Source organism: Nonomuraea sp. NPDC049480 (genome assembly GCF_044465905.1).
GTDB lineage: Bacteria > Actinomycetota > Actinomycetes > Streptosporangiales > Streptosporangiaceae > Nonomuraea.
The window spans coordinates 221,948-268,157 of the sequence record NZ_JBITMD010000017.1; the positions used below are offsets into that span (position 1 = coordinate 221,948).

The following is a 46,210-nucleotide window of genomic DNA, read 5'->3' on the forward strand; positions in this document are numbered from 1 at the left end:
GAGCAGGAGTCGACCGTCGGCCTGCGCTGCTTCGCCGTCGCTCTCGGCTTCGGGCCCGTCCCGAACGAGGCCCTCAGCTGCTCCGTCCCCATCGTCCGCCTCGGCCCTGAGAGGGAGGAGGACATCCTGTCCGCGCTGCTCCGGGCCAGGGAACGCATCATCCGATAGGCGGTCGTTCCTTGGAACAGTTTACGCTTGCTCTTTTATTAACACTTGCCCATTATCTTGGGATATGACGTTCGAGCCGGCGGCGATCGCCCCCGCCCGGGACCGCCGGGTACGCCGCTCGCGAGCCGCTCTCATGCAGGCCACGATCGCCCTGGTGACCGAGCGCGGCACGGCGGCCGTCCCGCTCTCCGAGATCGCCGAGACCGCCGACGTGAGCCGGCAGGTGGTGTACCAGCAGTTCGGCGACCGCGACACGCTGCTGCTCGAAGCCGCGCTCGATCTCGTCCGGCGCGAACTGCTGCCGGAGATCGCGGACGCCGCGGACCTGTCGGCGCGGCAGAACCGGGCGCTGGCCGCGGCGCGGCACTTCGCCGAACATCGTGTGTTCTACCGGGCGGTGCTGACGAGCTCGTGCGCGTTCGGGCTGAACAAGGCGCTGATGGGCCTGTTCCTCCCGCTCAACCGGCAGGTCATCACGCGGCTGCACGGCGAGCGGACGGACCCGGAGCTGTTCGACGACCTCGCCCTGTTCGTGACCGGCGGCGGGGCCGCGTTCATCAACGCCTGGGTGGTGGAGGGCGAAGACCCTCTCGACCCTGAGGAGTTCACCGAGCGGCTCCTGCGGTTGACACCCGTCGTCACCGGCATGCGCCCGCCCATCATCGCGCACGACGAGGAGCAGGGACCGTGAAACTGATCAGCCGTCTCATCGAACGGCGGCTCCAGCTGCCCCCGCCGTCGACCCGGGACCTCGTCGTCCAGCGGGATCTCCGCGTGCCGATGCCCGACGGGACGGACCTGCTGGCGGACCGGTGGGCGCCGCGGGCCGGGGGAGAGGGGCTGCCGACCGCGCTGCTGCGCTGCCCGTACGGCCGCCGGGCCCCACTGGCCTGGGCCATGGCCATGCCGCTGGCCGAACGCGGCTACCAGGTGCTGATCCAGAGCACCCGCGGCGGCTTCGGCTCCGGCGGGACCTTCGACCCCATGCGGCAGGAGCGTGAGGATGGCCTGGCGACCCTCGACTGGGTGGTCAAGCAGCCGTGGTTCGGCGACGCGATCGTGCTGGTCGGCCTGAGTTATCTGGGATACGTCCAGTGGGCCGTCGCCGACCGGCTGCCGCCGCAGGTCAAGGCGATGATCCCGCAGGTGACCGAGTCGGCGCTGACCCTGGAGTTCCTGCGCGAGGACGGCATGTCGCTGGAGACGCCCTTCGGCTGGGGCGTCCTGGTCGCCGGCCAGGAACGCCGCCTGGCGATGCTCCGCCAGCCCGTCCAGGCCCGGCGCACGCGCCGGGCGCTGCGGACGCTGCCGCTGAACCAGGCCGACGTCGCCGCCATCGGCGCACGCTCCGACTACATCCAGGACATCCTCGCCTGCGACGCCGGCGACCCGCGCTGGGAGGGCATGGACCACCGGCACCGGGTCGCCGAGGTGAGCGTGCCGGTCAGCTCGATCGGCGGCTGGTACGACATCTTCCTGCCCGGCCAGCTCCGCGACTTCCAGATCCTTCAGGAGGCCGGACGCCCGGCCCGGCTGACCGTCGGGCCCTGGACGCACCTGAACGGGGACGGCACGGCGCTACGCGAGGCCGTCGAGTTCGGCCTCGCCTGCGCCCGAGGCGAGCAGCCGCCGGAGCGCGCGCCGGTGCGGCTGTACGTGATGGGTGAGGAGGCCTGGCGCGACTTCGACTCCTGGCCGCCCCCCGGCTATCCGGCGCAGCGCTTCCACCTCCACGCCGGAGGAGCGCTGTCCATCGCGCCGCCGACCGTCGAGTCCGCGCCGGACTTGTACCGCTACGACCCCGAGGACCCCACTCCGGCGGTCGCGGGCGTGCGGATGGTGAGCGACAGCGGCCGGGCCGACAACACCGCCCTGGAGGCCCGGCCGGACGTCCTCACCTACACCACCGACGCGCTCGACCGGGACGTCGAGGTCGTCGGCGAGGTCAGCGCCGAGATCTGGTTCCGCTCCAGCCTGCCGCACGCCGACGTGTTCGTCCGGCTCTGCGACGTCGACCCGGGCGGCCGCTCGTTCAACGTGTGCGACGGCCTGACGAGCCTGACCGGCGCCGACGAGACCACCCGCGCCACCGTCCGGCTCTGGCCCACCGCGTACCGCTTCAAGCAGGGCCACCGCATCAGGATCCAGGTCTCCAGCGGCGCCTTCCCGCGGTACGCCCGCAACCCCGGCACCGGCGAGCCCCGCGCCACCGCCACCGCCCTCCGCGCCGCCGACCAGGCGATCTACCACGACCCGAGACATCCCTCAGCGGTGATCCTGCCGACCCGGGGCTGACGATCAGCCGGTCACGTGACCCACAGGCTCGCGGCCAGGCCGAGCCCGGCCAGGGCGATGGCGAAGCGCAGCGGACGCTCCGGCAGCCTCCGGACGATCTTCGGTCCCAGCCAGCTGCCCACCAGGCAGCCGCACGACAACGCGCCCGCGGCCAGCCAGTGCACCGGCGCCAGGAACGCGTACGCGACGGCGGCGGTGATGTTGGCGGCGCCGGTGGCCATGTTCTTGACCGCGTTGGTGACCGCCAGCGGCTCGGTGGCGGCGGCGCAGAGCACGGCCAGCATGATGACGCCCGACGCCGCGCCGAAGTAGCCGCCGTACACGCCGACCAGCGCCACCGCCACGGCCAGCGGCAGGAACGACGCCGAGGACGCCATCCGGGCGGCCCGCGCGTCGGCCAGCCGCCGCAGCGGGTCCCTGGCCAGCAGCAGCGCCGAGCCGAACGCGATGAGCCACGGCGCGGCGACCTCGAACGCCTTGTCCGGCGTGGCCAGCAGCAGCCACGCCCCGGCCGAGCCGCCGATCGCGGCCACGACGACCAGCTTGGCGACCCGCCGCCCGTGGCCGCGCAGCTCCGGCCGCGAGCCCGCCGCCGTGCCGACGGTGGTGGAGAACATCGCCACGGTGTTGGTGACGTTGGCGACGACCGGGGGCAGGCCGAAGGCGAGCAGCGCCGGATAGCTGAACAACGAGGCGAGCCCGCCGATGGAGCCGGCCAGGCCGGAGGCCAGCCCGGCCGTCATCAGCAGGGCCGTGGAGACGAGATCCAACCGTCAGACCCACCCGGGTGCGGACAGATCGACCGGCGCCATCCGCTCGATCGCCAGCCTGATCTGCTCCATCGCCTCGACGATCTCCTGCGTCCGCCCCTCGGTCAGACTGGCGATGGGCACCGAGCAGCTGATGGCGTCCGTGGCGGGGGAGCTGTAGCGCAACGCGAAGCCGAAGCACTTGACGCCGGCGTAGTTCTCCTCGTTGTCGATCGCGTACCCGCGCTCGCGGGTCAGCTCCAGGTCCCGCCGCAGGGCCTCCTCCTCCACGAGCGTGTTCGGGGTGAGCGGCGCGATCGGCTGCGGGATCGGCACCTCGTGCGGGGTGCCGATCCGCTCGGCCAGCAGCGACTTGCCCATGGCGGTGCTGAAGGCGGGCAGCCGGCGGCCCACCCGGCTGAACGGGCGCACGTACCGGCTCGACTCCTTGGTGGCCAGGTAGACGATGTCGGTGCGGTCCAGGCGGCCGAAGTGGATGGTCTCGTCCAGCCGCATGCTGAGGTCGTTGATGTGCGGCTGGGCGATGCGCAGATAGGGGTCGGTGTCGAGGTAGGTGGTGCCGGCCAGCAGGGCCCGGATGCCGATGCTGTAGAGGGTGCCGGTCTCGTCGGTGCGGACCCAGCCGCGCTCCACGAGGGTGCGGATCAGCGCGTACACACTGCTGCGGGGGGCGCCGAGCGCCTCGCTCAGCTCGCGCAGGCGGGCGGGCCGGTTCTGGCGGGAGGCCAGGAGCTCGAGGAGATCGATGGTCCGCGCCGCGGATTTGACGCTGCGCACCCCGCCTTCGGGATGGGTCATTGAACCTCACAAGATCTGCGCGCCTGAGTCAGAGTGTTGACACATTATCAAAATAAGGCGAAACTGCTCGCCACGTGTCAGCAATCTACATATGGAGACAGCTTGCCTGCTACGTATACGACCGAAGAGATATCCGAACGGCTGCGCCGGGGTATGGACGCGGGCGTGCTGTCGTTCCCGCTGACGGCTTTCGACGCGGACGGCCGGGTCGATCTGGACGCCTTCCGCGCCTACGTGCGTACGCAGGTGGCGGCCGGGCCCGGCGCGCTGTTCCCGTGCTGCGGCACCGGTGAGTTCTTCTCGCTGGCCGAAGACGAGTACGAGAGCCTGATCAAGGTGGCCGCCGAGGAGGCGGACGGCGCGATCCCGGTGGTCGCGGGCGTGGGCTACGGCTGGGCGCAGGCCGCCAGGTTCGCCGCCGCGGCCGAGCGGGCCGGGGCCGAGGCCCTGCTCCTGCTGCCGCCGTACCTGGCCGAGACGCCGCAGCGGGGACTGGTCGAGCACGTGCGCCGCGTCGCCGCGAGCACCGCGCTGCCGATCATCGTCTACCAGCGCGCCCAGGTCAGGATCGACGTTGACACCGTGCCGGCGCTCGCCGGGATCCCGAACGTGATCGGCGTCAAGGACGGCCACTCCGACCTCGACCGGTTGCAGCGCATCAAGCTCGCCGCGCCCGCCGAGTGGCTGTTCTTCAACGGCGCGGCCACCGCCGAGATGCAGGCCCGCCCCTACCGCAGCATCGGTGTCCCGGCCTACTCGTCGGCCGTGCACGCCTTCGCCCCGGAGATCGCCGGGTCGTTCTTCCGCGCGCTGCACGCCGACGACCACGCTCACGTCGACCGGCTGCTCAAGGACTTCTACGTCCCCCTGGTGGAGCTGCGCGACCAGGGGGCCGGTTACGCTGTATCCCTGGTCAAGGCCGCGGCCAGGCTGCGCGGCGCGAACGTGGGGCCGGTGCGCGCCCCGCTGACCGATCTCACGCCCGAGCAGCTGCAGGCCCTCGACCGGCTGCTGGCCGTCGGCCTCGACCTCGCCGGCTAGAAGGAACCCCCGAATGTCACGAATCATCCGGGCGACCGTCACGCCCATCCTCATCAGCGATCCGCCGCTGCTCAACGTGCTCGGCGTGCACCAGCCGTACACGCCGCGCACCATCGTCGAGATCGAGACCGACGACGGGGTCACCGGCGTCGGCGAGACCTACGGCGACACCGACTACCTGGAGGTGGCGCGCTCGCTCGCCGGCGCCGTGGCCGGCCGCGAGCTCACCGCGACCAACGGCCTGTACCCGCTGGCGTCCACGTCGTCGCGCGGCGCGGACGACACGGTCAAGGAGTTCGACCCGGGCGGCCTGCGCGGGACGCGCAACAACGAGAAGCTGATCCGCAGCGTCGTGTCGGCCTTCGAGGTGGCCTGCCTCGACGCCCTCGGCAAGACCCTGGGCCTGCCGGTGCACGCCCTGCTCGGCGGCAAGGTACGCGACCGCGTCGACTACAGCGGCTACCTGTTCTACCGCTGGGCCGAGCACCCGGACGGCGAGGCGCCCGACGACTGGGGCGCCGCGCTCGACCCCGACGGCGTGGTCCGGCAGGCCCGCCGCTTCGCCGATGACTACGGCTTCACCTCCTTCAAGCTCAAGGGCGGCGTGTTCCCGCCCGAGGAGGAGATCGAGGCCGTCAAGGCGCTGGCCAAGGCGTTCCCCGGGCATCCCCTCCGGCTGGACCCGAACGGCGGCTGGTCGGTCGAGGCCAGTGTGCGCGTGGCCGAGCAGGTCGGCGACTTGCTGGAGTACATGGAGGACCCGACCGCGGGCGTGGACGGCATGGCCGAGGTGCGCAGGCGGACCGGCGCGCTGCTGGCCACCAACATGTGCGTCACCACGTTCGCCGAGGTGCCGGAGGCGTTCGCCAAGGACGCCGTCCAGGTCGTGCTGTCCGACCACCACTACTGGGGCGGCCTGCACGCCACCCGCGAGCTGGCGGCGCTGTGCCGCACGTACGGCGTGGGCCTGTCCATGCACTCCAACACCCACCTGGGGATCAGCCTGGCCGCGATGACCCACGTCGCCAGTGTCATCCCCGACCTGGGTTACGCCTGCGACAGCCACCGCCCCTGGCAGACCGAGGACGTCATCACCGAGCCGCACCGCTTCACCGGTGGCGCCCTCGAGGTGAGCGACGCCCCGGGGCTCGGCGTCGAGCTCGACCGTGACGCCCTCGGCGCGCTGCACGAGCGCTGGCTCGCCCGCCCCGGCATGCGCGACCGCGACGACGTCGCCGCCATGCGCAAGGTCCACCCCGACTGGGTCCAGCCTTCACTTCCCCGCTGGTGAAACGGAGAAATCATGAGAATCGGCGTACTCCTGGCAGCTGTCGCGTTGGCCGCCTCCGCCTGCTCCGTGCAGGGCGGCAGCGCTGACAAGAGCGCGGCCGCGTCCGGCTACCCCAACAAGCCGGTCGAGTTCACCGTGCCGACGGACCCGGGCGGCAGCACCGACCTGCTCACCCGCGCCCTGGCCAAGAGCATCGAGCAGCCGCTCGGCGTCAAGGCCGTGGTCGTGAACAAGCCGGGCGCCAACGGCAAGATCGCCGGTAAGGACGTGTTCGGCAGCAAGCCGGACGGCTACCGCATCGCGGTGATGCCGCAGTCGCTGTTCGCCATCGGGCCGCTCATGCTCAACGACGCCGACCCGGTCAAGCTCACCGACATGACCTTCATCAAGGGCCTGGCGGTTGAGGACTACGTGCTGGTCGTGCCGGCCGACTCGAAGTACAAGACGGTCAAGGAGCTGGCCGAGGCCTCCAGCGTCAAGTACGGCACCACCGGCCCCGGCACCGGCAGCCAGCTGTCGCAGACCCTGCTGTTCGGCCTCGCCAAGACGGACGCCGCGCCGGTGCCCTTCGACGGCGGCGCCCCGACGATGACCGCGGTGCTCGGCGGCAAGGTCGACGCCGCCTCCGTGCAGATCGCCGAGGCGTACAAGCAGGTCCAAGCGGGCAAGCTCCGGGCGCTGGCCGTCTTCGCCGACAAGCGCATCGAGGCGATGCCCGACGTGCCGACCGCCAAGGAGTCCGGCTACGACGTCGTCGTCGACCAGCGCCGGTTCGTCGCCGGTCCGGCTGGGCTGCCCGCCGAGGTGCGCGACAAGCTGGCCGCGGCCATCGACAAGGCCATCGCCTCGCCCGAGTACAACGAGATCCTGAAGACCAACTACATCGGCCGCTGGGACGCCGACGGCGACGCGGTCGGCACGCAGCTGAACGAGAGCCTCCAGCGCTTCGAGAAGCTGGCCAAGGACCTCGGCATCGACCTCAAGGCGCAGCAGTGACCTCGACCGAGGCCCCGATCTCCGAGCCGCCCCCGGTGCCCCCGGCGTACGCGCGCCGGCTCAACGTGGTGGCCGCCCTGGTCCCGCTGACCATCGGCGTGGTGGCCGGGATCATGTCATGGAACCTCGGGGTCGGCACGCTGCCGGCCCCGGGGCCCGGCATGTGGCCGCTGCTGGTGAGCGTCGCCATGGTCGTCGCCTCCGCGGTGCTGGTGCTCCAGTCGCGGCCCCGCGGCGACGAGGAGCGCTTCACCAAGGACGTGGTGGTCGTCGCCATCGCGGCCGCCTCGCTGCTCGGGTACGCGTTCCTGTTCGAGCTCGTCGGGTTCGAGGTGCCGACCGTCGCGCTGCTCGTCCTGTGGCTCAAGGGCCTCGGCAGGGAGAGCTGGCGGCTGACGGCCGTGGTCTCGATCGCCGCCACGGCGGCGCTCTACCTGCTGTTCATCACAGCACTCGGCGTGTCGCTGCCCCACATCATCGCTCTGTGAAAGACCGGACATGGACTTCCTCTCCCCGGTGATCGCCGGGTTCGGCGTGGTGTTCCAGCCGGAGAACCTCTTCTACTGCCTGCTCGGGGTCACCCTCGGCATGCTGGTCGGGGTGCTGCCGGGGCTGGGGCCCGCGGCCACCATCGCGGTGCTGCTGCCGATCACGTACAACATCGAGCCGACCGCGGCCATCATCATGCTCGCCGGCATCTTCTACGGCGCCCAGTACGGCGGCACCATCACCTCGGTGCTGCTGCGCCTGCCCGGCGAGGCGTCCAGCGTGGTCACCGCCATCGACGGGCACGAGCTGGCCCGGCAGGGCCGGGCCGGCTCCGCGCTCGGCATCGCCGCCGTCGGCTCCTTCATCGGCGGCACCGTCGCGATCATCGCGCTGACGTTCGTGGCGCCGCTGGTGGCGGGCTTCGCGCTGGACTTCGGGCCGTCGGAGTACACCGCGCTGGCCCTGCTCGGCATCCTGCTGATCACCACGCTCGGCACCGGGTCGCGGCTAAAGAGCATCCTCATGGCCACGGTCGGCCTGCTGCTGGCCACCATCGGCCAGGACCCGCTGGAAGGCGCCTCCCGGCTGACCTTCGGCGTCGACCAGCTGCTGGACGGCATCGACTTCGTCATCGTGGCGATGGGCCTGTTCGGCGTGGGCGAGATCCTCTACAACCTGGAGTCGCTGCGCCGGCCGGCCGCCCCCGCCGCGGCGGTCGGCTCGGTCTACCCCTCCCGCGCGGAGCTCGGGCAGTCCAAGGGCGCGATCACCCGCGGCTCCGTGCTCGGCTTCCTGCTCGGCATCCTGCCGGGCGGCGGCGCGACCATGTCCTCCATGGTCGCCTACGCCGTGGAGAAGAAGGTCACCAAGGAGCCGGAGAAGTTCGGCAAGGGCGCCATCCAGGGCGTGGCCGGCCCGGAGACCGCCAACAACGCGGCCGCCACCTCCTCGTTCATCCCGCTGCTGACCCTGGGCATCCCGGCCAACGCCACCATGGCGATCATGTTCGGGGCGCTGCTCATCCAGGGCATCACGCCGGGGCCGATGCTGGTGGAGGAGAGGCCCGACCTGTTCTGGGGCGTGGTCAACTCCATGTACGTTGGCAATCTCCTGCTGCTGGCCATGAGCATGCCGCTGATCGGGGTGTTCGTCCGCATCCTGCGCATCCGGTCGGCGATCCTTGCTCCGTTGACGATCCTGGTCACCATGATCGGCGTCTACACGGTCCGGATGAGCGTCTTCGACATGTTCCTCATGGTCGGACTCGGCGTGCTCGGCTACCTCATGAAGAAGGCCGGCTTCGAGCCGGGGCCGCTCGTGCTGGCGTTCGTGCTCGGCAGCCTGCTGGAGTCGTCCTTCCGCCGGTCGATGCGCATCTTCGGCGGCGACCTCACCGGGTTCCTCGCCCAGCCCATCACCGCCACGCTGCTCGGCGTGATCGTCCTCATCGTCCTCGCGCCCGTGGGGCTGCGATTGTCCCGACGGAAGGTGAAAGCATGACAGTCGTCGCCGGATACGTCCCCACGCCGCTGGGGCAGGCGGTCCTCGACCAGGCGCTGGCCGAGGCCGAGCTGCGGAAGGCCCGGCTGGTGGTGGTGAACGTCTCCCACCCCGGCGCGTACGTCGACGCCGGCACCGCGCCGGTGGCCGACCTCCAGCGCCGGGTGGGTGACGGCCACGAGGTGCGGCAGCTCCAGGACAACGATCCCGCCGCCGCGCTCCTCGACGTGGCCCGTGACGAATCGGCGAGCCTGATCGTGATCGGCGTGCCCCGCCGGTCACCGGTCGGCAAGCTCCTCATGGGCAGCACGGCGCAGCGCATCCTCCTGGAGTCTGGCTGCCCCGTGCTGGCCGTCAAGGAGCCTCACACGTAGACGGTCTGCACCTGCTGGTAGCCCGCCAGCCCCTCCGGGCCCAGCTCGCGGCCCAGCCCGCTGGCCTTGACGCCGCCGAAGGGGGCGGCGGGGTCGGGGATGTAGCGGTTGACGCCGATGGTGCCGGTGCGGACCCGGTGGGCGACGGCCGCGCCCCGCTCGGGGTCGCTGGTCCAGACCGTGCCGCCAAGGCCGAAGTCGGAGTCGTTGGCGATCCGGACGGCGTCGTCCACGCCGTCGTAAGGGATGAGCGACAGCACCGGCCCGAAGATCTCCTCCTGGGCGATCACGGAGCTGTTGTCGACGTCGGCGAAGACGGTCGGCTGCACGAACCAGCCCCGGTCCAGCCCCGCGGGCCGGCCGCCGCCGGTCGTGACGCGGGCGCCCTCGCCGCGCCCCTTGGCGATGTAGCTTTCGACGCGGTCGCGCTGCCGGGCGGTGGCCATCGGCCCGATCTGGGTCGCCGGATCGGCGGCGTCGCCGACGGTCAGGGAGCCGGCCAGGGCTGTGAAGGCGTCCACGACCTCGGCGTACCTGCTGCGCGGGGCCAGGACGCGGGTGCCGAGGAAGCAGGTCTGGCCGTTGTTGAGCAGCGTGGCGCCGAACAGCCCCTGGCCGATCTTGCCCAGGTCCAGGTCCGCGTCGTCGAGGACGATCGCCGCGGACTTGCCGCCGAGCTCCAGCGTCACCGGGCGCAGCAGCCGCCCGCAGGTCTCGGCGATGATCCGGCCGGCGGCGGTGGAGCCGGTGAAGGCCACCTTGTCCACGTCCGGGTGCGCCACCAGGTACGCGCCGACCTCGCGCCCGGCCGGCACGATGTTGACCACCCCGGCGGGGACGCCCGCCTCTTCGACGGCCTCGGCCAGCAGGTACGAGTCCAGCACGGTCTCCGGCGACGGCTTGATCACCAGGGTGCAGCCGGTCGCCATGGCGGGCGCGATCTTGAACATGGACAGCGCCTGCGGGAAGTTCCACGGCACGATGGCCGCGACCACCCCGACCGGCATCCGGCGCACCTCGATCGAGCCCCCGAACAGCCCGTCCCTGGTCTCCTCGAAGGCGGCCGCGCGCGCCAGCCCGGCGTAGTACCGCAGCACGGCGCTGGGGTAGCCGGTCTCCAGCTGCCGGGCCACCGCCACTGGCATGCCGTTCTGGGCGCTCACCCGCTCGACGAAGCCGTCGGCCCGCCGGTCGATGGCGTCCGCCAGGCGGTCCATCACCTCGGCGCGCCGGGCCGGCTCCCAGCTCGACCACCCCGACGGGTCGTCGAAGGCCCGGCGCGCGGCGGCGACGGCCGCGTCGATGTCGGCCTCGGCGCCCTCGGGCACCTGGCCGAGCCGCTCCTCGGTGCTCGCGTTGATCGGGGCGAGCACCCCGTCCGTGGCGGGGCTCACCCACGCGCCGCCGATGAAGAAGGTGTCGTAACGCAGTTCCATCACAGGGCTCCTTAGGCGAAGGTCAGCACGGGCTTGAGGGTGGTCCCCTTCTCGGAGTCCTCCACCGCCTGGTTGATGTCCTCGAACGCGTACGTCTTGATCAGCTTGTCGAACGGGAAACGGCCCTGCCGGTGCAGGTCGACGAGCTTGGGGATGAACTGGCGCGGCACGCTGTCGCCCTCGACGATGCCGCGTACGCTGCGGCCGAACAGCAGCGAGGACATGTCGATCGAGACCTCCGTGCCGAGGGCGGCGGCGCCGATGAGGCCGCAGGTGCCGCCCTGGTTCAGCGCGTCGACGGCCTGCCGCAGCACGGCGGGGACCGCGGTGGTCTCCACGGTGTAGTCCACCCCGAGGCCGCCGGTGAGTTCGCGCAGCCGGTCCACCGTGTCACCGGCGGCCGCGTTGATCACGTGCGTGGCGCCCAGCTCCGCGGCCAGCTCCAGGCGCTGCTCGTTCAGGTCGACGGCGACGATCGTGGTGCAGCCGGAGACTGCGGCGGCCATGACGGCGCTGATGCCGACCGAGCCCGCGCCGAAGACCCCGATGCTGCTGCCGGCCGGGGGCTTGAGCGAGTTGAGCACGCCGCCCGCGCCGGTCTGGATGCCGCAGCCGAGCGGGCCGAGCAGCTCCAGCGGTGCCTCGGGGTCCACCTTGACCACGTTCCGCTCGGTGGCCAGGGCGTAGGTCGCGAAGGCCGACTGGCCGAAGAAGACGCCGTGCACGTCGCCCTCCGCCCGGTGCAGAGTGCTGCTGCCGTCGGTCCGCGAGCCGGCGAAGTTGCAGGCGAAGAACTGGTCGCAGTACGCCGGGCGGCCCTGGTCGCACATGCGGCAGCCGCCGCAGGAGCTGAACGTGAGCACGACGTGGTCGCCGGGCGCCACGTAGGTGACGCCGTCGCCGACGGCCGCCACGACGCCCGCGCCCTCGTGGCCGAGCACGGCGGGCAGTGGCACCGGGTACCACTGGTCGCGGACGATCAGGTCGGTGTGGCAGACGCCGGAGCTCACCATCTTGACGACGACCTCGCCGGGCCGGGGGTCGTCGAGGTCGAGGGAGGCGAGGGTGAAGGGAGCGCCTTGGGTCTCGGTCAGCGCCGCGGTGATGCGCACGTTACGACTCCTTTGCCGGAAGGTTTCTCACCGGCAACATAGGTCGGTGCGCGCCTGGTGCACTGTTCAACCTTTGGACATGGTCACCTGTTGGCCATGGTCATCTGCAGTGCCCGCATGCGGCTGTAGAGCGTGGTCCTGCTGATGCCGAGCCGCTGGGCGGCCCGCAGCTTGTTGCCGTCGTGCTCGCGCAGCGCGGCGGCGATGGCGTCGTGCTCGGCCCGCTCCAAGGGCGTCATCCGCCGCAGCCGGGGGCTGACCTGGTAGTCGGCGGGCAGGTCCCGGGGCGTCACGTCGCCTGCCGAGCGGCGCGCCACCACGGTCCGCAGCACGGTGTGCAGCTCGCGCAGGTTGCCGGGCCACGGGTGACCGGCCAGGGCGGCGAGCGCGGCCGGCGTGAACCGTACGCGCTCGCCTGCGCCGAGGTCGTGGAGCATGGCCCGGACAAGGGCCGGTAGTTCGCCGGCGCGGTCCCGCAGCGCGGGCAGCTCGATCCTGGCGGGGCAGCCGGCGGCGAGCGTGGCCGCGTAGCCGGTCAGCTCGGCGACCGGGGCTCCGGTCAGCGCGATCCACAACCCGGGGCGTTCCATGAGCCGCCGCAGGTGCACCGCGCAGGAGTCCGGCAGCAGATGGGCGTCCTCGACCAGCAGCAGGCCCGGACCGCCGGCCGCGGCGGCGTCGAGTGCCCCCAGCCACGCGGCCTCCCCCTGGACGGCCGCCTCGGCGGCGTCGAGCGAGACGATCCCGGCCTTCCCGCCGGCGGGTGGCCCAGCGGGCGGCCCAGTGGGTGGCGCGGCGCCGGTGTTCCTCTCGGCGTCGGGCGGGACGATCCCGGCGTCCCTGGCCAGGGACAGGACCGTTGTCGTGCGGCCGGTTCCGGGGGCGCCGCCGACGTACACCGGTGTGCCGGGGCGAGGGGGTTCGGCCCGGGCGGCGGTGCGGTGCGGGACGTGGCGGGTCTCGTCCGGATCCGTGAACTCGAACAGCACGCCGTCCGACCCGGGCGCGACGGCCTGGAGGCGGACCGCGAGCCGCCGCCCGGAGGACAGCTCCAGGGAACGCGCCTCGCAACGTCCACGGCCGCCCAGGTCGGCCGCCAGCTCGCGCAGCCGGATGTGGTCGACGGGGTCGAGGAGCTCGACGGCCGCGGAGTTGGCCAGTACCACGCCCTCTCCGAGCACCAGCACCGGCCGTCCGTGACCGGCCGCCGCGTCCTGGAACGCGGAGAGCATGCGCTGCTCGGCGCGTCGCGCGGTCTGCAGCAGTCGCTCCTCGATGTCGCTCACCGCCCGGGTCAGGAACGGTGCCAGCAGCGGGGAGTCGTTCTCGACCAGGCAGGTGATGTCGAGCACGCCCTCCAGCCGGCGGGTCACCGGGTGGATGATCGGGTGCCCGTAGCAGCTGAACCGCTTGAACGCCTCCAGGTAGTGCTCCTCGCCGTGCACCGCCAGGCCGTGGCGCAGCTCGTACACCGTGGCGATCGAATTCGTCCCGGTGGTCTCCTCCATGAACACCCCGCCGGCCACCACGCCCAGCTCCGCCAGCCGGTCGCGCAGCTTGCGCGCCCCGATGGGCACGTCCACGAGCCGGGAGCGCCGGTCGGCCAGCATGACGCAGAAGCCGGCGTCGCCGAGTTGCTCGGAGAGCTGCTCGAGGACCGGCTGGGCGGCGGCGACGAGGCGGCTGCGCCGGTCGACCTCGCCGGGCTCGAAGCGGAGGTCTGGCGCCGCGGGCCCGAGCCCGCTCATCCGGCAGCGCCGCCACGACAGCGCGATCTCCGGCCGCAACTCGCTCGTCGGTGTCCTGTCGCCGGCAGTCATGGCGGCCCCCGCACGTTCGATCAAGGGTTCAGCCGGCTCCGAGGAGGGTGTGGGCGCGGGCGCGGTCGCGACGACACGTCCGGGTATGCGAAGGACGGAGGGAGTACCCATGTTCGGCTCCTGAGGGATGACCTGGGCATAGAATCCACAGTTGTGTGTTGGGACGTCAAGGGTATGTATTCAATCGAGACCCCCTATGCTCGATCATTGCGCCATCTGGCGGATTAATTCGCTACATATCTCTTCCGTAGCGCAACGAGAGTGTGGCATGTTTTAGGCATGACCGAGATCCTGACGCTGCCGCCGCGGTGCGGGGTCGTGGGCGGCGGGCGCATGGGCGCCGGCATCGCCCACGCCCTGCTCCTCGCCGGCTGCGACATCACGGTGCTGGAGCGCGACGGGGAGGCCGCGGCCGCCGCCCGGGACCGGGTCGCCCGCGCCGTCCAGGCCAGCGCGAAGCGGGGCCTGATCGCCGGCCCGGACGAGCCGATGTCCCGCCTCACCACGGTCACCGGCCACGCCGGACTGGCCGGATGCGGGCTGGTGATCGAGGCGGTCCCCGAGGACCTCGACCTCAAGCTCGCCACACTCCGCGCCGTCGAGGAGGCGGTCGGGCCGGAGACCGTCATCGCCTCCAACACGAGCAGCATCTCGCTCGGCACGCTCGCCGAGGCGCTCGCCCGGCCCGAGCGCTTCCTAGGGCTGCACTTCTTCAACCCGGTCCCGGCCAGCAGGCTCGTCGAGGTGGTCATCGCGGCCGCCACCGACCCGGCCCTGCGGGACCGGGCCGCCGGCTGGGTGGCCGCGCTCGGCAAGACCGCCGTGGTCGTCCGCGACGCGCCCGGCTTCGCCAGCAGCAGGCTCGGCGTCCTGCTCGGCCTGGAGGCGATCCGCATGGTCGAGTCCGGCGTCGCCGCGGCCGAGGACATCGACGCCGCGATGACGCTCGGCTACGGCCACCCGACCGGGCCGCTGCGGCTCACCGACCTGGTGGGCCTGGACGTGCGGCTGGGCATCGCCCGCTACCTCGAACGCGAGCTGGGCTCCCGCTTCGCCCCGCCGGACCTGCTGGTCCGGCTCGTCGAGCAGGGCCACCTCGGGCGCAAGACCGGCAAGGGCTTCTACGACTGGAGTGAGGCATGACGCTGGAGAGCTATCTCGAAGGGACCTGGCGCGCCGGCGCCGGCGAGGGGGTCCCGGTCGCCGACGCGGTGACCGGCGAGAGCGTCACCCGGGTCAGCAGCGAGGGGCTCGACCTCGCCGCCGCGGTCGCGTACGCGCGCCGCACCGGCCTGGCCGCGCTCGGCGAGCTGACCTTCCCGCAGCGGGCCGCCGCGCTCCAGGCGGCCGCTCTGGCGCTGAAGGAGCGCAAGCAGGAGCTGTACGACCTGTCGGCGCGGGCCGGCGCGACGCGGCGGGACGCCGCGGTGGACGTGGACGGCGGGATCGGCACGGCGCTCGTCTACGCGAGCCTGGCCCGCAAGGGACTGCCCGACCACACGCTGATCGTCGAGGACGACCCGGTGCCGCTCGGCAAGGCCGGCACGTTCGCGGGCCGCCACGTCCTCACCACGCCCCGCGGGATCTCCGTGCAGATCAACGCCTTCAACTTCCCGGTGTGGGGCATGCTGGAGAAGCTCGCGCCCGCGCTGCTCGCCGGGCTGCCTGTGATCGTCAAGCCCGCCACCCCGACCGCCTACATCGCGGCCCGCGCCGTGCGCGTCATCGCCGGCGCCCTGCCGCCGGGGGCGATCCAGCTCGTGGCCGGAGGTGTTCCCGGGCTGTTCGACCTGCTCGGCGGGCAGGACCACATCGGCTTCACCGGCTCGGCGGCCACGGCCGCCCGGCTGCGCTCCGACCCGGCCGTCACCCGCCGCTCGGCGCGCTTCAACGCCGAGGCCGACTCGCTCAACTGCTCGGTGCTCGGCCCGGACGCCGTGCCGGGACAGCCGGAGTTCGACCTGTTCGCCGACGCCCTCGTCACCGAGATGACGGTCAAGGCGGGGCAGAAGTGCACCGCCATCCGCCGCGCCTTCGTCCCGGCGAACCTCATCGACGCCGTCTGCGAGGCCGTCGAGGCCAGACTGGCGCGGGTCGTCGTGGGCGCGCCCGGCGCCGACGGCGTGACGATGGGCGCGCTCGTCGGCCTCGCCCAGCGGGACGACGTGCGCACGGCGGTCGCCCGGCTGGCCGGGGCCGGCTCGGTGATCTACGGCGACCCCGGCAAGGTCGAGGTGGTGGGCGCCGACGCCGAGCGGGGCGCGTTCCTGTCGCCGCTGCTGCTGCGCGTGGACGACACGGCCCGTCCCGAGCCGCACGAGGTGGAGGCGTTCGGGCCGGTCAGCACGCTCATGCCCTACCGGGACACCGCCGGCCTGGACGAGCTGATCGCCCGCGGCGAGGGCTCACTGGCCGGGTCGGTGGTGTCGCACGACGCCGGCTTCGTCCGGCGGGTCGTGCTCGGGGCCGCCGCCCACCACGGCCGTTTCCTGGTGCTCGACCGCGACAGCGCGGCGGAGTCCACCGGGCACGGCACGCCCATGCCCCAGCTCGTCCACGGCGGACCCGGCCGCGCGGGCGGCGGCGAAGAGGAGGGCGGGCTGCGTGCCGTCCACGCGCACCTGCAGCGCACCGCACTCCAGGGCAGTCCCGCGATTCTTGACTCGATCGTGAAGTAACGACACCCCAGGCGTAGAAACCACTGGAGAGCAGAGAATGAGCATCGATCCCCGTACCGGCGCCGCACCCGTGCCCGCCGGCCCGCTCAGCCGCGTCGACTACAGCGAGCGCATCCCCAACAACGTCGATCTCGCCGGCGACCGCCGCCTGCAGCGGGCGCTCGAAGGGTGGCAGCCGAAGTTCCTCGACTGGTGGAAGGAACTGGGCCCGGCCCTGCCCACCAAGGACGTCTACCTGCGCACGGCCGTCGCCGTGGGCCGCGACGGATGGGCGCACTTCGAGCACGTCCCCATGGACGAGTACCGCTGGGGCATCTTCCTGGCCGAGCGGGACCCCGACCGCAAGGTCAACTTCGGCAAGCACAAGGGCGAGCCCGTCTGGCAGGAGGTGCCCGGTGAGCACCGGGCCGACCTGATGCGCCTGATCGTCGTCCAGGGCGACACCGAGCCCGCCTCGGTCGAGCAGCAGCGCGTCCTCGGCAACACCGCGCCCAGCATCTACGACCTGCGCAACCTGTTCCAGGTCAACGTGGAGGAGGGCCGCCACCTGTGGGCCATGGTCTACCTCCTGCACGCCTACTTCGGGCGCGAGGGTCGGGAGGAGGCCGAGCAGCTGCTCAAGCGCAACTCCGGCGACCTCGACGCGCCGCGCATCCTGGGCGCGTTCAACGAGGCGACCACGGACTGGCTGCAGTTCTTCATGTTCACCTACTTCACCGACCGCGACGGCAAGTACCAGCTCGGCACCCTGAAGGAGTCGGCCTTCGACCCGCTCGCGCGCACCTGCGAGTTCATGCTGAAGGAAGAGGCCCACCACATGTTCGTGGGCACCACCGGAGTGCAGCGGATCCTGGAGCGCACCGCCGAGCTCATGAAGAAGCACGACACCGCCGACGTCCTCCCGCACGGCGGCATCCCCCTCGACGTCATCCAGAAGTACCTGAACTTCCAGTTCTCCGTCTCGATGGACCTGTTCGGCTCCGAGCAGTCCACCAACGCCGGCAACTACTTCACCTCGGGCCTGAAGGGCCGCTGGATGGAGACCCGCCGCAAGGACGACCACGTGCTGCTCGACGACACCCGCGAGCTGCGCTACGTCGAGGACGGCCGGATCGCCACGAAGACCGTCCCGATGCTCAGCGCGCTCAACCTCGACCTGCGCGACGAGTACGTCGCCGACTGCGCCAACGGCGTGCGCCGCTGGAACCAGGCGCTGGAGGACGCCGGGCTGGACGAGCGGCTGTACCTGCCGCACGAGGGCTTCAACCGCAAGGTCGGCGTGTACGCCGGCCACCACGTCACCCCGCACGGCGAGGTCGTCGACGAGGCCTCCTGGCAGGCCCGGGCGGACGAGTGGCTGCCCACGCCCGGAGACCGCGAGAGCGTCGCCGCCCTCATGATCCCCGAGTACGAGTACGGTAAGTTCGCCGGCTGGATCGCCCCGCCGAAGGCCGGCATCAACGACCAGCCGGTCGAGTTCGACTACGTGCACCTGGCCGACGAAGGCCTCGTCTAAGTACTACAAACTCTTGACGCTGCATGCTGAAAGCGTCGAATATTAGGAACGAGGCCCTACCCCCCAATGGAGCGCGCATTGACTGTCACCTTCGCGACCTCCCCGGACCGCTACCGCCACTGGACGCTCGAGGTGGACGGGGCGGTGGCCACCGTCACGCTGCGCGTCGACGAGCACGGCGGCCTGGCCCCCGGCTACGAGCTCAAGATGAACTCCTACGACCTCGGCGTCGACATCGAGCTGTACGACGTCGTCCAACGCCTCCGCTTCGAGCACCCCGAGGTCAAGGCCGTCGTGCTGACCGGCGGCCTGGAGCGGATGTTCTGCGCCGGCGCGAACATCCGCATGCTGGCCCAGTCGACGCACGCGTGGAAGGTGAACTTCTGCAAGTTCACCAACGAGACCCGCAACGGCATCGAGGACGCCACCGAGCACTCCGGCCAGACCTGGATCGCCGCGCTCAACGGCACCGCCGCCGGCGGCGGCTACGAGCTGGCGCTGGCCTGCGACCAGATCGTCCTCGTCGACGACGGCTCCTCGGCCGTCTCCCTGCCCGAGGTGCCGTTGCTCGGCGTTCTGCCCGGCACCGGCGGCCTGACCCGGGTGGTGGACAAGCGGCACGTGCGCAAGGACCGCGCCGACCTGTTCGCCACCAAGGCCGAGGGGTTCCGCGGCGGCACCGCGGTCGAGTGGGGCCTGGTGGACGCCACCGTGCCGCGCAACTCCTTCGCCGACGAGGTGGCCAGGCGCGCCGCCGAGGCCGTGGCGGCGTCCGCGCGGCCCTCGCACGCCAAGGGCGTGATCCTGGCCCCCCTGGAGCGCAAGGACGAGGGCGACATCATCACCTACCCGTACGTGTCCGCGCGGATCGACCGAGCCGGCCGCCGCGTCGAGATCAGCGTGCAGGGCCCGCACGACGCCCCGCCCGAGGAGCCGGCGGCCCAGGGGGCGGACTACTGGCCGCTCGCCGTCACCCGCGCGCTGGACGACCTGATCCTGCACCTGCGCACCAACGAGCCGGAGCTCGGCATCTGGGTGCTGCGCGCCGTCGGCGACGCCGAACGGGTGCTGGCGTACGACGCCCAGCTACGCGAGCAGGCCGGCGACTGGTTCGTCAACGAGGTGCGGCACTACTACAAGCGCACGCTCAAGCGGCTCGATGTCACCAGCCGCAGCCTCATCGCCGTCGTCGACCCGGGCACCGCCTTCGCCGGCCTGCTGGCCGAGCTGGCCCTGGCCGCCGACCGCCAGTACATGCTGGAGGGCGTCTACGAGGACCGCGACGCCGACGCAGCCCCTGCCACCCTCACGCTGAGCCCGTCCAACGACGGGGACTTCCCGATGGGCAACGGCCTGTCCCGCCTGGAGTCGCGCTTCTGGGGCAACGACGGGGACCTGGCGGCCGTCCGCGCCAGGATCGGCGAGCCGCTCGACGCCACCGCCGCGCTGGAGCTGGGCCTGGTCACCATCGCCATGGACGACATCGACTTCGAGGAAGAGCTGCGCATCGTGTTCGAGGAACGCGCCTCGCTGTCGCCTGACGCGCTCACCGGCATGGAGGCCAACCACCGCTTCGCCGGCCCGGAGACCCTGGAGACGAAGATCTTCGGACGGCTCACCGCCTGGCAGAACTGGATCTTCATCCGCCCCAACGCCTCCGGTCCCGACGGCGCCCTGCGCCGCTACGGCACCGGCCGCAAGGGCGACTACGACGTCGAGCGGGTGTGACCATGAGCGAGCGACCCATGGACACAGGCGGGAACGAGTTCAACGCGGGGGACTGGCTCGTCCACCGCCACGTGCGGGAGGGCCGCGGCGACCGGGTGGCGGTCCGCCGCGACGGCGCCACGCTCACCTACGCTGAGCTGTCGGACCTCGTCGGCACCGTCACCGCCGCCCTGCGCGGCCTCGGCCTGCGGCGCGACGACCGCGTCGTGTTCGTCACCAACGACGACGTGCCCATGTTCGCCGGGATCCTCGCCGCGTTCTGCGGCGGGTTCACGGCCGTGCCGGTCTCGACCATGCTGGGGGCCAAGGAGCTCGGCACGATCATCGCCGACTCGGGCGCCGCCGTGGTGGTGGCCGGCGCCCAGTACGAACCCCAGCTCCAGGAGGCCCTCGCCACCGCGCCCGAGGTCCGCCATCTGGTGTGGGACGGCGACGCGCCGCCCGGGAGCACGGCCTTGACCTGGGAGGAACTCCTCAAGACAGGCGAAGGGCTGCCGCGCGAGCCCGCCGCCACCGTCGAGGACTCCTGGGCCCTGTGGCTCTACACCTCCGGCACCACCGGGGCCCCCAAGGGCGCCATGCACCGCCACGCCAACATCCGCCACGTCTGCCAGACCTACGGCGACCAGGTGCTCGGCATCCGGCCTGAAGACGTCTGCTTCTCCATCGCCAAGCTCTTCTTCGCCTACGGCATCGGCAACTCGATGTTCTTCCCGCTCTCGGCCGGCGCCGCGACCGTGCTGGAGCCGCGCCGCCCCACCCCCGCAGTGACCGCCGAGCGGCTGGCCGCCGACCGGCCGACGCTGTTCTTCGGCGTCCCGACCTTCTACGCCGCCCTGCTCGGCGCCGGCCTGCCCGACGACGCCTTCGCCTCGGTACGGCTCGGCACCTCGGCGGGGGAGGCGCTGCCCGCGCCGCTGCAGGACAGGTTCACCCGCCGCTTCGGCGTCGAGGTCATCGACGGCATCGGCTCCACCGAGGCCCTGCACATCTTCCTGTCCAACCGCCCCGGAGAGGTCCGCCCCGGCACCACCGGCCGCCCGGTGCCCGGCTACGACATCGAGCTGCGCGACGCCGACGGGAACCGCGTGCCCGACGGGCAGCCCGGATCCCTGTACGTCCGCGGCGAGTCCAACGCGCTGGGCTACTGGCGGCGCACCGACGCCAGCCGCGTCGTCTTCGCGGGGGAGTGGCTCAACACCGGCGACACCTACGTCCGCTCCGAGGACGGCTACTACACCTGCCTGGGGCGCAGTAACGACCTGCTCAAGGCGGGCGGCATCTGGGTGTCGCCGGCCGAGGTCGAGAGCCGCCTGCTGGAGCACCCGCGGGTGGAGGAGGCGGCCGTGGTCGGCCTGGCCGACGAGCACGGCCTCGACAAGCCGGTCGCCTGTGTGGTCACCAGCGGGGACGTCACCGCCGAGGAGCTCGTCCTGTGGTGCCGCGACGGCCTGGCGTCGTTCAAGCGCCCCCGCCACGTGATCTTCCTCGACCAGCTGCCCAAGACCGCGACCGGCAAGATCCAGCGGTTCAAGGTGCGCGAGCTCGTCGCCGAGCGGGTGCCGGGATGAGCGCCATCCAGGCCGACCTGCTGATCGTCGGAGCCGGGCCCGTCGGGCTCTTCGGCGCCTACTACGCCGGGGTGCGCGGGTTGAAGACCGCGGTCGTCGACTCGCTGAGCCAGGTCGGCGGCCAGGTCAGCGCGATGTACCCGGAGAAGCAGATCTACGACATCGCCGGGTTCCCCGCCGTCTCCGGCCGCCGGCTGATCGCCAACCTGGTCGAGCAGGCGGCGCCGTACGAGCCCGCGTACGTGCTGGGGGAGGAGGCCCAGCGGCTCGAACACGGCCCCCACGGCCGGCTCGTGGTGAAGACCAGTGCCGGAACCGAGATCACCGCCGGGGCCGTCGTCGTGACCGGCGGCATCGGCACCTTCACCCCCCGGCCGCTCCCCGCCGGCGAGGAGTTCCTCGGCAGGGGACTGGAGTACTTCGTGCCGGACGGCGCGGACTACGCCGGGAAGGACGTCGTCGTGGTCGGCGGCGGCGACAGCGCCGTGGACTGGGCCCTCATGCTCCACCCCGTCGCCAGGACCGTCACGCTCGTGCACCGCCGCGCCGCCTTCCGCGCCCACCACGGCTCGGTCGAGCGGCTCAAGACCACACCGGTGGAGATCGTCATCAACGCCCAGGTCACCGCCGCCCGCGGCGGCGACCGGCTGGAACACATCGAGCTCAGCACCGGGCACACCCTGCCCTGCCAGCGGCTCGTCGCGGCCCTCGGGTTCACCGCCAACCTCGGGCCACTCCGCGAATGGGGCCTCGACCTGCACGACAACCGCCACCTGGTGGTCGACTCCGCGATGCGCACCAACGTGCCCGGCATCTTCGCCGCCGGCGACATCGCCGACTACGACGGCAAGGTCAGGCTGATCGCGGTCGGCTTCGGCGAGGTGGCGACGGCCGTCAACAACGCCGCGGTGCACCTCGACCCCGCCGCCCAGCTCTTCCCGGGGCACTCGACCGACAACCCCGCCCCGGTCTAGTCAGGAGATTTCGCATGCCGTACGTCATCGCCGCGCCCTGCATCGACGTCATGGACAAGTCGTGCGTCGAGGAGTGCCCGGTCGACTGCATCTACGAGGGGGACCGCAAGCTCTACATCAACCCCAAGGAGTGCATCGACTGCGGCGCCTGCGAGCCCGTCTGCCCCGTCGAGGCGATCAGCCAGGACCGGCGGGTCGCCGCCGAGCACGCCGATTTCGTCGAGGACAACCGCCGCTTCTTCGTCGACCTCCTGCCGGGACGCGACGCGGCGCTCGGCGCCCCCGGGGGCTCGAACAAGACGGGCCGCATCGGCGTGGACACCCCCATGGTCGCGGACCGGTGACCGATGCCCCTCTACGCTCTCGGCGACCAGGTGCCGCGGATCCACCCGGACGCGTACGTGCACCCGGACGCCGTCGTCATCGGCAGCGTCACCATCGGCGCCGAGGCGTCGGTGTGGCCGGCGGCCGTGCTGCGGGGTGACTTCGGCCGCATCGAGATCGGTGAGCGCACCTCCGTCCAGGACGGCACCGTGCTGCACACCACCGAGCGCTGGCCCACCGTGATCGGCGGCGACTGCGTCGTCGGGCACAACGCCCACCTCGAAGGATGCACGGTCGAGGACCGCTGCCTCATCGGCTCGGGGGCGGTGGTCCTGAACCGCGCCGTGGTGCGCACGGGCTCGGTGATCGGCGCCCAGGCGCTCGTGCCCGAGGGCGCCGAGATCCCGGCCGGGCACATGGCGCTCGGCGTGCCCGCCCGCCCCAGGCCGATGGACGGTCCGGCGCAGAGCGAATGGGTCGACTACGGCGTGCGCGAATACCGCGCCAACGCCCGTCGCTACCGGCACGAACTGCGCCGGCTCGACCCTTGAGCATCGAGCCTGACCTCAGCGGCGCCGTTCCAGGAACGCGGTCATGCGCTCGTGCTTGTCCTCGGTCTCGAACAGCACGGCCTGCGCCACGTCGTCGAAGCGCGGGTGCGCGCCGGGCGGCGCGGCGAGGGCGAGCTTGGTCAGGCGCAGCGCCAGCGGCGCGTTCCTGGCGATGCGGGCGGCCAGCCGGTCCGCCGCGGGCAGGAGCTCGTCCTCGGGGACCAGCTCGTTCACCAGCCTGACGGCCAGCGCCTCCTCGGCGGACACCACCTTCCCTGCGAGCAGCACCTCCTTGGCGAGCGGCGCGCCGACCAGCTCTCGCAGCCGCCAGCACGCCCCGGCGGCGGCCATGATCCCGAGCCCCGCCTCCGGGTTGCCGAACCGCGCCCGCGGTGTCGCGATGCGGAAGTCGCAGGCGTAGGCCAGCTCAGCGCCCCCGCCCAGGGCGGGTCCGTCGACGGCGGCGATCGTGGGCATCGGCAGCCGGGCGATCCGGTCGAACAGGCCGCTGTTGATGCCGGCGAGGGCGTCCTCCCTGCGGCGCTCGCGCAGTTCCCGGATGTCGGCGCCCGCGGCGAACACGCCGTCGCCCCCCGTGATCACCAGCACCTGAGGGCTCCGCTCCAGATCGGCGCACACCTCGTGCAGATCGGCGACCATCGCCGCGTCGATCGCGTTGCGCACCTGCGGGCGGTCGAGCCGCACCAGCACCCGGTCCCGCGCGGTCTCGATCTTCAGTGTGCCGTTCATCGGGGGCCCCACTCCGGATTTACTACAACCTTATGGTCGTGCGAGATTCTAATGTAGAACGAATCTCGTTGGGTAGGGGCGGCGAGCGGGCCACGGGGCGGGAGGCGGGAGGCGGAGCCGCGAGTCCGATGAAGAGTAGGAGGACGGGTGATTTCGGACATTTCTTGATATACGGTCGCAGAGGGCTGAGGCGTGCGGGCGCCTCGGAGCTCAGGTCTGGCGAGGTGGTCGGTGGATGGGAATCGGCTGGGAGGCGGCAATGACGGTGGCGCGGTGCTGGTGGGGCGCACGGTCCGGCGGCGGGTGCGGGCGTGGACGGCGTCCGTCCACGAGCTGCTGAGGCATCTGGAACGCAAGGGGTTCGAAGGGGCTCCGCGCGTCCTGGGCATCGACTCGGCCGGACGCGAGATCCTCACGTACATGGACGGCGACACCATAGGGGACCGTTCCGAATGGCCTGAGTGGACCCGCACCGACGACACGCTCGTCCAGGTGGCCGAGTGGTTGCGTGCCTACCACGAGGCCGTGGCCGACTTCGTGCCCTCCGCGGACGCCTACTGGCGCACCGGCGCGCAGTGGTCGCCGGGGACGATCATCGGGCACAACGACGCCGGCCCCTGCAACGCCGCCTGGCGTTCCGGGCGGCTCGCCGGGTTCTTCGACTGGGATTTCGCCGGCCCGACCACGGTCGACTCCGATGTGGCCTGGCTGGCGCTGTGCTGGGTGCCGCTGCACGCGCGTGACGTTGCCGCGTCGGAGGGTTTCACCGACTACGAGGCGCGGCCGGCGCGGCTGCGCCTGTTCCTGGAGACCTACGGATGGACGGGCGATCCGGAGATCCTCATCAGGGACATCCAGGAGCGGATGAGGGTGCGGGCGGCCCAGATACGCCGGCTCGGGGTCGGTGGTGAGGAGCTCTACGCGCGGCTGCTGCGCCGGGGCGTCGCGGACGACCTGGACCGGGCCGTCCGCGAGCTGGACGACTTCTGCGCGGTGATCTCGGGGATCACGGCGTAGCGTGTCGGCCGGCGTCTCAGGCCTGCTTCTCCGCGCCGGCGAACGGCATGTGCTCGCCCGCCACGTAGGACGGGAACGGCTGGTAGACGTTCACGCCCGGGTCGCCGCGCAGCAGCAGCGCCGAGACGAACGGCTGCTGCTCGCTGGTGATCCGGGTCGAGGTCGGGATGTACCTGATCGTCAGGCCGCAGCGGCGCCGCGGCGAGGTGTTGGCGTTGGAGCCGTGCAGGATGTTCGGGTGGTGCACCTCCACGTCGCCGGGCGACAGCACCAGGTCCACCGCCCGGGACTCGTCCACCGTCACCGCGCTCTCCGAGCCCAGCACGTTGTCGATGTCGTCGCGCTGCCGCAGCTCGTGCAGGGCGTCCTTGTGCGAGCCGGGGATCACCCGCAGGCAGCCGTTCTCCGGCGTGGACTCGTCCACCGCCAGCCAGAGCGTGACGACCCGCATCGGCTCCAGCGGCCAGTACGCCCCGTCCTGGTGCCACAGAACCGGCATGCCGGAAAAGGGTGGCTTGCTGATGTAGTGCGAGGCGAACAGCGCGATGTCCGGGCCGACGAACAGCTCGGCGATGTCCAGCAGCCGGTCATCACTCACCAGCCGCACCCAGAACGGGTCGCCGGCGACGAGCTCGGTGGCCAGGTCCTCGCCGAGCCGGTCCGGGTACTTGGCCTGAAGCCAGGCGACGTGGTCGCTCGCCTCGGCGATCAGGTCGGGGTCGAGCACGTTCCGGAAGATCGTGTAGCCGTCGCGGTCGTAGTCCTGGAGAGTCCGGTCGACTTCCGTGATCACCATGTGCTCCTCTGGGGCGCGGGGAAGGGCGTCGATCCGGATTCTTCGGTCTCAGTCGCCCGAGTTACTAGTACTCGCCGCGCCATAACTATTAATTTCCTGACATGCCGACCGTCTTGCGCTGGGTCGAGTTCGCGGCCGGGCTCCCGTACCACGCGGCCCTGGTGCCGGTGACCGGCAGCCGCCGCGACCGGCCCGAACCGCACACCCACGCCGATTTCCACGAGCTCGTCTTCGTGACCGCGGGGGAGGGCAGGCAAGTGATCCGGGGAGGCGCATGGGGGGCCGGCGAGATCGAGATGCCGCTGCGCGCCGGGGACGTGGTGCTGGTGCGGCCGCACGACCGGCACGAGTTCGCCGCCACGGCGGCCGACGGCATGCGCTTCGTCAACATCGCCTTCCCGAGCGAGCGCTGGCGCGCCTTCGCCGACCTCGCGGGGCTCGCGGGCACGGCCGACTGGGACCGGCGCGACCTGCCGCTGACGGCGCGCGCGAGTTTGGACGGGCCGGTCGCGGCCGAGTTCGCCCGCGTGCTCGGCGCCTATTCCGGCGTGCCCCGCGTGCTCGACCTGGTCAGGCTCTGGACGGCGGTCGTGCCGACGCTGGAGCGCGCCGACGGCACGGCCGTGGACCGGCGGCCCGGCTGGCTGGTGGCGGCCTGCGTCGCCATGAACCGCGAGGAGAACCTGCGCGAGGGCCTGCCCCGGCTGCTGGAGCTGGCCGCCGTGAGCCCCGGGCACCTGGCCCGCTCCATGCGCCGGCACTACGACTGCACGCCGGTCGCGTTCGTGGCCGGGCGGCGGCTGGAGCACGCCGCCCTGCTGCTGACCACGACCACCGAGGGCGTCGGCGGGATCGCCCAGCGCTGCGGATTCTCCGGGCAGTCGTACTTCGGGCGGCTCTTCCAGCGGAAGTACGGCATGGCGCCCCGCGACTACCGGGAGGCCACGCGGCGGGCCGTGGTCCCGGCGGCTATGGACACCCAAGATATCAAGTGATTAGATGACTCGCCTCGGGGCTGTTTCACCACGAACCATGACCACAAGTGCGAACAGGAGGCCGGGCATGATCCGGTCGCGTCCACTGCTTCTCGCCGCTGCCATCTCTGTCGCCCTCGCCGGCTGCGGCTCCGCGAGCAACACCGCGCAACAGCCCGGCAAGACGGAGCTGAAGCTCTACAACGACAAAGGCGCCTGGGGCAAGTACTTCGACCAGATGGGCGTCCTGTCCAAGCAGCAGATCGGCCTGTCGGTGAAGTCGGTCGGCTACACCGACGAGCCGACGTACCAGGCGTTCATCAAGGCGTCCTTCCGCACCGACGTGAAACCCGACCTGTTCACCTGGACGACGGGCGGGCGGCTGGCGGAGATCGTCGCGCAGAAGCAGGTGGCGGAGACCACCGCGCTCTGGCAGGAGGCGATCAAGAGCGGCGATCTCTCGGCCGACCTGGCGCCTTACTACACGGTCGGGGGCAAGCAGTACTGCGTGCCGCTGAACGCGGCCTACTGGGGCATGTTCTACAACAAGAAGGTCTTCGACCAGCACGGCCTGAAGCCGCCGAAGACGTGGGACGAGCTGATCGGCATCGCCGACACGCTGAAGAAGAACGACGTGAGCGCGTTCTACCACACCTCGGTGCTGTTCTCCTTCGTCTGGTTCGAGCAACTCCTCGCCGGCACCGACCCCGACCTGTACGACCGGTTGTCGACCGGCCGGGCGAAGTACACCGACCCGGGCGTGGTCGAGGTGATGAAGCGCTGGAAGTCGATGATCGACGCCGGATACTTCAACAACCCCGGCGACAAGACCGACCCGGGCGACGTGCTCAAGACCGGCAAGTCGGCCATGGTGTCGTTCGGCACGTGGTTCAACACGAGCATGACCCAGCGCGACCTGAAGGCCGGCACCGACTACGGCTTCTTCGTGATCCCGAACGTCAACCCCGCGCTGACCAAGACCTCCATGATCTTCGAGAGCGGGCCGCTCTGCTCGCTGGCCAAGGCGCCCGACCCCGAGGCCAGCATGAAATACCTCAAGTGGTGGGTGGGCGCCCCCGCGCAGGAGAAGTGGGCCACCGCCAGGGGCGACGTCTCGGCCAACCCCAAGGTCGCCATCGCCGACCAGGCCATCGCGGAGGTCGGCAAGGCCGCGGGCAGCGGGGAATATCGCCTGGTCAACCGGTATTTCGAGGCCACGCCGCCGCCTGTGCTCACCGCCGCGCTGGACGGGTTCGGCGCCTTCGTCGCCAAGCCCGACACCTACGAGAAGGTCCTCGCCGACATCCAGGTCGCCGCGGACGAGTATTGGAGCACTCACAAACCGGCGGACTGAGCCACCCGCCAGGGCTGTGGCACCTTGTCGCCGTAGGTGATCTCACGGGCCCCGGCGAACGCGGCCAGCTCGGCGACCGCCCGGCCGACGGCCTCGGTGGTCGCCTCGTCCGCGGGCGTGTCCGGCTCGGGGAACAACCCCTCGATCTCCAGGACCGCACGGCGCCGGTCCAGGCGCGGCACCAGCCGCCCGGCCAGCCGGTCGCCGTGCAGGATCGGCATGATGTAGTGCCCGTACTGCCGCTTGGCCTTGGGGACGTACATCTCCGTGCGGAAGGCGAACCCCCACAGGCGCTCGGTCCGTCCCCGGTCGCAGATGAGGTTGTCGAACGGCGACAGCAGCGTGGTGCGCGGCTCCCAGTCGCGCTCCAGCAGGCCGAGCACGTCGCGGTGCACGTGCCACCGCTCGGCGCCGCCCTCGACCGTGGCGGGCACGATCAGGCCCGCCGCCTCCAGATCGCTCAGTACGCCGGCGAGGCCGGGATAGCGGTCCCGGATGAAATGTTGCTCGATGTCGGCGGCGCGGGCCACGCCGAGCGCGCGCAGGGCGTGCTCGGCGGCCCGGGAGACCGCCTCCTCCCGCGACAGCGGCTCGGTGCCGGCCCACTCCGGCAGCCGGTGCTCGGTCAGGTCCCACAACCGCGTGCGCCCGCTCCGTCCGGCCACCGTGACCTGGCCCTGGAACCACAGGAAGTCCAGCATCCGCTCGACGCTGCGGCCGTTGGTCCAGCCGCTCGACCGCCACGGCTCTGCCGCGACGTCGTCGAACCCGCCGATCGGCAGCGGGCCCTTCTCCCGCAGCCGGTCGAGCACGTGCTGACGTAACGCGTCGTTCGCCGACAGCCAGCCGCGGACCTGCCGCGCGTAGCCGGACTCTCCCGCCGGATAGCCGCGGATCGTCACCTGGTGGATCGGATAGTCCTCGGCCAGCACGATCGACGCGGCGTGCGCCCAGTATTCGAACAGCCACCGCTCCTGCCACAGCAGCACGTCCAGGTCGGCGGGGTCGTAGCCGCCGACCCTGCTCCAGAGCACCAGCAGGTGGCTGCGCGCCACCGCGTTGACCGGATCGAGCTGCAGGCACCGCAACGTGCGCAGCACCTGCCGCAGTCCGTCGAGGCCGGCTCCGGGACGGGGTCCGGCGAGGTGCTGGCAGCGCACGGCCAGCCGCCGGGCGGACTCCAGGCTGAGGGTCAGCGCATACGACATGGCCGTAGAGCCTACTCGAAACTGCGTTCGACGGCATTCGGTGGCATTCGGTGGCATTCGTGGGGGAGGGCCGGCGCGTCAGGGAGTGCGGCGGGCGAGGGTGAGGTCGGTGAGGAGGGCCATCTCCACGCCGTCGCCCACCAGCCCGGCCATCTCCGCCAGCAGCGCCTCGCGGGTATCCGGCGCCAGCATCCGGTACGCGGAGATCGACCTGACCAGATCAAGGTAGCGCGCGGCGGGGTAGTGGCCGGCGCGCTGGTAGCGGCGCTGGCCGAGGTCGGTGAAGCGCGGGTCGTCCGCCAGCGGATGCTCCGCCGCTCTGCCCGCCGGCGGCGCGGCCCGGTGCAGGCTCGACGTCTTCACCCCGTGGCGCCGGTCCACCTCGGCCAGCGCGTCCCGCAGGTTCGGGTCGGCGACGAGGTAGAGGTTCCAGAACACCGCCACGGCCCCTGCGGGGGCCAGCGCCGCGTGGGCCAGGTCCCAGCGCCGCCGCTCGTCGACCCAGTGCCAGGCCTGGGCCGAGTAGAGCAGGCCGAACCCCTGGTCGGGCGTATAGTCCTCGAAAATCCCGATCTCGACGCGGACGCCCGGGCACTTCGCCGTCAGCACGGCGGCCATCCGCGGGTCGGGCTCCACGCACGTCAGGCTCACCCCGCGGGCCGCGAAGCCCGCCGTGGCCTTGCCGGTCCCGGCGCCCACCTCCAGCACCGGGCCGGGCGCCGCGTAGTCCAGCACGTCGGTGATCAATTGCGCCGGATAGTCCGGGCGGGCCGAGTCGTACTGCTCGACCGCTTCCCCGAACACCACGCTCCGCTGACGTTCCACCATGGCGACCCCTCCTCGGCTCTGGCCAGAGTCCGATTCTGGCCCGGCGGCGCTTTCCGCGCGCAGGTGGGGCAGCGTACGGCGTCAGCCGGGCCGGAACGTGTACTCGTGCCGCCCGAAGTCCAGCGTCCAGGCGTACGCGCCGAGGAACGCCTGCGACAACAGCCCGTCCACCCTGACACCGCCGAACCCGGACCAGGGCGCCCGCCTCCCAGGCGCGATGGACAGGACATGCCCGGACTGCTCCAAGGGGCCCAGCCGCAGCGGATGGGCGGCCTTGAGATGGGTGCCGGAGAGGCCGGCGTCCGGGACGCCCCACGAGCGGTACTGGGCCCGGGTCGCCAGCACGGCGGCCTGCCGGATCACGCCGTCCTGCTCGTCCTCCAGCAGGTGCACCAGGCCCGAGTCGATGAAGAAGGTGAGATCGCGGCGGGGACCGTAGCCGCCCCGCGCGAACATGAAGTGGTCGCCCCACAGGCGGAACGGGACCCGTATGCCGCCCGGCGGGACCGGCTGCTCGCGCGGCGCCAGGAGCAGGTGACCGGCCGGGGTGTCGATGGTGGGCAGGAAGCGCCGCAGCAGAGAGGTTCCCATGATCACGATGTCCTGGGGGCCGGTCAGCGTGGGCACGATGTCCACGGGCACGTTCTCCAGCGCCGCCCCGCCGAGGTCCAGCTCGCGGACGATGCCGGTGCCGGCGGGGACACGGGCGACGCCGTGGAAGCGGCGGCCGTTCGGCACGGACGCGACGCCCGTCGCCGCCGCCCGCCCGGTCCCCATGACCAGGAAAGTGCCTCCGGTGTCCAGGTGGAGCAGCGTGCGGTGGCCGTTCAGCGTGCCCTCGACGGCAGGCATGTACGCGGCCAGCGGATGGTCGCCGAACGGCAGCCGCACCGGCCCGGCGGCCTTCACCGTCATCGGATGGTCGCGCCGCAGCGCCAGGTCGGGCGGGATGCGGCGGAGCCGGCGGCGTAAGTGCTCGCAGGCCTGGTCCGCCCGGTCGAGGTGCAGCCAGGCGTGCGCCACCGGCTCGTCCAGCGGCCGCAGCCCGAGCCCGCCGGGCAGGGACGCGTAGCGGGCCAGCCCTTGCTCGAACCGGCCCCGTACCAGGTCGGCCAGAACGAGCAGCCGCTCGTCCCCCGTCTCGGCCGCCAGGCGCGCGGCCTCCTCCACGTCTCCCGACGCCCACGCCCGCCGCGCCGCGCGGCGCCGCGCGGCCATCAGAACGGCTCCGTGGCAGCAGGCTCATCGAGCCGGTCCATCCGCCGCCGCAGCGCGGCATGGCGTTCTTCCACGAGACACCTCCATATTTCCGTAATTACGGAAAAGCGTATGAGTGGGGAGGCGGTGTCGTCAACGGCCGCGCGTCAGCGTCGTCCAGCACCTCGCCGACGCGGGGCCCCGCCCGCGCGTCCGGTTCCGCCACGCGGTAGAAGAGTGGGCATGCCGTTCCACCCCTACCTCGCGGAGAAGCTGGACCTCATCCGGGGTCTGTCCCGGGAGGACCTCGCGACGAACCCGGCAGCCCGGCAGCGGATGATCGACTATCTCCGGGACCCGGCCGAATGGATCATGCCATCAGGCGTGCTGGTCGAGGACCTGCGGATCGACGGGCCGCACGGCTCGATCCCCGTCCGCGTCTACCGGCCGCCGGGCACGCCCGCCACCGCCCTGCTGTGGGCGCACGGCGGCGGATTCGCGTTCGGCGATCTGGAGATGCCCGAGGCCCACGTCGTGAGCGCCGAGCTCGCCGCGCGGGCCGGCGTCTTCGTGGTCTCCGTGGACTATCGGCTCGCGCAGAACGGCGTGCGCTACCCCGTGCCCCTGGACGACGTGGACGCCGCCTGGCGCTGGCTCACCACCGAGGCCATGCCCGGCTGCCGCGCGGCGATCGGCGGGGCGAGCGCGGGCGCGGCGCTCGCGCTCGCGGCGGCGCTGCGCGACCGGGACAGCGGCCGCTCGCGAGCCGCCCTGGTGCTCCTGGCCTATCCGTTCGCGCACTACCCCAACCCGGCGCTCGACGACGCGACGGCCGCCGAGATGCGCGCCCTCCCGCCGTTCATGCGCTTCCCCGTGGCGGCGATCGAGGGCATGGTCAGCGCCTACGTGGGCCGGATCGGCGACCTGCCGCCCGACGCGCTCCCCGGCGCGGCCCGGCTCGGCGGGCTGCCCGCCACGCACATCCTGCTGTCCGAGTACGACGACCTGCGCCCCTCCGGCGAACTGCTCGGACGCCAGCTCCGCGAAGCCGGCGTCCCGGTGAGCACGTACCTGGCGCGCGGCATGCCGCACGGGCACCTCAACCGCACCCCGTCCCTGGACGAGGTCGACGCCTCGCTCGGCTACCTCGCCGCCGCGCTGCGCGCCTCGCCCTGAGCCGGCTGCCGAGCGGTCACTTCAGGCCGTACGCCCGGTGGACCGTCTGCTCGACCGTGTTGCCCTCCGCGTCGGTGGCCTGGGCTCTGATGCCCACCGCTCCCGTGGTCTGGGCGAGCGGCGGCGGCGAGATGACAGCCCGGCCCGACGCGGAGGCGGGGACCGGCGTCCAGTGGGCGCCGTCGTCGAAGGTGACCCAGAGCCGGAGCCGGGTGACCTTCGCGTCCGGCCGCTCGAAGGAGCCGTGGTAGCCGGTGACGGCGATCCGGTGCGGCCTGTCCGCCCGGATCCGGTTGTCCAGGTCCAGCGGCACCTCGTAGCGCAGGTTGAGCCTCCTGGCCGGCTCGCACGGCACCACCCGGCCGAGCGCGAACCAGGCCACGCACAACCCCTGGTCCGTGCTCGTCATGCCGCCGTCCGGCCGCCGGGAGCGGAACGTCCACGCGCTCTGCACGTCCCTCGCGTACTGCTGCAGGGGATGCGGGGTGTGGAAGGCGTCCGTCAGCCGGTACGCCGCCTCCTCCCTCGGCAGGGTGAACCCCGGCATGATCACCGCGAAGATCCCGAGGACCACCTTGGTCTCCACCAGCGGCACCTCCTGGCCGTCGCGGTAGAGGCGCAGCTCGTCCCGGCCGCCGTGCTTGCCGGTCTGGAAGTTCGCGTTGTAGGTGAAGGCCTCCTGATGGTTCGATCCCGGCCCCATGACCGGAACCGCTCCCAGGAACAGGTCATCGGCCCGGCACGGGAAGCACTGGGCGACGCCCGCCGCGTATGCCGCCTCGGAGACGACCGCGTTGCCCGGCACGCGCGGCTGGAGGCCCCACGCGTCGGTCCGCGAGCCGGCGGAGGGGAACACGTCCGTGCCGCTCGCCGTCAGCGCGGCCTTGCTGTAGTAGTCGGTGCCCTCGTCATAGGTCGTGGTGACCGCGCGGGTCCAGACGACGTCGGGCGCGGGCGGGCCGACGTACTCGGTCATGGTCGTCCGCGCGGGCCGCTTGTGGTCCATGGACCAGACGCCCGCCCACCACCCCACCGGGCTGCGCATGGTCACCGACGTGTTGAGCTGCACGGCGCCGGGCCGGTCGGCGTGGAAGCGGTCCTCGATCCGCTGCAGGTCGCGCTCCTTGAGGGAGTAACCGAGGTCTGCGGGGATGCGGCCGCGCTCGGTCAGCATCAGCGAGTACAGGTACGGGGTGGTCGCGACGCCCTTGGCCGTCACCGTCACCGTCCTGCGCTGGGCCAGCGCGGCCAGCGCCCGTCCCTGGCCGGCGGGCAGGCTCATGGTCGGGATCGGGTACGCGGGCCAGCCGACCGCCGGGTCGAGGAAGGCCCGGCCGGCGGCTCCGTAGCCGAGGACCGCCACCGCCCCCGCCTGCGCGGCCGCCTTGACCCGGTCCAGAGCGTTGCCCGAGCACGTCGTGGCCGGGCACAGGTCGGCCAGGTCGAGCAGGACGAGCTTGCCGCGTACGTCGAGCCCGGTCAGGTCGGCGCCGGCGGGGATCACGGCCAGCCGGCTGTCGCCGTCGAGCTTGCGGGTGCTCGGCTCCAGGTCGGCGTAGCGGGGTGTCAGCTTGGGACCGCCGGGCGCGGTCATGGTGATGACGGGGGCGCCGAGCTGGTAGCGGCCGGCGACGGTGAAGGATCCCTGGGTGACCCGGCGGGTGGGCAGCATCAGGTACTCGTCCACGCCGTAGTCCGGGTACACGGACTGGGCGCCGGCGTAGGCGCCGCTGGCGGCGGTGCGGCGGAAGGCGTACTGCGAGGCGTACGTCTCGGCGGGCCGCGGCGTGCGCACCGACACCTTGCGCGCCTTGCGCAGGTCGAGCGTGACCGTGGTGTCCCGGGTGATCTCGACCTCTGGCTCGACCGGCAGCGACTGCACCCACGTGCCGTCCGCGCCGCGCCAGGCCAGCGCCGACATGACGGTGTAGGTGCCGGGATAGACCGCGGCCTGGCTCTCGGCGCCGGGGGCGGGGTGGTAGGTGTACTCGAGGTCGTCCCGGTCGTCCGTCCTCAGCAGCAGCCACGGGATGCTCGTCGGGCTGCTCGCGCCGTCCGGCAGCACCAGCCGGGTGCGCACGGTGACCCGCTTCGGCTCGACGAACGCGCCCACCGCGGTGCTCACCCGGACCTCGCCGGTCGCGTCGGAGGCGTGGACGAAGCCCTCGTACCAGGTGTCCGGGCCGGCGGGGTCGAACGTGACCGTGACCGGAGCGCTGCCGCGCGCGGGCACCGTGACCGTGTCCTCGCCGACGGTGAGCGTGCGCTCGGGCAGGTCGCCGCCGCGGTGCGCGGAGACGCCCGTCGTCAGGGTGAGCGTCACCGGCTGGTCACCGTCGTTGGTGTAGGTCAGGGTCTTCGTGACCGGGCCGTTCTGGGGGGCGGCCAGGAAGCCGAAGTCGACGGCGCCCTCGGCGCGCACCCGCTGCGTGGTCGCGCGGGCCACGTCGACGCGGCCGGCGCCCTGCTCGTACGCGCCCGCCCCGGTGCGGTGGGCGGTGCTCGTCAGCGCGGTCTTCAGCTGCGCGTTCGTCCAGTCCGGGTGCTGTCCGGCGAGCAGCGCGGCCGCGCCCGCGACGTGCGGGGTGGCCATCGACGTCCCCGACGCGCTCGTGTGCGTGTCGTCCGCGGGTGTGCCCATGGAGGTGCCCTGCGCTCGGGCGGCGGTGATGTCCACGCCCGGGGCCGTGAGGTCGGGCTTGAGACCGTAGCCGATGGCCGTGGGGCCCCTGCTGGAGAACGACGCCGTCTTGTCGGAACCGTCCACGGCCCCGACGGTCAGCGCGGCCGGCGACGTGCCGGGGGAGCCGATCCTCCGTGAGGCGCCGTCGTTGCCCGCGGCGACCACGAACAGCGTGCCCGACTCCGCGGAGAGCTCCGCCAGGGCCTGGTCGAGCGGGTTGTCCGGGCCCGGGCAGCAGCTCCCGAGGCTCATGTTGACCACCCGCGCCTGCTGGGCGACCGCCCACTGCATGCCGGCGATGACGTCGGACTCATGGCCGCCGCCGCGGTCGTTGAGCACCTTGCCCACCAGGAGCGAGGCCTTCGGCGCCACCCCGGTGTACCGGCCGCCGCTCCCCGCGACGATGGAGGCGACGTGCGTGCCGTGCCCGTGCCCGTCGCGCGCGCTGGCCTCGGTGCTGAAGTTGGCCGTGGCCGCGATCCGGCCGGCCAGGTCGGGGTGGCCGGCGTCGACGCCGGTGTCGAGCACGGCGACCTTGACGCCCGCGCCCTCCAGCCCGGCAGCCCAGGCCCGCGGGGCGCCGATCTGCGCGACGCTCTGGTCCAGCACGGCCCGGACCTTGCGGTCGAGCCAGATCCTGGTCTTCCCGGCCCTGGCCACGTCGAGCGAGGGCAGGAACGTGGCTGCGTTCTTCTTGTCCACCTTCACCGCCGCGGCGTCGATGCTGGCCAGGTCGCGGGCCGCGGCGATGCGCCGGCCGGCGGCGTGCTGGACGATCACCGGCAGGGTGGGGCTCTCGGCGTCGGCGTACCCGTTGGCCGCGAGGTAGGCGACGTCGAACAGGCCCCGGTCCAGGCGGCCCTCCGACAGCAGGCCCATGACGTCCGTGGGGTAGACGTAGTAGGAGTCGCGCTCGCGTACGGACATGAAGAACACGGGCGCGCCGCCCGGCCGCGGCGCGGGCTCGACCTCGGTCTGAGGGCTGCCGTCCGGCGCGGTGCTGTACGTCACCACGTCACCCGTGATCAAGGTGATCTTCGTCGGCTCCCGTTGGATGACGGGCGGGGCCGGTTCGGCGACGGCCGGGGCGGGCGCGGCCACGACGGTGGTCAAGAGCAGGCCCAGCGCGACAAGCGACCGGCGGATCATGGCCCTCCTCGATGATGATCGATTACCCCGGGAACCATGACAGATCGCAGTAAAGTCGCGAAAGACGGAATCTTGTCCTCTTCCCGCACCTGACGGAAAGAGGACATGCTGTGATCGTGCTGGAGATCATCGGATTGTCTGCGGAGGCGGAGGCCCTGTACGAGGCTCTGGTGGAACGTTCGCCGGCGACCCCCGCCGAGCTGGGCCACGAGGCCGCCACCGCCGCCCGGCTGGAGGAGCTGGGGCTGATCGCCCGGCTGCCCGGCGACCCGTCCCGCTACGTGGCGGTCTCCCCCGAGCTGGGGCTGGACGCGCTGATCCACGCCCGCACCGGGGAGCTCGCCGGGGCGCGCCATCGCATCGCCCAGCTCGCGGCGCGTTTCCACCGGTCCACGCCGGAGCCGGACGCCGCCGGGCCCGTGGAGGTGGTGACCGGCCGGGAGGCCGTCAGGCGGCGGGTCGAGCTGCTCCAGCGGGGCGCGCGGCGGCAGGTCCGCGTCTTCGACGCGCCGCCGTACGCCGCCGTCGCCGACGGCAACGCCGCCGAGCTCGAGTTGCTGGAGCTCGGCGTGGAGTACCGGGTGCTGTACGACCGGCGTGCCATGGAGGCGCCCGGCACGCTGGCCGCCATCGCCCGCTACGTCGCGGCCGGCGAGCAGGCCCGCGTCGGGGCGGTCCCGGTGAAGCTCATGCTCAGCGACCGGCCCCTGGCGATCCTGCCGGTGCGGAACGACGCGCGCGTCGTGGAGTCCGCGCTGGTGGTGCACGACCCGGCGCTGCTGGGCGCGCTGTCGGTGCTGTTCGAGACGCATTGGGAGCGCGCGGTGCCGCTGCACGCCCGGCGCGGGCGGCTGGCCGAGGCGCCCGGCGCGGCCGACGCCCGGCGCGACCTGCTGCCGCTGCTGGCCGCCGGGCTGACCGACGCGGCGATCGCCGCCCACCTGGGCTGGAGCGACCGCACCGTACGCCGCCACGTCCGCGCCATGATGGCCCACCTGGACGCGCAGACCCGCTTCCAGGCCGGTTACCAGGCGGTCGTCCGCGGCTGGCTGGCCGGGACATGAGCTCTTCCGCCGGCCCCGGCGAACCCGGCTCTGAACTCGGCTCGGGTGAGCTGGGCTCGGGTGGGCTCGGCTCGGGTGAGCTCAGCTCCGGGCTTGGCTCTGCTGGTCTCGGCTCTGGGCTTGGCTCTGGTGGGCTCGGCTCCGGTGTGCTCGGTGCGATCGGGCTCGGCCGCGACGAGGAGGCGCTCTACGAACTGCTGCTCGACCGGTCGCCGGCCACCCTCGGCCGGCTCGCCGCGGCCTGGACGCGGGGGACGGACCTCGTTCCCCTGCTCGCCTCGCTCGAGGACAAGGGTCTGGTCGGTGCCGAGCCCGGCCCGCCGCCGCGCTACTCCGCCGTCGCGCCGGACATCGCGCTCGACGCCCTCCTGCTCGCCTCCGAGCGCGGCCTGATACGCGCCCGCGAACGCGCCCGGCGGCTCGAAGAGACCTTCCAGGAGCGGGCGCGGGAACGTACCCCGCCGGCCGTCGTCGAGGTCGTGACCGGCCGGTGGGCGGTCGAGCAGCGGCACGCCCAGGTCCAGCGCGCGGCCCGGCGGCAGCTCCGCAGCCTGTCCAAACCGCCGTACTTCGACCGGCTGGCCAGCGTCGCCGCCCAGCGGGAGCTGCTGGACCGCGGCGTCACGAGCCGCATGATCTACGAACGGGACTTCGTGGCGGAGCGCGCCGGCGCGCTCCGGCAGATCGAGGAGATGGTCGAGTCCGGACAGCAGGCACGGGTCCTGCCCGACCTGCCGCTGAAGCTGTACGTCGTGGACGACCGGCTCGCGCTGCTCCTGCTCGCCCACGAGCCCGCCGACGCGGTCACGGCGCTCGTCGTGCACCCGTCGGGCCTGCTGGAGGCCCTGATCGCGCTCTTCGAGGCGCTGTGGCGGCGGGCCATGCCCCTGCGCCTGGCCCCGTCCGCCCGCCACCGGCCCGGGGATGACGCCCGGCTGATCGCCCTGCTGCTGTCCGGCCTCACGGATGAGGCCATCGCCCGCCAGCTCGGCGTGGGCCGCCGCACGGCCGAACGCCGCATCGCCGAGCTGATGTCCCGCCTCGGCGCCCGCACACGTTTCCAGGCGGGCATCCTGGCCGCCCTGGCTGTCTGGCGTCAGCGAACGTGACAGCGGCGCCAGTCCGGGCACCCGTTGGGTCGCGCCCGTCTCGGTTTCTGGACTTTCCACTCCCATGGCCACCCTGGAAATCAACGATGCAAACTAGAAGTGGATCGGCTCGTAAAGCGTCGTCTGCAACGCGACATCTGTTCGCCCTGGGAGATACCGATACTGATCTGCACCGATGACTTCCCCCCGTCCGAGCGTCTTGACCGTTACCAGGAGGCGGTCAAGGATGTGCCGGTTCCTGTCCTCGTCGACTGCGGCACCGCCCCATCACGCGACTTTTGGGCCATGTGGCAGTCCGCGGAACTCGGTGATATGTCAATGGCGTCCATCGCCTGCCGTGCCCCGTACCGATTCCGCAGGACGCAGGAGCTGATCCGCCGATCAGATCCGGAAGCGTATCGACTGGTACTCAATCTCCGCGGCCACAGCGGCGTCGTCCATGAACGTCGGTACGCCGAACTCGTGCCCGGAGACCTGGCGCTGTATGACACATCCAGCCCGTTCGCCGGCTGGCGGGGATCCGGGGGCGTGACCAATGAGTGGATCATGGCAACCTTCCCCCGACGCCTGTTGCCGATCTCCCCGCGCATCATCGCTCCGTTGAGCGGCCGCCGCCTGCCTGGCCAGGACGGCATCGGCGCACTGGTGACCGGAATGATGCATCACTTGGCCCGGGACATGCACGGTTACCGTCCAGCCGACCGCCTGCGCTTGTCGTACACATTCCTGGACCTGCTGACCACTTTGCTCCTTCACGAGGCTGAATCCTCCGGAATCGAAGGAGCCGAAGCGCAGCGCCGGACCTTGATGATCCAGATTTACTCGTTCGTCCGGCACCGTCTTGGCGACGCGGCGTTGTCGCCTGAGAGGATCGCGGCTGCGCACAATATCTCCGTCCGCACGCTGCACCGGTTGTTCGCCACTCAGAACGTGACCGTCGCAGCCTGGATCCGCACCCAACGGCTGGAACGATGCCGGCACGACCTCATCGACCCAGCACTGCGGGACCACCCTGTCCACGCCATCGCCGGCCGCTGGGGCTTCTCCAGCCACGCGCACTTCACCCGGGCTTTTCGTGCCGCCTATGGCATCTCCCCGGGCGACTACCGACGCCGGACGCTGCCCCCACGCCCTTCGTCTGGCACACATCAGCAAGAGATCTGGCACGCATCGCCAACGACACGGCACTCATCCCCGGGCCAGCATGAAACCTGAAGCGATAAGAGGCATGTTCGAATCCTTTTCGGCCGCCTTCGTCTGCAGAAACGCCCGACATCGGCTGGTGCAGATCCGCCACCTCAGGAAAGAGAGGTGCTGTGAATCGGGTGACCGGATGTCACAGTAGTCGCGGCATCGGCGGCTATATGCACATCACGTTCATAGGGGACTGGGAATGCGACTGGTTGCCTCGCCTATGCGTACCAGCGGGAGCTCGCCGGCTCGAGACGGGCTCCTGGTGATTTCACCAGAGTCGATCTGTGCTGATCGTGCGCTGGTGATCGGATCCTCGCAGGGGACCGGACTCTGACGCAGGTGAGGAAGACCGCGTCATGAGATCATTCGCCGCCATCTGGAGGGCATGTGAATGCTGGTCCGACTCTCGTCACCGGCCGGTGACCCGGTGTCCGAGGCAGTGCGGTTTCGTGTGCTGGGACCGCTCGAGGTCGCGGTCGGAGACCGATTAGTACACATCAATGGTCGCAGGCAACGGGAATTGCTCGCCTTGCTGTTGGTGCGCGCCAATCGGCTGGTCTCGCTCGAAACGCTCGTCGGGATGGCCTGGAAATCCGGAGTGCCCGCCACGGCGCGCAGGCAGACGCAGAACAGCGTCGGCCGGCTGCGCCGTGCCCTGGTCGAGGGCGGTGCCCCGGTCCAGGTGATCCAGACCCAGCCAGGTGGTTATCTTCTCTGTGCGGATGACGCCGAACTCGACGCGCTCGTCTTCGCGGATCTCGTGGGCAATGGGCGCCGCGCGGCCAGGGAGGGGAATCTGGAACTCGCCTCGGCGAAGCTGCGCAGCGCGCTGTCCTTGTGGCGGGGAAAGGCTCTGGCGGAGTTCGACGGCGAGCTCGTCTGGAGCGAAGCGGCCCGATTGGAGGAGCAGCGCGTCTCGGTGCTGGAGGAATGTCTTGAGCTGGAGCTGCGGCAGGGCAGGCATCACGAGCTGATCGGAGAGCTCACCGCCCTGGTCCAGGAGCATCCGCTACGGGAGCGGTTGTGGTCGCAGTTGGTGCTCGCGCTCTACCGGGACGGCCGCAGGGGCGACGCGCTGGCGGCCTGCCGGAGGGCCCGTGCGACGTTGGCGGCTGAGCTGGGCTTGGATCCAGGGCCCGAGCTGCGCCGGCTCGAAGCGGCGGTTCTCGCCGGCGACAAGGCATTGGAGCCGGCGCGCGGCCGGGCCACGTCCGGGGTGCCCCGGCCCTGCCAGTTGCCGCCGGACGTTCCGGAGTTCACTGGCCGGGACGGGATCGCGCGGGATCTCGAAGTGCTCTTCCGGCGTGGGCAGGCGGGAAACGCTCTGACGGTCGTGACGATCGCCGGGACGGCGGGGGTGGGCAAGACCGCGCTCGCGGTGCACATGGCCCACCGGCTGCGGGACGTGTGCCCGGACGGCCGGCTCTTCGTGAATCTCGGCGGGACGAGTGATCAGCGTGCCGATCCGGCCGAAGTGCTGGCTCGGTTCCTGCGCGCGCTGGGCGTGCCGGGCACCGAGATCCCCGAGGGTGCCGAGGAGCGAGCCGAGATCTTCCGGGAGCGCCTCGCGGACCGGCGCATGCTCGTGCTGTTGGACAACGCCGCTGACGAGGGCCAGATCCGGCTGTTGCTTCCGGGAGGCTCGGGTAATGCGGTGCTGGTGACCAGCAGGTCGAGGCTGACCGGTCTGTCCGGCGCGCGGCAGGTCGGGCTGGATGTGCTGGCTCCTGAGGACGCGGTCGGCATGGTGGCCCGGATCGTGGGGACGGATCGGGTGCCCGCCGGGGCGGCCGCCGCCGGCGAGCTCGTCGGACTCTGCGGCCGGCTGCCGCTCGCACTGCGCATCGCGGGGGCGCGGCTGGCCGCCCGGCCGCACTGGACGCTGGAGCGGATGGTCGGGCGGCTGGCGGACGAACGGCGCAGACTGGACGAGCTGGCTCACGGCGATCTGGAGGTCCGGGCCAGCCTCTCGCTGGGCTACCGGCACCTCGACCAGGGAGCGCGGCGCCTGTTCCATCTGCTGGGGATGCTGAGAGCACCGGACTTCACGAGCTGGGTCTGCGCCGCGCTGCTGGACACGGGCGTCCCGGCGGCGGAAGAACTCCTCGACCGGCTGGTCGATGCCCAGATGGTCGACGTGACCGGGTCCGATGCCGCCGGGCAGGTGCGCTACCGGTTCCATGATCTGGTCCGGCTGTACGCGCGCGAGCGGGCGGAGGAGGAGGCCGCCGCGGAGCGCACAGCCGCGGTCACCCGCGTGCTGGGAGCCTGGATGGCCCTGGTGGAACGCGCGCACCGGATCCTGTACGGCGGCGACTTCGCGATCCTGCACAGCTCGGCGCCACGATGGCCTCAGGTCCTGGAACAACTGGCGAGCACGGTCGACGCCGATCCGCTGACCTGGTATGAAACCGAGCGCCTGAACGTCGTGGCGGCTGTCCGGCAGGCCGCGGACACGGTGTTCGATGCGCCCGAATCCAACGCGGCCCTCGGCGAGCTGTGCTGGGACCTGTCGGCCACCGCGGTCTCGCTCTTCCTGATCCGGGGCCACTACGAGGACTGGGAGAGCACCCTCACCCGTTCACTGGCGGTCACGCGCCTGATCGGCGACCAGCGGGGAACGGCCGCCATGCTCACCGGACTGGGATGGCTGGACACTTACCGGCACCGTTATGCGCACGCTGACCAGGTGTTGGCCGAGGCGCTCGGCATCTTCCAGGAACTCGGCGACGACCATGGCCTGGCGCTGACGCTCCCGATGGTCGCGCACATCGACGGCATGCGCGGCCGATACGACGCCGCTGTCGCACGGCACGGCGACGCGCTCGATGCGCTCCGCAGGATCGGCGATCGCGGCGCCGAGGCATTCGTCCTGCGTTCGCTCGGCCAGGTGCTGGCCGAGGCGGGAAGGCACAAGGAGGCGCTGCCGTATCTGGAGCGTGCCCTTGAGCAGAGCCACATGGGCAGCCCGCGCGCACATGCGGAGGCACTGTGCTGGCTTGGCGAGTCCTACCTCGGATTGGACGACATCGAGCGCGCGGAGGCGATGTTCCTTGAGATGCGCACGGTGGCCGTACGAGTCGGCGACCTGCGCGGTCAGGCCGGCGCACTGCACGGAATGGGGCTCATCAGGCTCCGCGAAGGGGCTCTGGCAGCGGCACTCGAACTGCTCGATCGTGCGCTCGTTCTGACCGAACGGGTGGGCAGGGGCCGGCTGGAGGCACGCATCCGGCTGGCCTTGGGTCGACTCCGGCACCGCCGCCGCGAGTACGACGAAGCCGTCCCACATCTGGAGCAGGCGGCCCGGATTTTCGAGGCTCTCGGCTCGCCGGTCTGGCACGCGCAGGTTCTGGCCGTCCTCAAGGAGGTCCGCCAAGGCACGGCGGCGGTCATGACGAATCTATGACGGGCTTATGACGGCTCCTTCCATTCTGGCATCGCGGTTTCCCACGAAGGAGCCAAGATGGTTGGACGGGGCAGCAGGAAGTCTTTGCCGTGCCTGATGGCCGTAGCGGCCGTGAGCATGCTTGTCACAGCCGCCGTGGGGACAGAGGCGGTGTCGGCGCAGGTGCCTCCACGGGAGCAGGCACCTGCGCAGCCTTTCGCCGAGCGTCCGTCGGTGGCTCCGAAGGACCGGGATGCCTTGCTGTCGTCTGGCTGGCGCTCGTCAGGCGACGTGCTATGGACGACTTCCGGTGATCCGACGGGGTTTCATCTGCTGGTCGCGGAGGCCCGGACCGGCTACACGTGGCGGACTCTGGCGACGCTCGCGGAGCCGGGGTTCGAGACGGACCGCTGGATCGGAAACGTGTGCTTCACCGGATCGGGCGGGCACGCGGTGGTGGTGTACGCACCGAGGCAGTTCACCAACCGGGAGCGGCTGTTCAGCAGGGGTGGGTTCGCCGCGACCGTCGATGTGGCGTCCGGCGAGGTGCGGAAGCTGAAGCGGACCGTTTCGCTGGCTTATTACAACCCCGGTTGCGGTACGGGTGAGAGCGCGGTTCTGACCCAGTCGGGGCTCTCGGACCACGGCAAGACGCGCGTGGTGGTGTATGACACCGCGCGTAGCCGGGAGGTCCGCAGCCATGAGCTGAAGGGGCAGGTGACCTCGGCGATTCCAGTGGGCGACCGGGTGGTCGCGGCGGGCGGCACCGGGCTGGAAGAGGTCGACGCAGCGGGCGGTCGCCGCACCCTGGCCCGTACTCACGGTCCGGCCTTCTCCATCCGCCCTGACCTCGATGGCGGGGTGTCATTCCTGGAGGCGCACGGGGACACCACCACGGTGGCCAAGCACCTCGGTGGAGGCGAGATCCGGGAACTGGCCCGTGGTCCGCTGGGCGAGGTGGGCTTGGCCGCGGGCACCGGCGGTCAGGTGTTCCTGACCGGTGCGCCGTCCAGCACCGGTCACCTGCCCGCCGCGGTACGGCGACTGAGCGTTCCCGCACAAGCCGAGGTCTCCACCCGGGGGGAGGCGTCGGTGACACACACGATCGCGCGCGATGCCCAGGGGCGTACGATCTCGCCGACGTCCCCGGCAGAGCCCCGGACCGTCCAGCCGGTGAGCCTGAAGGCGACCGTCACCAAGACCGGCAAGCAGCTCGATTTCCAGGTTCTTCCCGGTACGCGGACGAGCGAGTCCATAGCCCAGGGCCGCATCCCGAGCCCGGCGCGGGGCGCGAAGGCCTCGCACGGGATCGGGCCGCTGGCCGACTACGGGGGAGTCACCATCGATCCGGTCCGTGGCTGCCACATCCCCCGCAACGATGTGGGCACGCAGGTCTACCAGCCGCATTGGCGGCAGGTGGAATGGGCGGCGAACCTGGCGGTGCAGGGTGCGCTGACGATCCAGCGCCCGCAGGACTGGAAAGAGTCCAGCCTCCCGGCCTGGTCACCGCAGGGGATGTTCCCGCGGAGGAAGCTGGTCACCGGAACGGATCACCGGGTGCCCGCCCAGATCATGCTGGGAGTGCTGGCCCAGGAGTCCAACATGTGGCAGGCGTCCCCGCACGTCCTGGAGGGCGTGTACGGCAATCCGCTGATCGGCAACTTCTACGGCCTGATCAACGAGGACCACTCGGCGACCTGGACGATCAACTGGGACGAGTCCGACTGCGGGTATGGCGCGGCACAGGTGACCGACAAGATGCGGCTGTCCGACACCGGCCGGAGCTGGGCGGAGAAACAGGCGATCGCGGTGGACTATGCGTCGAACATCGCCGCGGGCCTGCAGATTCTGGAGGAGAAGTACAACCAGACATGGCAGGCGAACATCCGGATCAACAGCGGTAATCCGAAGTGGATCGAGAACTGGTTCGCCGCCTTGTGGGCCTACAACACCGGGATGCAGCCGAGGGACGCCGAGTACGGCAACACGACCGGCTGCCAGCCGTCACCCACCTGCCATGACGGCCGCGGCAATTGGGGGCTGGGCTGGCTCAACAACCCGATCAATCCGGAGTACCCGGCGGACCGCACTCCCTTCCTGAACGGTCCCAGCGGTGGCGGCAGCCCGCAGGACGCGGCTCGTCCCCAACGTTGGCCCTACCCCGAGAAGGTCATGGGCTGGGCGGCGTTCCCGATCATCAAGGAGAATCCGTTCGCCGGCACCTGGCACCAGGGCTACGCGCAGGCCTGGTGGACCCACGCCCAGTTCCGGACGCAGGTCAAGCCACCCCGGAGCCTGTTCTGCGACCAGTCCAACCACTGCGACCCCGGCCAGACCAGCCCGTGCCTGGACGCCGAGTCGCGCTGCTGGTGGAACACGGCGGTCGTCTACAAGCCGAACTGCCTGGGGACGTTGCCGGGCGACACGACACAGTACGTCTCCTGCGGCCAGGAGACCATGACCTTCAATTCCGGAGCCGCGGAACCGGCCGACTGGAACGAGTGGTACAAGCCGAACTGCTCGCCGGCCGGGGTGCCGGAGGGCTCCTACATCATCGATGACGTCCCCAATGGCATGGTGCAGCCACGCGGATGCCATCCAGGGCCGGCCCATGCGGGCAGCTTCCGCTTCGACTTCGCCCCGGACTCGACCGGCCAGCACAGGTCGAAAATCGACTTTCACCAGATCGGCGGCGGGTTCAACGGGCATTTCTGGTTCACGCACACCCGGGCGGCCGCGTTATCCCAGGACTTCAGAGTCACCGGCACCTGGAAGCTCGACTTCGCGCTGGTCAACAAATGTCAACGACGGCCGAATTTTGACCCCCTGACGACGTCTGAATCGTGACCCCCTCATGTTGTCGTTGATTACTGCTCGTGCTCGGATCGGGCCGA

37 protein-coding genes (1 of these 37 only partly in view) are annotated in these 46,210 nt (G+C 71.6%); 26 read left to right on the forward strand and 11 right to left on the reverse strand.

Going from position 1 to position 46,210, the window contains the following annotated elements; genetic code table 11:
- The 3 genes from ACIBX3_RS39100 to ACIBX3_RS39110 form a co-directional block, all read left to right on the forward strand.
- Positions 1-168, forward strand: partial view of an IclR family transcriptional regulator gene (locus tag ACIBX3_RS39100; protein ID WP_397125588.1) — the end only. The gene continues 609 nt to the left of window position 1, outside the view; the window shows 168 of its 777 coding nt (coding positions 610-777); its start codon lies beyond the left edge, outside the window; it ends in the stop codon at positions 166-168.
- A 64-nt stretch (positions 169-232) separates the two neighbouring features.
- Positions 233-859: a TetR/AcrR family transcriptional regulator gene (locus tag ACIBX3_RS39105; RefSeq protein ID WP_397125589.1), complete on the forward strand. Its 627-nt coding sequence runs from the start codon at positions 233-235 to the stop codon at positions 857-859.
- Complete coding sequence (locus tag ACIBX3_RS39110; RefSeq protein WP_397125590.1) at positions 856-2,463, forward strand: CocE/NonD family hydrolase; 1,608 nt, start codon at positions 856-858, stop codon at positions 2,461-2,463. The genes ACIBX3_RS39105 and ACIBX3_RS39110 overlap by 4 nt, the downstream gene beginning before the upstream one ends.
- 11 nt (positions 2,464-2,474) lie before the next feature.
- Here ACIBX3_RS39110 and ACIBX3_RS39115 read toward each other — a convergent pair whose 3' ends face one another.
- Both ACIBX3_RS39115 and ACIBX3_RS39120 read right to left on the reverse strand, forming a co-directional pair.
- Positions 2,475-3,233 carry a sulfite exporter TauE/SafE family protein gene (locus tag ACIBX3_RS39115; protein WP_397125591.1) on the reverse strand — a complete coding sequence of 253 codons (759 nt, stop codon included), beginning with the start codon at positions 3,231-3,233 and terminating at the stop codon, positions 2,475-2,477.
- Between the two features lie 3 nt (positions 3,234-3,236).
- Positions 3,237-4,031: an IclR family transcriptional regulator gene (locus ACIBX3_RS39120; protein ID WP_397125592.1), complete on the reverse strand. Its 795-nt coding sequence runs from the start codon at positions 4,029-4,031 to the stop codon at positions 3,237-3,239.
- 102 nt (positions 4,032-4,133) lie between these two features.
- Between ACIBX3_RS39120 and ACIBX3_RS39125 the strand changes: the two genes are divergently transcribed.
- From ACIBX3_RS39125 to ACIBX3_RS39150, 6 genes are read left to right on the forward strand one after another with little or no spacing between them, the layout of a single operon-like run.
- Positions 4,134-5,072 carry a 5-dehydro-4-deoxyglucarate dehydratase gene (locus ACIBX3_RS39125; protein WP_397125593.1) on the forward strand — a complete coding sequence of 313 codons (939 nt, stop codon included), beginning with the start codon at positions 4,134-4,136 and terminating at the stop codon, positions 5,070-5,072.
- Between the two features lie 13 nt (positions 5,073-5,085).
- On the forward strand, positions 5,086-6,363 hold the full coding sequence (locus tag ACIBX3_RS39130; RefSeq protein WP_397125594.1) for a glucarate dehydratase family protein: 1,278 nt from the start codon (positions 5,086-5,088) through the stop codon (positions 6,361-6,363).
- Between the two features lie 12 nt (positions 6,364-6,375).
- Positions 6,376-7,359, forward strand: a complete 984-nt coding sequence (locus ACIBX3_RS39135; protein ID WP_397125595.1) for a Bug family tripartite tricarboxylate transporter substrate binding protein — start codon at positions 6,376-6,378, stop codon at positions 7,357-7,359.
- Entirely contained in the window at positions 7,356-7,847 is a 492-nt protein-coding gene (locus tag ACIBX3_RS39140) for a tripartite tricarboxylate transporter TctB family protein (protein WP_397125596.1), read from the forward strand. The genes ACIBX3_RS39135 and ACIBX3_RS39140 overlap by 4 nt, the downstream gene beginning before the upstream one ends.
- A gap of 10 nt (positions 7,848-7,857) precedes the next feature.
- Positions 7,858-9,348 (forward strand): tripartite tricarboxylate transporter permease, encoded by a 1,491-nt coding sequence (locus tag ACIBX3_RS39145; RefSeq protein ID WP_397125597.1) that lies wholly within the window; start codon positions 7,858-7,860, stop codon positions 9,346-9,348.
- Positions 9,345-9,722 (forward strand): universal stress protein, encoded by a 378-nt coding sequence (locus ACIBX3_RS39150; protein ID WP_397125598.1) that lies wholly within the window; start codon positions 9,345-9,347, stop codon positions 9,720-9,722. The genes ACIBX3_RS39145 and ACIBX3_RS39150 overlap by 4 nt, the downstream gene beginning before the upstream one ends.
- Here the strand turns inward: ACIBX3_RS39150 and ACIBX3_RS39155 are convergent.
- The 3 genes from ACIBX3_RS39155 to ACIBX3_RS39165 all read right to left on the reverse strand — a co-directional run bounded on the left by ACIBX3_RS39155 (position 9,713) and on the right by ACIBX3_RS39165 (position 14,090).
- Complete coding sequence (locus ACIBX3_RS39155; RefSeq protein WP_397125599.1) at positions 9,713-11,158, reverse strand: aldehyde dehydrogenase; 1,446 nt, start codon at positions 11,156-11,158, stop codon at positions 9,713-9,715. The genes ACIBX3_RS39150 and ACIBX3_RS39155 overlap by 10 nt on opposite strands.
- 11 nt (positions 11,159-11,169) lie before the next feature.
- Positions 11,170-12,270, reverse strand: a complete 1,101-nt coding sequence (locus ACIBX3_RS39160; RefSeq protein ID WP_397125600.1) for an NAD(P)-dependent alcohol dehydrogenase — start codon at positions 12,268-12,270, stop codon at positions 11,170-11,172.
- Positions 12,271-12,353: 83 nt separating this feature from the next.
- Positions 12,354-14,090: a sigma-54-dependent Fis family transcriptional regulator gene (locus tag ACIBX3_RS39165; RefSeq protein WP_397125601.1), complete on the reverse strand. Its 1,737-nt coding sequence runs from the start codon at positions 14,088-14,090 to the stop codon at positions 12,354-12,356.
- A gap of 279 nt (positions 14,091-14,369) precedes the next feature.
- Between ACIBX3_RS39165 and ACIBX3_RS39170 the strand changes: the two genes are divergently transcribed.
- The 8 genes from ACIBX3_RS39170 (at position 14,370) to ACIBX3_RS39205 (ending at position 23,432) form a co-directional block, all read left to right on the forward strand.
- Complete coding sequence (locus ACIBX3_RS39170; RefSeq protein WP_397125602.1) at positions 14,370-15,233, forward strand: 3-hydroxyacyl-CoA dehydrogenase family protein; 864 nt, start codon at positions 14,370-14,372, stop codon at positions 15,231-15,233.
- Positions 15,230-16,768 carry a phenylacetic acid degradation bifunctional protein PaaZ gene (gene paaZ, locus ACIBX3_RS39175; RefSeq protein WP_397125603.1) on the forward strand — a complete coding sequence of 513 codons (1,539 nt, stop codon included), beginning with the start codon at positions 15,230-15,232 and terminating at the stop codon, positions 16,766-16,768. The genes ACIBX3_RS39170 and paaZ overlap by 4 nt, the downstream gene beginning before the upstream one ends.
- Before the next feature lie 37 nt (positions 16,769-16,805).
- The gene (gene boxB / locus ACIBX3_RS39180; protein ID WP_397125604.1) at positions 16,806-18,284 is read left to right on the forward strand and encodes a benzoyl-CoA 2,3-epoxidase subunit BoxB; all 1,479 of its coding nucleotides are present in this window, start codon (positions 16,806-16,808) and stop codon (positions 18,282-18,284) included.
- A 78-nt stretch (positions 18,285-18,362) separates the two neighbouring features.
- A complete protein-coding gene (gene boxC, locus ACIBX3_RS39185) occupies positions 18,363-20,012 on the forward strand; it encodes a 2,3-epoxybenzoyl-CoA dihydrolase (RefSeq protein WP_397125605.1) in 1,650 nt (549 codons plus the stop codon).
- 2 nt (positions 20,013-20,014) lie between these two features.
- Positions 20,015-21,583, forward strand: coding sequence for a benzoate-CoA ligase family protein (locus ACIBX3_RS39190; RefSeq protein WP_397125606.1), 1,569 nt, complete (start codon positions 20,015-20,017; stop codon positions 21,581-21,583).
- The gene (locus ACIBX3_RS39195) at positions 21,580-22,557 is read left to right on the forward strand and encodes an NAD(P)/FAD-dependent oxidoreductase (protein ID WP_397125607.1); all 978 of its coding nucleotides are present in this window, start codon (positions 21,580-21,582) and stop codon (positions 22,555-22,557) included. Before ACIBX3_RS39190 ends, ACIBX3_RS39195 begins: the two co-directional genes overlap by 4 nt.
- 14 nt (positions 22,558-22,571) lie before the next feature.
- Positions 22,572-22,901 (forward strand): ferredoxin, encoded by a 330-nt coding sequence (gene fdxA / locus ACIBX3_RS39200; protein WP_397125608.1) that lies wholly within the window; start codon positions 22,572-22,574, stop codon positions 22,899-22,901.
- Positions 22,902-22,904: 3 nt separating this feature from the next.
- The gene (locus ACIBX3_RS39205; protein ID WP_397125609.1) at positions 22,905-23,432 is read left to right on the forward strand and encodes a gamma carbonic anhydrase family protein; all 528 of its coding nucleotides are present in this window, start codon (positions 22,905-22,907) and stop codon (positions 23,430-23,432) included.
- A 15-nt stretch (positions 23,433-23,447) separates the two neighbouring features.
- Here the strand turns inward: ACIBX3_RS39205 and ACIBX3_RS39210 are convergent, their stop codons facing one another.
- The gene (locus ACIBX3_RS39210; protein WP_397125610.1) at positions 23,448-24,182 is read right to left on the reverse strand and encodes an enoyl-CoA hydratase/isomerase family protein; all 735 of its coding nucleotides are present in this window, start codon (positions 24,180-24,182) and stop codon (positions 23,448-23,450) included.
- Positions 24,183-24,413: 231 nt separating this feature from the next.
- Here ACIBX3_RS39210 and ACIBX3_RS39215 point away from each other — a divergent pair, with 231 nt between their 5' ends.
- On the forward strand, positions 24,414-25,199 hold the full coding sequence (locus ACIBX3_RS39215) for a phosphotransferase (RefSeq protein ID WP_397125611.1): 786 nt from the start codon (positions 24,414-24,416) through the stop codon (positions 25,197-25,199).
- A gap of 16 nt (positions 25,200-25,215) precedes the next feature.
- Here the strand turns inward: ACIBX3_RS39215 and ACIBX3_RS39220 are convergent, their stop codons facing one another.
- Positions 25,216-25,995, reverse strand: a complete 780-nt coding sequence (locus tag ACIBX3_RS39220; protein ID WP_397125612.1) for a phytanoyl-CoA dioxygenase family protein — start codon at positions 25,993-25,995, stop codon at positions 25,216-25,218.
- A 101-nt stretch (positions 25,996-26,096) separates the two neighbouring features.
- Between ACIBX3_RS39220 and ACIBX3_RS39225 the strand changes: the two genes are divergently transcribed.
- Positions 26,097-26,990 carry an AraC family transcriptional regulator gene (locus ACIBX3_RS39225; RefSeq protein ID WP_397125613.1) on the forward strand — a complete coding sequence of 298 codons (894 nt, stop codon included), beginning with the start codon at positions 26,097-26,099 and terminating at the stop codon, positions 26,988-26,990.
- 67 nt (positions 26,991-27,057) lie between these two features.
- The gene (locus ACIBX3_RS39230; protein ID WP_397125614.1) at positions 27,058-28,323 is read left to right on the forward strand and encodes an ABC transporter substrate-binding protein; all 1,266 of its coding nucleotides are present in this window, start codon (positions 27,058-27,060) and stop codon (positions 28,321-28,323) included.
- Here the strand turns inward: ACIBX3_RS39230 and ACIBX3_RS39235 are convergent.
- The 3 genes from ACIBX3_RS39235 to ACIBX3_RS39245 all read right to left on the reverse strand — a co-directional run bounded on the left by ACIBX3_RS39235 (position 28,305) and on the right by ACIBX3_RS39245 (position 31,577).
- Positions 28,305-29,531 (reverse strand): winged helix-turn-helix domain-containing protein, encoded by a 1,227-nt coding sequence (locus tag ACIBX3_RS39235; protein ID WP_397125615.1) that lies wholly within the window; start codon positions 29,529-29,531, stop codon positions 28,305-28,307. The genes ACIBX3_RS39230 and ACIBX3_RS39235 overlap by 19 nt on opposite strands.
- A 78-nt stretch (positions 29,532-29,609) precedes the next feature.
- On the reverse strand, positions 29,610-30,359 hold the full coding sequence (locus ACIBX3_RS39240) for a class I SAM-dependent methyltransferase (RefSeq protein WP_397125616.1): 750 nt from the start codon (positions 30,357-30,359) through the stop codon (positions 29,610-29,612).
- 81 nt (positions 30,360-30,440) lie between these two features.
- The gene (locus ACIBX3_RS39245) at positions 30,441-31,577 is read right to left on the reverse strand and encodes a retropepsin-like aspartic protease (protein WP_397125617.1); all 1,137 of its coding nucleotides are present in this window, start codon (positions 31,575-31,577) and stop codon (positions 30,441-30,443) included.
- Positions 31,578-31,799: 222 nt separating this feature from the next.
- Between ACIBX3_RS39245 and ACIBX3_RS39250 the strand changes: the two genes are divergently transcribed.
- Entirely contained in the window at positions 31,800-32,732 is a 933-nt protein-coding gene (locus tag ACIBX3_RS39250) for an alpha/beta hydrolase (protein ID WP_397125618.1), read from the forward strand.
- 16 nt (positions 32,733-32,748) lie between these two features.
- On the opposite strand, the gene ACIBX3_RS39255 is transcribed toward ACIBX3_RS39250, so the two are convergent.
- Positions 32,749-36,564 (reverse strand): S8 family peptidase, encoded by a 3,816-nt coding sequence (locus tag ACIBX3_RS39255; RefSeq protein ID WP_397125619.1) that lies wholly within the window; start codon positions 36,562-36,564, stop codon positions 32,749-32,751.
- 116 nt (positions 36,565-36,680) lie between these two features.
- On the opposite strand from ACIBX3_RS39255, the gene ACIBX3_RS39260 reads away from it, so the two are divergent.
- From ACIBX3_RS39260 to ACIBX3_RS39280, 5 genes are all read left to right on the forward strand, one after another.
- Complete coding sequence (locus ACIBX3_RS39260) at positions 36,681-37,628, forward strand: helix-turn-helix domain-containing protein (protein ID WP_397125620.1); 948 nt, start codon at positions 36,681-36,683, stop codon at positions 37,626-37,628.
- On the forward strand, positions 37,625-38,737 hold the full coding sequence (locus ACIBX3_RS39265; protein WP_397125621.1) for a transcriptional regulator: 1,113 nt from the start codon (positions 37,625-37,627) through the stop codon (positions 38,735-38,737). The genes ACIBX3_RS39260 and ACIBX3_RS39265 overlap by 4 nt, the downstream gene beginning before the upstream one ends.
- Positions 38,738-38,836: 99 nt before the next feature.
- Positions 38,837-39,952 (forward strand): helix-turn-helix domain-containing protein, encoded by a 1,116-nt coding sequence (locus ACIBX3_RS39270; protein WP_397125622.1) that lies wholly within the window; start codon positions 38,837-38,839, stop codon positions 39,950-39,952.
- Positions 39,953-40,469: 517 nt separating this feature from the next.
- Positions 40,470-43,337 (forward strand): BTAD domain-containing putative transcriptional regulator, encoded by a 2,868-nt coding sequence (locus ACIBX3_RS39275; RefSeq protein ID WP_397125623.1) that lies wholly within the window; start codon positions 40,470-40,472, stop codon positions 43,335-43,337.
- A 270-nt stretch (positions 43,338-43,607) separates the two neighbouring features.
- Positions 43,608-46,163: a hypothetical protein gene (locus tag ACIBX3_RS39280; RefSeq protein WP_397125624.1), complete on the forward strand. Its 2,556-nt coding sequence runs from the start codon at positions 43,608-43,610 to the stop codon at positions 46,161-46,163.
- The last annotated feature ends 47 nt before the right edge of the window (positions 46,164-46,210 follow it).

Coding starts and splice junctions, on each gene's coding strand:
- ACIBX3_RS39105 (WP_397125589.1), top strand. CDS start 233: ATGACGTTCGAGCCGGCGGCGATCGCCCCCGCCCGGGACCGCCGGGTA.
- ACIBX3_RS39120 (WP_397125592.1), bottom strand. CDS start 4,031: ATGACCCATCCCGAAGGCGGGGTGCGCAGCGTCAAATCCGCGGCGCGG.
- ACIBX3_RS39130 (WP_397125594.1), top strand. CDS start 5,086: ATGTCACGAATCATCCGGGCGACCGTCACGCCCATCCTCATCAGCGAT.
- ACIBX3_RS39135 (WP_397125595.1), top strand. CDS start 6,376: ATGAGAATCGGCGTACTCCTGGCAGCTGTCGCGTTGGCCGCCTCCGCC.
- ACIBX3_RS39145 (WP_397125597.1), top strand. CDS start 7,858: ATGGACTTCCTCTCCCCGGTGATCGCCGGGTTCGGCGTGGTGTTCCAG.
- ACIBX3_RS39150 (WP_397125598.1), top strand. CDS start 9,345: ATGACAGTCGTCGCCGGATACGTCCCCACGCCGCTGGGGCAGGCGGTC.
- ACIBX3_RS39155 (WP_397125599.1), bottom strand. CDS start 11,158: ATGGAACTGCGTTACGACACCTTCTTCATCGGCGGCGCGTGGGTGAGC.
- ACIBX3_RS39165 (WP_397125601.1), bottom strand. CDS start 14,090: ATGACTGCCGGCGACAGGACACCGACGAGCGAGTTGCGGCCGGAGATC.
- ACIBX3_RS39170 (WP_397125602.1), top strand. CDS start 14,370: ATGACCGAGATCCTGACGCTGCCGCCGCGGTGCGGGGTCGTGGGCGGC.
- paaZ (WP_397125603.1), top strand. CDS start 15,230: ATGACGCTGGAGAGCTATCTCGAAGGGACCTGGCGCGCCGGCGCCGGC.
- boxB (WP_397125604.1), top strand. CDS start 16,806: ATGAGCATCGATCCCCGTACCGGCGCCGCACCCGTGCCCGCCGGCCCG.
- ACIBX3_RS39190 (WP_397125606.1), top strand. CDS start 20,015: ATGAGCGAGCGACCCATGGACACAGGCGGGAACGAGTTCAACGCGGGG.
- ACIBX3_RS39195 (WP_397125607.1), top strand. CDS start 21,580: ATGAGCGCCATCCAGGCCGACCTGCTGATCGTCGGAGCCGGGCCCGTC.
- fdxA (WP_397125608.1), top strand. CDS start 22,572: ATGCCGTACGTCATCGCCGCGCCCTGCATCGACGTCATGGACAAGTCG.
- ACIBX3_RS39205 (WP_397125609.1), top strand. CDS start 22,905: ATGCCCCTCTACGCTCTCGGCGACCAGGTGCCGCGGATCCACCCGGAC.
- ACIBX3_RS39210 (WP_397125610.1), bottom strand. CDS start 24,182: ATGAACGGCACACTGAAGATCGAGACCGCGCGGGACCGGGTGCTGGTG.
- ACIBX3_RS39220 (WP_397125612.1), bottom strand. CDS start 25,995: ATGGTGATCACGGAAGTCGACCGGACTCTCCAGGACTACGACCGCGAC.
- ACIBX3_RS39225 (WP_397125613.1), top strand. CDS start 26,097: ATGCCGACCGTCTTGCGCTGGGTCGAGTTCGCGGCCGGGCTCCCGTAC.
- ACIBX3_RS39230 (WP_397125614.1), top strand. CDS start 27,058: ATGATCCGGTCGCGTCCACTGCTTCTCGCCGCTGCCATCTCTGTCGCC.
- ACIBX3_RS39235 (WP_397125615.1), bottom strand. CDS start 29,531: ATGTCGTATGCGCTGACCCTCAGCCTGGAGTCCGCCCGGCGGCTGGCC.
- ACIBX3_RS39240 (WP_397125616.1), bottom strand. CDS start 30,359: ATGGTGGAACGTCAGCGGAGCGTGGTGTTCGGGGAAGCGGTCGAGCAG.
- ACIBX3_RS39245 (WP_397125617.1), bottom strand. CDS start 31,577: ATGGCCGCGCGGCGCCGCGCGGCGCGGCGGGCGTGGGCGTCGGGAGAC.
- ACIBX3_RS39250 (WP_397125618.1), top strand. CDS start 31,800: ATGCCGTTCCACCCCTACCTCGCGGAGAAGCTGGACCTCATCCGGGGT.
- ACIBX3_RS39255 (WP_397125619.1), bottom strand. CDS start 36,564: ATGATCCGCCGGTCGCTTGTCGCGCTGGGCCTGCTCTTGACCACCGTC.
- ACIBX3_RS39265 (WP_397125621.1), top strand. CDS start 37,625: ATGAGCTCTTCCGCCGGCCCCGGCGAACCCGGCTCTGAACTCGGCTCG.